66 protein-coding genes and 2 pseudogenes (2 of these 68 only partly in view) are annotated in these 57,671 nt (G+C 34.0%); 19 read left to right on the forward strand and 49 right to left on the reverse strand.

Annotated elements, in window-relative coordinates; translation table 11 throughout:
- From U860_RS0120180 to U860_RS0120190, 3 genes are all read left to right on the forward strand, one after another.
- Positions 1-385: the end of a hypothetical protein gene (locus U860_RS0120180; RefSeq protein WP_025149933.1), read on the forward strand. 503 nt of this gene lie to the left of the window's left edge; 385 of the gene's 888 nt are visible here — the last part of the coding sequence; its start codon lies off the left edge, out of view; the stop codon is at positions 383-385.
- A 210-nt stretch (positions 386-595) separates the two neighbouring features.
- Positions 596-1,903 carry a hemolysin family protein gene (locus tag U860_RS0120185; protein WP_025149934.1) on the forward strand — a complete coding sequence of 436 codons (1,308 nt, stop codon included), beginning with the start codon at positions 596-598 and terminating at the stop codon, positions 1,901-1,903.
- Position 1,904: 1 nt separating this feature from the next.
- Positions 1,905-2,387 carry a DUF456 family protein gene (locus U860_RS0120190; RefSeq protein ID WP_002171539.1) on the forward strand — a complete coding sequence of 161 codons (483 nt, stop codon included), beginning with the start codon at positions 1,905-1,907 and terminating at the stop codon, positions 2,385-2,387.
- Positions 2,388-2,411: 24 nt separating this feature from the next.
- Here U860_RS0120190 and U860_RS0120195 read toward each other — a convergent pair whose 3' ends face one another.
- The 4 genes from U860_RS0120195 to cls all read right to left on the reverse strand — a co-directional run bounded on the left by U860_RS0120195 (position 2,412) and on the right by cls (position 5,185).
- Entirely contained in the window at positions 2,412-3,032 is a 621-nt protein-coding gene (locus U860_RS0120195; protein ID WP_025149935.1) for an NAD(P)H-binding protein, read from the reverse strand.
- Positions 3,033-3,134: 102 nt separating this feature from the next.
- Positions 3,135-3,314: a hypothetical protein gene (locus U860_RS0120200; RefSeq protein ID WP_025149936.1), complete on the reverse strand. Its 180-nt coding sequence runs from the start codon at positions 3,312-3,314 to the stop codon at positions 3,135-3,137.
- A 196-nt stretch (positions 3,315-3,510) separates the two neighbouring features.
- Positions 3,511-3,969: a spore coat protein gene (locus tag U860_RS0120205; RefSeq protein ID WP_025149937.1), complete on the reverse strand. Its 459-nt coding sequence runs from the start codon at positions 3,967-3,969 to the stop codon at positions 3,511-3,513.
- 31 nt (positions 3,970-4,000) lie between these two features.
- The gene (gene cls, locus U860_RS0120210) at positions 4,001-5,185 is read right to left on the reverse strand and encodes a cardiolipin synthase (protein WP_025149938.1); all 1,185 of its coding nucleotides are present in this window, start codon (positions 5,183-5,185) and stop codon (positions 4,001-4,003) included.
- Between the two features lie 159 nt (positions 5,186-5,344).
- Between cls and U860_RS33830 the strand changes: the two genes are divergently transcribed.
- Complete coding sequence (locus U860_RS33830) at positions 5,345-5,431, forward strand: YjcZ family sporulation protein (protein ID WP_000505094.1); 87 nt, start codon at positions 5,345-5,347, stop codon at positions 5,429-5,431.
- A gap of 132 nt (positions 5,432-5,563) precedes the next feature.
- Here the strand turns inward: U860_RS33830 and U860_RS0120220 are convergent, their stop codons facing one another.
- The 8 genes from U860_RS0120220 to cotH all read right to left on the reverse strand — a co-directional run bounded on the left by U860_RS0120220 (position 5,564) and on the right by cotH (position 13,440).
- Positions 5,564-6,070: an acyl-CoA thioesterase gene (locus U860_RS0120220; protein WP_002171534.1), complete on the reverse strand. Its 507-nt coding sequence runs from the start codon at positions 6,068-6,070 to the stop codon at positions 5,564-5,566.
- Between the two features lie 119 nt (positions 6,071-6,189).
- A complete protein-coding gene (locus tag U860_RS0120225; protein WP_025149939.1) occupies positions 6,190-7,059 on the reverse strand; it encodes a TIGR03943 family protein in 870 nt (289 codons plus the stop codon).
- 3 nt (positions 7,060-7,062) lie between these two features.
- Positions 7,063-7,959, reverse strand: a complete 897-nt coding sequence (locus U860_RS0120230; RefSeq protein WP_025149940.1) for a permease — start codon at positions 7,957-7,959, stop codon at positions 7,063-7,065.
- Positions 7,960-8,157: 198 nt separating this feature from the next.
- Entirely contained in the window at positions 8,158-9,099 is a 942-nt protein-coding gene (locus U860_RS0120235; protein WP_002171531.1) for a magnesium transporter CorA family protein, read from the reverse strand.
- Between the two features lie 186 nt (positions 9,100-9,285).
- A complete protein-coding gene (locus tag U860_RS0120240) occupies positions 9,286-10,665 on the reverse strand; it encodes a polysaccharide biosynthesis protein (RefSeq protein WP_002171530.1) in 1,380 nt (459 codons plus the stop codon).
- 97 nt (positions 10,666-10,762) lie between these two features.
- A complete protein-coding gene (locus U860_RS0120245) occupies positions 10,763-11,365 on the reverse strand; it encodes a DedA family protein (protein WP_025149941.1) in 603 nt (200 codons plus the stop codon).
- Between the two features lie 263 nt (positions 11,366-11,628).
- Positions 11,629-12,246: an NUDIX hydrolase gene (locus U860_RS0120250; RefSeq protein ID WP_002171528.1), complete on the reverse strand. Its 618-nt coding sequence runs from the start codon at positions 12,244-12,246 to the stop codon at positions 11,629-11,631.
- A 117-nt stretch (positions 12,247-12,363) separates the two neighbouring features.
- Positions 12,364-13,440 carry a spore coat protein CotH gene (gene cotH / locus U860_RS0120255; protein WP_025149942.1) on the reverse strand — a complete coding sequence of 359 codons (1,077 nt, stop codon included), beginning with the start codon at positions 13,438-13,440 and terminating at the stop codon, positions 12,364-12,366.
- Between the two features lie 181 nt (positions 13,441-13,621).
- Here cotH and exsB point away from each other — a divergent pair, with 181 nt between their 5' ends.
- Positions 13,622-14,203: an exosporium protein ExsB gene (exsB, locus tag U860_RS0120260; RefSeq protein ID WP_025149943.1), complete on the forward strand. Its 582-nt coding sequence runs from the start codon at positions 13,622-13,624 to the stop codon at positions 14,201-14,203.
- 47 nt (positions 14,204-14,250) lie between these two features.
- Here the strand turns inward: exsB and U860_RS0120265 are convergent, their stop codons facing one another.
- From U860_RS0120265 to U860_RS0120290, 6 genes are all read right to left on the reverse strand, one after another.
- Positions 14,251-14,862, reverse strand: a complete 612-nt coding sequence (locus U860_RS0120265) for a phosphoserine phosphatase 1 (RefSeq protein WP_025149944.1) — start codon at positions 14,860-14,862, stop codon at positions 14,251-14,253.
- A gap of 13 nt (positions 14,863-14,875) precedes the next feature.
- Positions 14,876-15,421, reverse strand: a complete 546-nt coding sequence (locus tag U860_RS0120270) for a short-chain dehydrogenase (RefSeq protein ID WP_025149945.1) — start codon at positions 15,419-15,421, stop codon at positions 14,876-14,878.
- A 15-nt stretch (positions 15,422-15,436) separates the two neighbouring features.
- Positions 15,437-15,853: a FosBx1 family fosfomycin resistance bacillithiol transferase gene (gene fosB, locus U860_RS0120275; RefSeq protein ID WP_025149946.1), complete on the reverse strand. Its 417-nt coding sequence runs from the start codon at positions 15,851-15,853 to the stop codon at positions 15,437-15,439.
- A gap of 59 nt (positions 15,854-15,912) precedes the next feature.
- Entirely contained in the window at positions 15,913-17,574 is a 1,662-nt protein-coding gene (locus U860_RS0120280; protein ID WP_025149947.1) for a peptide ABC transporter substrate-binding protein, read from the reverse strand.
- Positions 17,575-17,650: 76 nt separating this feature from the next.
- Positions 17,651-18,646: a DUF2628 domain-containing protein gene (locus U860_RS0120285; RefSeq protein WP_025149948.1), complete on the reverse strand. Its 996-nt coding sequence runs from the start codon at positions 18,644-18,646 to the stop codon at positions 17,651-17,653.
- A 25-nt stretch (positions 18,647-18,671) separates the two neighbouring features.
- Positions 18,672-19,124, reverse strand: coding sequence for a methylated-DNA--[protein]-cysteine S-methyltransferase (locus U860_RS0120290; protein ID WP_002171519.1), 453 nt, complete (start codon positions 19,122-19,124; stop codon positions 18,672-18,674).
- Between the two features lie 133 nt (positions 19,125-19,257).
- On the opposite strand from U860_RS0120290, the gene namA reads away from it, so the two are divergent.
- Positions 19,258-20,295 carry an NADPH dehydrogenase NamA gene (gene namA, locus U860_RS0120295; RefSeq protein ID WP_025149949.1) on the forward strand — a complete coding sequence of 346 codons (1,038 nt, stop codon included), beginning with the start codon at positions 19,258-19,260 and terminating at the stop codon, positions 20,293-20,295.
- Positions 20,296-20,571: 276 nt separating this feature from the next.
- Here namA and U860_RS0120300 read toward each other — a convergent pair whose 3' ends face one another.
- Together U860_RS0120300 and U860_RS35280 are read right to left on the reverse strand one after the other, a co-directional pair.
- Positions 20,572-21,231, reverse strand: a complete 660-nt coding sequence (locus U860_RS0120300; protein ID WP_002171516.1) for an oxidoreductase — start codon at positions 21,229-21,231, stop codon at positions 20,572-20,574.
- Positions 21,232-21,343: 112 nt separating this feature from the next.
- On the reverse strand, positions 21,344-21,568 hold the full coding sequence (locus U860_RS35280; RefSeq protein WP_025149950.1) for a hypothetical protein: 225 nt from the start codon (positions 21,566-21,568) through the stop codon (positions 21,344-21,346).
- A 197-nt stretch (positions 21,569-21,765) separates the two neighbouring features.
- On the opposite strand from U860_RS35280, the gene U860_RS0120310 reads away from it, so the two are divergent.
- Complete coding sequence (locus tag U860_RS0120310) at positions 21,766-22,716, forward strand: metal ABC transporter substrate-binding protein (protein ID WP_025149951.1); 951 nt, start codon at positions 21,766-21,768, stop codon at positions 22,714-22,716.
- Positions 22,717-22,854: 138 nt separating this feature from the next.
- Positions 22,855-23,325, forward strand: a complete 471-nt coding sequence (locus U860_RS0120315; protein ID WP_025149952.1) for a GNAT family N-acetyltransferase — start codon at positions 22,855-22,857, stop codon at positions 23,323-23,325.
- Between the two features lie 14 nt (positions 23,326-23,339).
- Here the strand turns inward: U860_RS0120315 and U860_RS0120320 are convergent, their stop codons facing one another.
- From U860_RS0120320 to U860_RS0120330, 3 genes are all read right to left on the reverse strand, one after another.
- Positions 23,340-24,086: a VOC family protein gene (locus tag U860_RS0120320; RefSeq protein WP_025149953.1), complete on the reverse strand. Its 747-nt coding sequence runs from the start codon at positions 24,084-24,086 to the stop codon at positions 23,340-23,342.
- 19 nt (positions 24,087-24,105) lie between these two features.
- Positions 24,106-24,630: a PadR family transcriptional regulator gene (locus tag U860_RS0120325; RefSeq protein ID WP_025149954.1), complete on the reverse strand. Its 525-nt coding sequence runs from the start codon at positions 24,628-24,630 to the stop codon at positions 24,106-24,108.
- A gap of 117 nt (positions 24,631-24,747) precedes the next feature.
- Positions 24,748-25,698 (reverse strand): GTP-binding protein, encoded by a 951-nt coding sequence (locus tag U860_RS0120330; protein WP_025149955.1) that lies wholly within the window; start codon positions 25,696-25,698, stop codon positions 24,748-24,750.
- 165 nt (positions 25,699-25,863) lie between these two features.
- On the opposite strand from U860_RS0120330, the gene U860_RS0120335 reads away from it, so the two are divergent.
- Positions 25,864-26,766 carry an aldo/keto reductase gene (locus U860_RS0120335; protein ID WP_025149956.1) on the forward strand — a complete coding sequence of 301 codons (903 nt, stop codon included), beginning with the start codon at positions 25,864-25,866 and terminating at the stop codon, positions 26,764-26,766.
- Between the two features lie 25 nt (positions 26,767-26,791).
- Here U860_RS0120335 and U860_RS0120340 read toward each other — a convergent pair whose 3' ends face one another.
- Positions 26,792-27,376, reverse strand: a complete 585-nt coding sequence (locus tag U860_RS0120340; protein WP_025149957.1) for a GNAT family N-acetyltransferase — start codon at positions 27,374-27,376, stop codon at positions 26,792-26,794.
- Positions 27,377-27,451: 75 nt separating this feature from the next.
- A complete protein-coding gene (locus U860_RS0120345; protein ID WP_025149958.1) occupies positions 27,452-28,918 on the reverse strand; it encodes a flavin monoamine oxidase family protein in 1,467 nt (488 codons plus the stop codon).
- Between the two features lie 185 nt (positions 28,919-29,103).
- On the opposite strand from U860_RS0120345, the gene U860_RS0120350 reads away from it, so the two are divergent.
- Together U860_RS0120350 and U860_RS0120355 are read left to right on the forward strand one after the other, a co-directional pair.
- Complete coding sequence (locus U860_RS0120350; protein ID WP_002148588.1) at positions 29,104-29,295, forward strand: DUF3896 family protein; 192 nt, start codon at positions 29,104-29,106, stop codon at positions 29,293-29,295.
- A gap of 104 nt (positions 29,296-29,399) precedes the next feature.
- The gene (locus tag U860_RS0120355; protein ID WP_025149959.1) at positions 29,400-30,401 is read left to right on the forward strand and encodes an LLM class flavin-dependent oxidoreductase; all 1,002 of its coding nucleotides are present in this window, start codon (positions 29,400-29,402) and stop codon (positions 30,399-30,401) included.
- Positions 30,402-30,446: 45 nt separating this feature from the next.
- Here U860_RS0120355 and U860_RS0120360 read toward each other — a convergent pair whose 3' ends face one another.
- From U860_RS0120360 to U860_RS0120370, 3 genes are all read right to left on the reverse strand, one after another.
- Positions 30,447-31,391 carry an alpha/beta fold hydrolase gene (locus U860_RS0120360; RefSeq protein ID WP_025149960.1) on the reverse strand — a complete coding sequence of 315 codons (945 nt, stop codon included), beginning with the start codon at positions 31,389-31,391 and terminating at the stop codon, positions 30,447-30,449.
- 246 nt (positions 31,392-31,637) lie between these two features.
- The gene (locus U860_RS0120365; protein WP_002171503.1) at positions 31,638-32,093 is read right to left on the reverse strand and encodes a DUF3939 domain-containing protein; all 456 of its coding nucleotides are present in this window, start codon (positions 32,091-32,093) and stop codon (positions 31,638-31,640) included.
- A gap of 102 nt (positions 32,094-32,195) precedes the next feature.
- Positions 32,196-32,639: a Dps family protein gene (locus U860_RS0120370; RefSeq protein WP_002171502.1), complete on the reverse strand. Its 444-nt coding sequence runs from the start codon at positions 32,637-32,639 to the stop codon at positions 32,196-32,198.
- 241 nt (positions 32,640-32,880) lie between these two features.
- Here U860_RS0120370 and U860_RS0120375 point away from each other — a divergent pair, with 241 nt between their 5' ends.
- Positions 32,881-33,921: a membrane protein gene (locus U860_RS0120375; RefSeq protein WP_025149961.1), complete on the forward strand. Its 1,041-nt coding sequence runs from the start codon at positions 32,881-32,883 to the stop codon at positions 33,919-33,921.
- Positions 33,922-33,955: 34 nt separating this feature from the next.
- On the opposite strand, the gene U860_RS0120380 is transcribed toward U860_RS0120375, so the two are convergent.
- From U860_RS0120380 to U860_RS0120400, 5 genes and pseudogenes are all read right to left on the reverse strand, one after another.
- Positions 33,956-34,324 carry a DUF3979 family protein gene (locus U860_RS0120380; protein ID WP_002171500.1) on the reverse strand — a complete coding sequence of 123 codons (369 nt, stop codon included), beginning with the start codon at positions 34,322-34,324 and terminating at the stop codon, positions 33,956-33,958.
- Between the two features lie 303 nt (positions 34,325-34,627).
- Entirely contained in the window at positions 34,628-34,933 is a 306-nt protein-coding gene (locus U860_RS0120385; RefSeq protein ID WP_025149962.1) for a hypothetical protein, read from the reverse strand.
- A 209-nt stretch (positions 34,934-35,142) separates the two neighbouring features.
- Positions 35,143-37,115 (reverse strand): annotated as a pseudogene (locus tag U860_RS31815) (methyl-accepting chemotaxis protein).
- A gap of 210 nt (positions 37,116-37,325) precedes the next feature.
- Positions 37,326-38,375, reverse strand: coding sequence for a ribosome small subunit-dependent GTPase A (rsgA, locus tag U860_RS0120395; RefSeq protein ID WP_025149963.1), 1,050 nt, complete (start codon positions 38,373-38,375; stop codon positions 37,326-37,328).
- Positions 38,376-38,557: 182 nt separating this feature from the next.
- Positions 38,558-39,085, reverse strand: coding sequence for a DinB family protein (locus tag U860_RS0120400; protein ID WP_025149964.1), 528 nt, complete (start codon positions 39,083-39,085; stop codon positions 38,558-38,560).
- Between the two features lie 196 nt (positions 39,086-39,281).
- Here U860_RS0120400 and U860_RS0120405 point away from each other — a divergent pair, with 196 nt between their 5' ends.
- Both U860_RS0120405 and U860_RS0120410 read left to right on the forward strand, forming a co-directional pair.
- The gene (locus tag U860_RS0120405; RefSeq protein WP_002171495.1) at positions 39,282-39,629 is read left to right on the forward strand and encodes a DUF4257 domain-containing protein; all 348 of its coding nucleotides are present in this window, start codon (positions 39,282-39,284) and stop codon (positions 39,627-39,629) included.
- An 84-nt stretch (positions 39,630-39,713) separates the two neighbouring features.
- Positions 39,714-39,938 (forward strand): hypothetical protein, encoded by a 225-nt coding sequence (locus U860_RS0120410; RefSeq protein ID WP_002171494.1) that lies wholly within the window; start codon positions 39,714-39,716, stop codon positions 39,936-39,938.
- A gap of 37 nt (positions 39,939-39,975) precedes the next feature.
- Here U860_RS0120410 and U860_RS0120415 read toward each other — a convergent pair whose 3' ends face one another.
- Positions 39,976-41,151 (reverse strand): MFS transporter, encoded by a 1,176-nt coding sequence (locus U860_RS0120415; RefSeq protein ID WP_025149965.1) that lies wholly within the window; start codon positions 41,149-41,151, stop codon positions 39,976-39,978.
- 49 nt (positions 41,152-41,200) lie between these two features.
- Positions 41,201-42,136, reverse strand: a complete 936-nt coding sequence (locus U860_RS0120420; RefSeq protein ID WP_025149966.1) for an aldo/keto reductase — start codon at positions 42,134-42,136, stop codon at positions 41,201-41,203.
- Between the two features lie 107 nt (positions 42,137-42,243).
- Between U860_RS0120420 and U860_RS0120425 the strand changes: the two genes are divergently transcribed.
- Positions 42,244-42,552: a helix-turn-helix transcriptional regulator gene (locus tag U860_RS0120425; RefSeq protein ID WP_025149967.1), complete on the forward strand. Its 309-nt coding sequence runs from the start codon at positions 42,244-42,246 to the stop codon at positions 42,550-42,552.
- 40 nt (positions 42,553-42,592) lie between these two features.
- On the opposite strand, the gene U860_RS0120430 is transcribed toward U860_RS0120425, so the two are convergent.
- The 3 genes from U860_RS0120430 to U860_RS0120440 all read right to left on the reverse strand — a co-directional run bounded on the left by U860_RS0120430 (position 42,593) and on the right by U860_RS0120440 (position 46,007).
- Complete coding sequence (locus U860_RS0120430; protein WP_025149968.1) at positions 42,593-43,543, reverse strand: serine protease; 951 nt, start codon at positions 43,541-43,543, stop codon at positions 42,593-42,595.
- 176 nt (positions 43,544-43,719) lie between these two features.
- Positions 43,720-44,007, reverse strand: coding sequence for an AbrB/MazE/SpoVT family DNA-binding domain-containing protein (locus U860_RS0120435; RefSeq protein ID WP_002171490.1), 288 nt, complete (start codon positions 44,005-44,007; stop codon positions 43,720-43,722).
- A 119-nt stretch (positions 44,008-44,126) separates the two neighbouring features.
- Entirely contained in the window at positions 44,127-46,007 is a 1,881-nt protein-coding gene (locus U860_RS0120440; protein WP_025149969.1) for an ABC transporter permease, read from the reverse strand.
- A gap of 270 nt (positions 46,008-46,277) precedes the next feature.
- Between U860_RS0120440 and nadE the strand changes: the two genes are divergently transcribed.
- A complete protein-coding gene (gene nadE / locus U860_RS0120445) occupies positions 46,278-47,096 on the forward strand; it encodes an ammonia-dependent NAD(+) synthetase (RefSeq protein WP_025149970.1) in 819 nt (272 codons plus the stop codon).
- 48 nt (positions 47,097-47,144) lie between these two features.
- On the opposite strand, the gene U860_RS0120450 is transcribed toward nadE, so the two are convergent.
- The 4 genes and pseudogenes from U860_RS0120450 to U860_RS0120460 all read right to left on the reverse strand — a co-directional run bounded on the left by U860_RS0120450 (position 47,145) and on the right by U860_RS0120460 (position 49,983).
- Positions 47,145-47,606, reverse strand: a complete 462-nt coding sequence (locus U860_RS0120450; RefSeq protein WP_025149971.1) for an NUDIX hydrolase — start codon at positions 47,604-47,606, stop codon at positions 47,145-47,147.
- 27 nt (positions 47,607-47,633) lie between these two features.
- Positions 47,634-47,805 (reverse strand): annotated as a pseudogene (locus U860_RS33840) (DUF4083 domain-containing protein).
- 108 nt (positions 47,806-47,913) lie between these two features.
- Positions 47,914-49,074 carry a transglutaminase domain-containing protein gene (locus U860_RS0120455; RefSeq protein ID WP_025149972.1) on the reverse strand — a complete coding sequence of 387 codons (1,161 nt, stop codon included), beginning with the start codon at positions 49,072-49,074 and terminating at the stop codon, positions 47,914-47,916.
- A 156-nt stretch (positions 49,075-49,230) separates the two neighbouring features.
- Positions 49,231-49,983: a YwqG family protein gene (locus U860_RS0120460; protein ID WP_025149973.1), complete on the reverse strand. Its 753-nt coding sequence runs from the start codon at positions 49,981-49,983 to the stop codon at positions 49,231-49,233.
- Between the two features lie 223 nt (positions 49,984-50,206).
- Here U860_RS0120460 and U860_RS0120465 point away from each other — a divergent pair, with 223 nt between their 5' ends.
- Together U860_RS0120465 and U860_RS0120470 are read left to right on the forward strand one after the other, a co-directional pair.
- Positions 50,207-50,374 carry a YjcZ family sporulation protein gene (locus U860_RS0120465; protein ID WP_002171483.1) on the forward strand — a complete coding sequence of 56 codons (168 nt, stop codon included), beginning with the start codon at positions 50,207-50,209 and terminating at the stop codon, positions 50,372-50,374.
- A gap of 235 nt (positions 50,375-50,609) precedes the next feature.
- A complete protein-coding gene (locus tag U860_RS0120470; protein ID WP_025149974.1) occupies positions 50,610-51,575 on the forward strand; it encodes a patatin-like phospholipase family protein in 966 nt (321 codons plus the stop codon).
- Between the two features lie 106 nt (positions 51,576-51,681).
- Here the strand turns inward: U860_RS0120470 and U860_RS31820 are convergent, their stop codons facing one another.
- Both U860_RS31820 and U860_RS0120480 read right to left on the reverse strand, forming a co-directional pair.
- Positions 51,682-51,849, reverse strand: coding sequence for a DUF3933 family protein (locus U860_RS31820; RefSeq protein ID WP_002171481.1), 168 nt, complete (start codon positions 51,847-51,849; stop codon positions 51,682-51,684).
- 83 nt (positions 51,850-51,932) lie between these two features.
- Positions 51,933-53,372, reverse strand: coding sequence for a PLP-dependent aminotransferase family protein (locus tag U860_RS0120480; protein WP_025149975.1), 1,440 nt, complete (start codon positions 53,370-53,372; stop codon positions 51,933-51,935).
- 122 nt (positions 53,373-53,494) lie between these two features.
- On the opposite strand from U860_RS0120480, the gene U860_RS0120485 reads away from it, so the two are divergent.
- A complete protein-coding gene (locus U860_RS0120485) occupies positions 53,495-54,112 on the forward strand; it encodes a LysE/ArgO family amino acid transporter (protein ID WP_025149976.1) in 618 nt (205 codons plus the stop codon).
- Positions 54,113-54,254: 142 nt separating this feature from the next.
- On the opposite strand, the gene U860_RS0120490 is transcribed toward U860_RS0120485, so the two are convergent.
- The 5 genes from U860_RS0120490 to U860_RS0120510 all read right to left on the reverse strand — a co-directional run.
- On the reverse strand, positions 54,255-55,508 hold the full coding sequence (locus U860_RS0120490; protein WP_025149977.1) for an MFS transporter: 1,254 nt from the start codon (positions 55,506-55,508) through the stop codon (positions 54,255-54,257).
- Between the two features lie 216 nt (positions 55,509-55,724).
- The gene (locus U860_RS0120495; RefSeq protein ID WP_016114545.1) at positions 55,725-55,931 is read right to left on the reverse strand and encodes an alpha/beta-type small acid-soluble spore protein; all 207 of its coding nucleotides are present in this window, start codon (positions 55,929-55,931) and stop codon (positions 55,725-55,727) included.
- Between the two features lie 248 nt (positions 55,932-56,179).
- Entirely contained in the window at positions 56,180-56,716 is a 537-nt protein-coding gene (locus U860_RS0120500; protein WP_025149978.1) for a GNAT family N-acetyltransferase, read from the reverse strand.
- Between the two features lie 86 nt (positions 56,717-56,802).
- A complete protein-coding gene (locus U860_RS0120505; protein WP_025149979.1) occupies positions 56,803-57,483 on the reverse strand; it encodes an MgtC/SapB family protein in 681 nt (226 codons plus the stop codon).
- Positions 57,484-57,656: 173 nt separating this feature from the next.
- Positions 57,657-57,671, reverse strand: the 3' portion of a protein-coding gene (locus tag U860_RS0120510) for a YkyA family protein (protein ID WP_025149980.1). 642 nt of this gene lie beyond the right edge of the window; the window shows 15 of its 657 coding nt (coding positions 643-657); the start codon falls outside the window, past its right edge; it ends in the stop codon at positions 57,657-57,659.

A 57,671-nucleotide genomic window follows, 5' to 3' on the forward strand; every position in this document is an offset into this window, starting at 1 on the left:
TTTTATCATCGTATGTAGCACTTCCATGATTATCGTTATGCAAGCAATAAAAAAATGGCTACCTTTCTTAAATAATACAAATGAATACGAAATAAAAAATTCAGCTTTCCTTGTTGATACGTTATTTATGGCGCTCACTTCCAATCATAAGTCTATTTTAAGTTCCATTATTCTTTCATTCGTTTTTATGGAGTGTGTTTTTCACGCAAACGGACTCTTACAATTTATCGTTCAATTTGGCGGAAATGCACCAATAGTTGTTGCAATTGGTCTATTACTTCTTTACATCCCATACAGCGTCTTATCTTTTCTCCAAACTCTATGGACAACAAACTACTCCAAACAGCAAACATATGCTTTAGCAAGAAGTATTTCAAAACCATAACGTAGAATAACCGTCTACTTTAAATTAAAAGTAGACGGTTATTCCTTTTATATAGAGGACAAAATAACAGCAAATTAAAAAAACACTTTAGAAACCTACCAATATTTATCCATTTCCTTTGACTAATCTTTTCATTTGGATTTATTATAAAAGTATAACATAATTGCAGGAGGTGACATCTTTATTCCAACTTAGGAGTAGAGAACACACTTGGACATATTAAATATTTTTCTCATCTTTATACTTATCCTTATTTCTGGCTTTTTCGTTGCATCAGAATTCGCTGTTGTAAAAGTACGAAAAAGTCGAATCGATCAACTTGCAAATGAAGGTAATAAGCAGGCATTAGCTGCAAGAAGCGTCGTATCTAACTTAGATGTTTATTTGTCTGCTTGTCAGCTCGGTATTACTATCACTTCTTTAGGACTTGGTTGGCTTGGTGAACCAACTGTGGAACATTTACTACGACCACTATTTGAAAGAATCAACATTACTGGAGCAATGGCTAACACGTTATCCTTTATTATTGCTTTTAGTATTATTACTTTTTTCCATGTTGTATTAGGAGAGTTAGTTCCTAAGTCTTTCGCAATCCAAAAAGCAGAAGCAATCACTTTAAAATTTGCAAGACCGCTTATTTTATTTGATAAAATTATGTATCCATTCATCTGGCTATTAAATAGTTCGGCAGTATTTTTCACCAAATTATTCGGTTTAGAGCCCGCAAAAGAAAACGAACTTGCCCATTCTGAAGAAGAACTGCGACTTATTTTAGGTGAAAGTTATAAAAGCGGCGAAATTAATCAAACAGAATATAAATATGTAAATAATATTTTTGAATTTGATGATCGTGTTGCTAAAGAAATTATGGTACCTAGAACTGAAATGGTTTGCTTATCTACTGAAAATACGTTAGAAGAGAATATGGAAATCGTCGCAACTGAAAAATATACACGCTATCCTATTATTGAAAAGGATAAAGATGATATTATCGGTATGATAAATACGAAAGAGATTTTTCACAATCAAACAAAAGGCATTTACAAACCACTTGACGCGTACATACATCCTGTTTTAACTGTATTTGAAACAGTTCCCATTCGTAAAACGTTAATCCACCTTCAAAAGAACCGCGTACAAATGGCAATTGTTATGGATGAATACGGTGGAACAGCTGGACTTTTAACGATGGAGGATATTCTTGAAGAAATTATCGGAGAAATTCAAGATGAATTTGATACAGACGAATCACCAATGATTGAAAAGCGCACTCCAAAACTAACTGTTTTAGATGGAAAAGTACTCATTTCTGAAGTAAATGATATGTTTGGTCTGCATATCGATGATAGTGATTTAGATACAATTGGTGGTTGGCTTCTCTCTCAAGCAATCGATTTAAATATTGAGGCTGGCTATTCGGTTGAATATGCTGGTTTTCAATTTAAAGCATTGGAACTTGATGGGCATCAGATTAAAAAAATTGCTGTACATAAATTAGATACTATAAAGGAGTTATAAAGTGACTGTTTTACTAACAATTTGTATCATTGCTTGTTTCATTGTTTCATTTCTTGCCTTTATTTACCCCATTATTCCTGGCATCCTTGCCGTATGGGCTGGCTATTTCATTTATCATTTTGGAATAAATGGTGGAGAGTTAACGATATCTTTTTGGGTTATTCAAGTCATTTTTACACTCTTCATTTTTGTTGCTGACTTTATAGCAAATGGATACTTCCTAAAAAAATATGGAAGTTCTAAGTGGGGCGAACGAGTCGGCATGGTTTCTATTATCGTCGGATCGTTCTTCTTTCCACCATTTGGTCTTATTATCATACCGTTCTTATCAGTATTTATAACAGAACTAATGCATAAAAAGACGCCAAAAGACGCCTTTTTAGTCGGAATTGCAACTGTAGTTGGTTTTTTGAGTAGCACAGTAGCCAAAGCAATTCTCCAAATCATTATGATTATCATCTTTGTATGCTATATCATTTTTTAACCATCCCTATTTGGGGATGGTTTTTTAATATGAAATACCTACTCGACTTCTCTCGTATAAGTTTTTATAGCATAAGCTCCATGTAAAACAAGCTGTATCACCAACTGTTATTTCAGAGCCATCAGCTGGCAACATATCTTTTTCAGTTCGATATACACCTGTTACTTCACCATCTATTAAGTACGTTGGACAAACAACAGTCCAACTTAGTTTACTATTTTTCAACGCTATATACGCAGCTAAATGATCTTCCGCAGCTGTGGTCGTTTTTCTTTTCGATTCCTTTGACCGGAAACGATATATACTTGGATTTGTTCGCGCCTGTAAAATACCAGCCGTTCCTATTGTAACTATTTTCTTTATACCTTCTTCTTCCATACACTTTATAATATTTGGCAAACTCTTTGCTAACGTCCCATTCTGATCCGTTCCAAGAGCACTAATTACAATATCACATCCTTTCAATGCTTCCTTTATATCATTTCCGTTTAATACATTTCCCTCAATAATACGTAACCTTTCATGCTCTATTTCCACTTTACTCAAATCACGAACTAATACCGTCACTTCATATGAATCATGTAATGCTAACTTCATAATGTGTGAACCTACTCTACCTGTCGCTCCTAATATACATACTTTCATATACTATCCCCTCTTCAATTCTTTCTCTCTATTTTTCCGCAAAACTTACAAATATACAACAAAAAAGCTCCCTCGTATATGTGAGGAAGCTCTGTTATCCATTTATTTCTTTTCTTTTGAATCAGAAGACTTCTCTGTTCCGCTTGTTTCTTTATCTTTTTTTTCATCTTGCTGTGTTGTCATGTCATCCTCTTTCTTTTTATCCTCACCTTTACTACAACCTACCATTAATAAAGAGCTTGCAAGTGCCATAGCAGTTAATGACTTAACCCATTTGTTCATTTGCGTTTCCTCCTTTTGATAGAATATGTACAACCCTATATTACTCTTTATTTTTAAAGGGAAGATTTAAAAACAGTAAAGATATGGTAAACTTTTGTAAATTTACCGATAACAAAACCGGTTTTCTCAATTCTTCTAACTAACCCTTTCATTAGACGAAAAAAAACTAAGGCGCCTTTCATTCCGCCTTAGTTTTTCATGCAAACTTTTCATTTTCATATACATGTTTAATCTTATATTCCTTCTTCATAACATATTGCCAAACACTATAAGCATAACGATTCATTTTCACAAAACAATTTTCCAAAAAAGAACGAAACTCTGGGTTCGCAACTTCCACTGCCACTTGAGCAAACTTTAATGCCAATCGTTTCAAATGTGAAATATAGCAAATGGCAATCCCAATATCCCCTGTATATTCATTATCTGTTTCCATATCTATCTCAGTAAAATCAGGCCACATTTGTTCACAAGTTATATGCTGTACATTTTCTCCTTCTTGAAAATTCACTTGTTCATTATATGCCTGCAACATATACGGTAAATGATGCTGTAATATATCCTTTAATTCTTTATCTCGAACCATGCTCGTATACTCTCCAACTTTATATATAAGTGTGTAACTATATCTCATCAATTCTTTCATACAATCCACTAAAGCACCCCTTTCCTATGTCATCTATATACTATAAATATGCTGCGATAACATTCGCTATTCTTGCTAGAAACCAATCCCAGCTACTAATTTTCTCAAAATCTGCTTCAGAATATCGTTTAGATTTATGAAAGTCTTCCTCAAGTCGGCTCCATACTTCTGCTACTACTTTCTTATCATAAATAAAGCAGTTAGATTCAGTATTTAAATAAAAACTTCTATTATCAAAGTTTGCTGTACCGACATCAACAATTTCATCATCAATAATTGTTACTTTCCCGTGAAAAAATCCATTTCGATATTGATAGATTTCTGCCCCTGCCATAAGCATTTCTTTTAAATGTGGGTAAGCTGCTTGTTTCAGCATTACAGCATCACTCTTAAACGGGACGAGAATTTTTACACGAACACCTCGATTTAATGCATCTTTTAGCCCCTGCATCATTTCTTTACTCGGTACAAAATATGGTGTGGCGATTATTAAGGAATGTTTCGCCTTCTTTAATAGTGGCCCATATTCCTGCCATAAACCTTTTCCATTCGAAAATACGTATTGATATTTTACATTTCCTTGTATAGGTAAACCATGATGTATAGGGAACTTTTCTCCCGTATCTTCCTGCCAATCTTCCGCAAATTTCCGTTCCATATCAGCAGCTCCATCCCCTTCGATGCGTACATGATAATCACGCCACGGACCAAATTTAGGATCCTGTCCAAGATACTCCTTGCCGATATTAAAACCACCGATGTACGATACTTTCCCATCTATAGTAACAATGCGTCTGTGATTACGTTGATGCAAAGAAAAAAATAAATTTTTAAATTTAGGGGTTTTACTGAATGTAAACCTCACGCCTTTTTCTTTTAATTGACTAATTATCTTTTTCTTAAGCTTATATCCACCTATCCGGTCTACTGACAATTTCACATCTACACCACTAGATGCTTTTTTCTCTAATAACCGTAAGAACTCTTGACTTGTTTCATCTTTACCTACAATATAAAAATGAATATATATGTACTTTTCTGCGCGATTTATATCATCAAATAAATTCCTATATAACTCATCACCGTTCGTATATAGTTGAAAATCCCCTGATCGAATTTTTTCTAATTCATAACCACTAGCCATTTTTTTCCCCATTTCCACATCGATGTTCATCCAAGCGAATACACCTATAAAACAAAGTATTACAATGACAAAGTGCTTCATGGATAAATTCCTTTCTCCACATACTGTTATTCCTATATCTTTCCTTTTTTAAAACATTATCATACAAAAAATATGTCATTACATGATATACGTCCATATCAAACAAGAGCTCATCTGCATATTGTATGTTGTATCTTAAAATAAAAGGAGGAAATAACAATGGGCTTCGCACATGGTAATGGATTTGCGCTACTAGTTGTATTATTTATCCTCTTAATTATCGTCGGTGCTGCTTGCTTCTGCTAAGCAGTTATTGTAATACGATATGCGGATGAAAAAACTATAAAAGCGGACACCTATTTTTAGGTGTCCGCTTTTCATTTCAAACTTTTTTCGCCTATTATTGAAATATTAAACGAAAAGAAAAAGTATTTATCATCAAAAAGTTAGCAGTTTAGCTACTTTCTTACTCTCTGCCTTACGAATATGGCGCTGTTCTGCACGTAATACAGCAATTCGATGTAATTCTTTCTCCTCTTCTGTTTCTGGGATAACACGCGGTACAGGAACTGGATTATTCTCCTTACTCAGTGCAACAAAAGTAACGAATGAAGTTGCCGCTACACGTTTTTCACCTGAAATTAAATTTTCCGCTACAACTTTAACAAATATCTCCATAGATGTTCTTCCCGTCCAAATTACGAAAGATTCATAACTTACACAATCTGTTGAACGAACTGGATGTAAGAAGTCTACCCAATCCATAGACGCTGTGACACATTCCATTCTTGAGTGTCTCGTTGCTGAAATCGAAGCAACCATATCCATCTCCGCTAATATTTTCCCACCAAATAGCGTATTATGATCATTTAAATCCGTTGGAAATACTCGACTCGTTTTAAACACTCTTGATTCATTTGCAGTTTTCCCCTTTACTTCTGTCATTGTTATCGCCCCTTTAATTATTTATCCCTAATATTTCAATAATTACTACACTAAGTGAATTACATGTTTAATATTAACAATCTTTAGAACTTTTAGTCCATAAAAAAGAACCGATTTTATCAATCGGCTCCTCTAAATACATATTGTTCTTTCGGCTGTTCAACTTTATTCCATTTCGTTACTTCTAACACAGGAATGTTCGCATGAAACGGCTGGTAAAATTCAGTTGTTATTTCTCCTTCTACCTGAATCCAGTCATCATTATTCCACTCTACACCTTCTGGTTTTTTTACTAACATACCATATACACCAGAATCCGCTACGCAATGTATAATACCGAAACGGAATAAGAAATATTGTTCTTTCTTAGAAGAGTCATCGCGAAAAATAAACCCTTTAAATGATAAAGTTTTACCAGTAAACTCACCAGGATAATTATAAATTGTCTCCATACCCTTGAGGAAATCCTCATCTTTTAATGCAATATTGTCTTTCGTAACAAACTCTTTCTTCCCTTTTTCCATTACACCACGATATCCTTCTTTTCCGTAATAAATACTCGTATCTGGTCTTAAGAATTGTCTTGTCATAAATGGATCTTTACTTTCCGCTTGTGCAACTGGAAAATGAAACCCCTTTGCTTTAACAATATCCGAATCTAATGTTGCAATTGGGAAAAATAATCCTGAAATAATCGGGAAACAGAACAATGTGTACGAAAATGCTTTTTTCCACCATGTATTTTCATCTTTCGAATGATCGTGCCCACAATGGCTATGATCACAACTACAATCTTGTTTCTCTTTTTCCTTTTGATGCTCTTTCTGGAAAACGATAATAATTTGTACAAGCGTTAAGAAACCTAAAATAATAGCTGCAGTTTTTGATAAATAAGCATACTTCATATTTATATATTTCGTAATATTACCAGAAATATGAAGCTGCCCAATTAAAATTGTGAAACCTAGTAATATATATACCCGAAACATAACCTACCACCCCATCGCATAAATGAGTAGTGAGCTTGCATAAACAACAAGTGTAACTGTAACTATCACAACAATTACAAATCTTGTTTTAAATGTCGCAAGCATCATAAACATATTTTTAATATCCACCATCGGTCCATAAACGAGGAACGCGACAAGTGACGCTGTTGAAAATGTACTTTGGAACGAAGAAGCAATAAATGCATCTGCCTCTGAACAAAGTGATAATATATAAGCAAGTCCCATCATTACAGCTGATGAAGAAAACGGACCTTGCCCAATAGCAAGCAACGTTGAAGTTTGTACAAACGTTTGAACTGCGGCAGCAATTAACGCTCCTAACACTAAATATTTACCCATTGAGAAAAATTCCTCAACAGCATGTGTACATACATCCCACATTTTTTTACGTAATGGACGCTTATGGTTCACTTCTGGGAAGTGGTCATCTCTTAATTGATGTTCTTTAAACATAAATGATAATATAATTCCAACAATAATTGCTACGACAATCGCTACAATAGAGCGATACCATACCATGTGCATACTACTCCCAAAGGCAACATATGTTGCAAACAATACAACTGGATTAATAATTGGTCCAGTTAGCATAAATGCAATTCCTGCATATGGCGGAACGCCTTTTCCAATCAATCTTCTTACAATCGGAACAATTCCACATTCACACCCAGGAAACATCATTCCTAAAAAAGTAGCTAATAGAACAGACAGAAATCGATTCTTAGGCATCCACTTTGCCACCATATCTTCTGTCACAAACATTTGAATGAATCCTGAAATAAATACACCAATTAGCACAAACGGAAGTGCTTCGATTAAAATCGAGATAAAGATTGTATTCATTTGCAGGAATGCTTTCGGTAATTGAAACAATTCCATGATGTATGTCCTCCAACTTTTCATTAACAATATGTAATTTTAACCCCATTTTATTATTTGGACAAGGCTTATACGGAATTCATAACCTTAATACACCTTACATTTTACAAGTTATATTCTATTCCAAAATCGAGATTTTATAGCAAAAAAGCTGTTCTAGCGCAGTTTTATAACTATGCTAGAGCAGCTTTCTTATTGTTAAAAGTAACGTTTCTTCCAAAAAACAAATGCTAAAGCGAAAGATAATGTTACACATATTATTATTACAATTACAAAACCTTGAGCCTCACCTTCAAACGGAACCTTTACATTCATTCCAAAGAAACTAGAAACCATTGTTGGTAATGATAAAATAATTGTAATAGAAGTCAACAGTTTCATAACACTATTTAAATTGTTAGAAATAACCGAACTAAATGTATTCATCATTCCGCTTAAAATGTGACTATATATTTCTGCCATTTCAATTGCCTGCTTATTTTCAATTAATACATCTTCTAATAAATCTTGATCATCTTCATACATTTTTAAAAATGTACTGTTACGCATTAATTTTTGAATAACAATTTTGTTAGCCTTTAATGATGTTGTAAAGTAAACTAAACTTTTTTCAAGGCCTAGCAACGTAAAAATTTCTTTATTTTTCATCGACTGATTTAATTGGTGCTCTAAATCGATAGTTTTTCGATTAATTTGCTTTAAGTATCTTAAATAATAAGTAGAAATTGTATATAAGAGCTGAAGTGCGAATCGCGTCTTTTTAAACGTATAAAATTCTTTAATACGTTGATTAATAAAGCGTTCAAAAATTGGATTTTCTTCTAAACAAATTGTAACAAAACAATCTGGCATTACAATCATACCTATTGGAATCGTGTCATATATCGAATTTCCTTCTTCATCATGTCTAACTGTCGGAATATCCACGATAATTAAAGTATTATTGTCTTCCTTTTCAATACGAGAGCGTTCTTCATCATCCAAAGGGTCTTTAATGAAATCTAAGTCTACATTTAACGTTTGTACTAGATACTGAATTTCTTCTTCAGTTGGATGAAGTACATTAATCCAGCAACCCTTTTGCATTTCCTCAATCTCTTGTAGTTTTCCGTTTCGGTCTGTTAAATAAATATTTAACATACTATCACCCCGATTCTTTTTACATGTAGGAATCTACCTCACTTAAACAACAGTTTTTGAACCGCCATTTTCAGCATATGAAACAAACGATTAAATTTCAATAGAAAAATTATTTTGAAAACGTTTTTTTAAGAAAAATCTTGTAAACATAGAAAAAGACAGAGTGTTCTCTGCCTTTAAAAAAGCTTATGTTGCCTTTATAACATATTTAGAAAGCATCCACAAGTTAAAACCGACTGAAATCGTATAGCCAGCGTATGTTGAAATGATAAAACTTACAAAATCAAAATAAGGTAGCAATACAATATTTAATACTATCTTTACAATAATTCCGATTACTAATCCTAGCACTGTTTTCTGTTGTTGATTAATTCCTTGTAACATCGCAGCAGTTACCGTAAATAGTGAAAATAGTATACAAGCAGGGGCATAATATTGCAAAATGATACTCCCCATCTCCGGATCATTTCCAGCGCCAAATAATAGAGTATATACTGGCTTTGCTAATACCATCATTCCTATTGCCGCCGGTACCGTGATCCCCACCACCAATAAATTCGTCCTCGTAAAGTGTTTATACAGTAGCTTCTCATTTCCCGCTGTATAAGCTTTCGTCATCTCGGGTACGAGAGACATACTAAAAGCCGTAGCAACAGAAACTGGGATTAGCACAACCATCTGAACAAGGCCAATTATCGCATTAATCTTTTCTGCTTCTCCTTGCATATACCCTACTTGTATTAATAGTTTATTAATTGTAAATGTATCAATTGTTTGATACAACGGAATTGCCAAACCGACTACAACAAATGGGATGGAATATGTAAATAACTCTTTATATAATGAAAAAAAAGATTTCGTTGTCTGGGGAATACTTGCTATCTCCTTTTGTTTCAAGTATTTTCGCCTTTTCATATAATAAGCACTCAAAATAATTAATCCACCTACTGCACCCATAAATGCTCCAAAAGTCGAAATACCAACCGCTAACGACACTGATTCTTTTAAAACATATAAAACAACAAAACTTCCTATCAAAATCGTTAAAACACGAAAAAACTGTTCGACAACAACACTCAGTGCCGACGGTCCCATCGATTGGAATCCTTGAAAGAATCCCCTCAATAAACTCATTACTGGTACAAGTATTAACGCAAAACTTACAATTTGAATATTGTGCGTGACAGCTACCACACTATTCCCCGACTGATCATTTCCATCAATCACAAGTTTAGCTAAATGTGGTGCTAACATATATAATGCTAAACAAGAAATAACGCCCATAATGACCATAAAAACGATACCACTCTTTAGCACTCTCTTAACAGTATGATAATCATTGAGTTGATCATACTTTGAAACCATCTTTGAAACGGCAAGTGGTAATCCCATCGTTGCAATACTCAACATAATTGTATAAGGACGGTATGCATACGTGTATAATACGTAGCCACTCGTACCCACCATTGCTGTAAATGGTATAACATATATAAACCCTAACATTTTAGATATCATCGTTGCCATCGTTAAAAATATCGTTCCACGTAAAAACGGTGATCCTTTCATCACATTCCCCCGCTACGCTTTATTATTACACATTATGGACAACTTCTTTTTTTTAGAACTGGAACAAATAAAAAAAGCCAATGAAAAATCATTGACTTTAACGAGTTGTTTTTCTCTTTTTCAAATACTTTAAACCGAAGTAAAGAGCTATAAATAGGACTGCTCCTATAATTATGTAATGTGTATAATCAGATGCATACTCTTTAATATGACGCCAATTTCCACCAAGCTTTTCTCCTAAGTATATAAATAGAATTGACCATGGGATAATCGCTACTACTGTATAAAGTGTAAAGAGTTTTAAAGGCATCTTTGCTAATCCTGCCGGAATAGATATTGCATGACGTACAACTGGGATAAAACGTGCCGAAAATATTACTCCAGCTCCATAACGCTTAAACCAATTTTCTGCTATGTCTAAATGATGTTTATTAATAAGCAGATATTTTCCATATTTCTCAACAACCGGACGCCCTCCGTAATATCCAAGCCAGTATAAAAAGATTTGTGCTAAAGTACCACCGATTGTTCCCGCGATAACAGCCCCGACAAAACTAATTTTTTCTTGCGCAACTAAAAACCCTGCATACGAAAGAACAATTTCACTTGGAATTATTTCAATCATTAAACCTAGTGCTACCCCGAAGTATCCTAGACTTGCAAAGAATTGTAATAACTGATCTATTATATTCGCTAACATATTCTTTTCTATCTCCTTTTTTCTTCACATACCCTCCATTATCACATAAAGATTGCCCTCTGCCAATATAATCATGTGAACCTCTTCATCTGAATCATAGATTTTGAAGAGGAATACGCCTTCTTATTTTTTGTTAAAAGAATATGTACAACCTTTTTTCAATATAACCTTGGCATGATACAAAATTAACTTTACTATCCCTCTATTTACGGGCTTGTCGACTAATAATCAACGTAAATATAACAAACGAGACCGATTAATTATTAGTCCAGTAGCCTTTCTTTATTTCTATCTTTCATATACGCAAACATTTCTTTAATTTGCCATTCTGTATTTCTAGCATTTGATAAATCAGGTATTTCGTTTTCACTAAAGAAATCTATATCTTCTGTTTCAATGCTTAATTTCTTTTCTCCACCAACAATCTCACAACCTATAAAAATTTTATATACATGTGTAGCTGATAGAGATGGTTGATGTTTTTCTTTATCGAATATAGCTAGTAGCCTAAAATGATCTACCTCATAGCCTGTCTCTTCTAAAACTTCTTTAGTAGCGACTTCTGTTGGAGTATAACCAACATCAGCCCATCCACCTGGTAATGCCCATCTCCCATCACTTTTTTCTTTCACAAATAATAATTTGTCATTTTGAAACACTACCGCTCGTATATCAACTTTAGGAGTTTGATAGCCTGTCTCACTTGCAAATAATTTCTCTACTACTTCCCAATCTGTTTTTGTGTAATGTGACATCATTGAAATTGAAATGTCTCGTAATTGTTGGAAACGCTCTATATCATACACATCTTTGGAGTACGTTAAACCAGCTTGTGCTATCGACTGTATTTGTTTTACCCAATCAATCCATTTAACCGTCATCTCTACACAACTCCATTCTTAATCAATTTAATTCCCTTACATAGCATCTCATTATTTTACCGATACTTCTTTATTATACAAAAAAAGAGATTGATAATGTTTCAATCTCCTTGAAAATCATCCCAATTTATGAAGATGTTCTTCTATATATTTTCTTCGTTTATTTATATATTGAAAAATCATCTCACCCTCTTGGTCAAAGACTTCTATTTTTTCTTTCATATATGGATCCTGAAGTAAATATGGACGAATTAGTTCACACATTCCTTCTACTTTTGGTTTTATAAACGATACTGTAAATTGTTCTTCTAAAATTTCTTCTAAAATATTTCGATACTGCTTTCTAAAGAAGGGTATATCTAACAACCTTGCACTTAACGTATTATATCCTTGAATACGAATGTATTCATGATTTAGTGGTCTTCCTTGTACATCCCGCCCCCAAGTTGCATCATAATCCCACGGTATGACTTCAAATAAATTTGTCTCATCGTTATGATATAACGCGTAGTTATGAACAAAACCATCAAAGTTTTGAGTCAAAATCACTCCGGCTAACCACCGTAAATATTTATCAACATGAAGGTATTTCCCAATTTCTTTTTCATACTCTTCCCTTGATAATGTATTTGCTTGAAAAACAAATTCACTCAGTTGCTCTTCACTATTTTCATTCGAACATTTAAATTCATATCCTGCAAAAAGCTCGGTTTTAACATCTTTGTCTCTCTCGCTCATTAAAGAAAAGTTCGCATCATCATCTATTGCATAATAAATAGAACCATTCGGTAACCCTCTACTTTTTAAAAAGTTTTCATCAACCGATTCTAACTGTAAATATACGCCTTGGATTTGGCCATTTATTTTTATAAATACATGCTGCGACTTCGGTGAAAGTACCCCAATATCATTAAAAAAATCGAGTGATAATTTGTTACGAATAAGCGATGGATCCATAAATTCAGAGTTTAAATGAAATTCCTTTACCCCTTGAAATTTTTTCGGTTTATAAAATTTAACATGATAAGACTTTTTCTCAAACTCGCGAATATGAGCACCTCGATAAACGATATCAATATCATACTTCTTTTTTCCAAATGTTAACTTTGCTGGCACTGGACTATCTGACCAAATATCTTTTTTCAATTCCACTAAGTACATTGGATGAATAAAAAAATCATATGAAGGTAGCAAATTTTCTCATCCCTTCTCAATTCTCTTCATTCAATGTATGCGCCTTGTCTTGTCCATACATCCGCAATCATCTATTTATATAAAATTACACTCTTGTCCTGTTCAGAAAGATGCCTAAATTCATATCATGTTAAGGAAAAAGAATACCTTTTCAATTTAATACATGATAAGGAGGATTTCTATGAAACGTGATATTAGAAAAGCTGTTGAAAAAATCAAAAGTGCAGGGATGGAAGATTTCTTGCATCAAGATCCAAGTACTTTTGAATGCGATGATGATAAATTCTCTCATCATAAATGTACAACAGGATGTAAATGTACAACAGGGCGTAAATGTACAACAAGGCGTAAATGTACAAGAACAAGATGTACTCGCGTGAAACATTGTACTTTCGTTACAAAATGTACTCATGTAAAAAAATGGACATTTGTTACGAAATGTACTCGTGTACGCGTGAAAAAATGGACATTCGTTACGAAAGTTACACGTAGAAAAGAATGCGTTTTAGTTACAAAACGTACTCGTGTAAAAAAATGTACTTTTGTTACAAAGTGTGTACGCTTTGAAAAGAAATTTTTCTGGACAAAACGATGTTTCTGTAAAAAAAGTGTATTCTTCCCTCATAGTAATGGTTGCTCTTGCGATGATTCATGTGATCATGACGGAAACAAATGGCATGGTTGCAAAGGCGGCGGGCATAGGTTCCCTTCCTGCAAACATAAGAAATTCGATCACTTCTGGTATAAAAAACGTAATTGGTAGTTTTTTTATGTCAACAAAAAAAGGCCACGTTGCGGCCTTTTTTACGTTCACTGAAAATGACTTACATCTGCAAATTGTTTTACTTTACCACGATCTTCATCAAATTCAATCACACTGAGACTCGCGCTATACATAAAGGGATCATCCCACACATTTTCAATTTCAATACCCGCGAAATGCCCTACAAGTAATTTCGCTGCCGCAGCATGAGAGACAATCAATATACTCTCACCTTTATGCTTTTCTAAAAGTATATGTAGCCCTTCTATTACCCTCTTATGAACGGCCGCAAAGTTTTCCCCTGATGTTGACTGAAAAAGATGTGGCTCATTCCAAAATAAATGTACTTCTTCTGGATACTGCATTTCCAAGTCATTAATTGTTTGCCCTTCCCATGCCCCCATATTAATTTCATAGAAATGTTCATCTGCAATAATTGGTATATTGCGTTCTCCTTTAATCAGTTCAGCAGTATGAAGCGTTCTTTCACTTGGACTACTATAGATGGCATGAAGCGGTAAATTCTTCATATGATCACCTAATTGTTGCGCTTGTATCATACCATTCTCAGTTAATGCTGAGTTTTTTCGTCCTTGCATCCGCCCTGCTATATTCCATTCCGTCTCACCGTGTCGTGTTACATATACCGTTGTCTTCATTTCCTATTCCCCCTTACCATTTTGGCCGCAATTCCCACGGCTCAACTCTCCCTACAACCCATTCCGCGTATTTCCCTTCAATTCCTTTTATAACCCCGTCAGCTATCTCTTCATGAGTAAGCCACCTTGCATATGTATCTTCTAAAATAAACCCTAATATAATTCTATAATAACTGCATAATGCCCCGCCTATTTTTTGTAACTTCGCACGTGATGCACTACTACCTAATATATGAAATACACTATATTCCTTAGACGACAATTCAATCTCTTCGCAAATTATCGGAAGTGCACGTTCAGCAGTCGAATGTATCCATGCAATAACTAGTGTGATTGGGCCATTGTGTTCAATTGACTCTTTAATAGATTTCTTTACATCTTCTTCGCTATGATAATCTAAAGAAAGACTCGTAATTTTTTCTCGTTCACTACATGCTTGCTTAACATTTTCTAATTTCGCATTATCTCGTCCAATAATAGAAACATGAAACCCTTGCTTACAAAGCCACATAGAAACCTTCTTTAACATTCCTGTTCCACCAATTACAAGTGCATGCAAATTCCTTCCCTCCCCTCAGTAGAACATCATATGAGGCTTTGCTTCCCTATAATAATTTAGACGGTCTTGTAACGTCCCTGAATGGAACTCAAATTTATGACCATCTGGATCAAGAAAATATATAGATTCGTAATCTCTCACATCACGTTCTCGGCCTTTTAAAATATGAACTTCGTTTTCTTCTAATCGCTTTAACAAACAATTAAAATCTTCCTGTTCAACAGTAAATGAAATATGTGTATAAGATTGATGAATCTCATTTCTTGGAATATCTACTTCCTCATTAAGCGCTACCCAAACTCCGCATATATTAAAATACGCAAGTTTTCTCCCTTTAACTAACAATTCTCCTTCTAATACTTTCTCATAAAACATAATAGATTTTTCCAAATTTGAAACTGAAAAACATAGATGATTGATTCCTTTCAACACGTAAGGTTCCTCCCTATACAAATAAAAGATGAGCGAAAATTCACTCATCTTTTATTATACTATTTTTTTGTAATATATGCCCATTTATAACTAAAGTCCCCACCGAACGTATGGTTAGCAATACCTTTTACATACGGCTTCTCTAAATAAGCTGTACTTTGTTGATACGTAGGAGAGATTGCAGCATCTTGACCAATTAAGATTTTTTCAGCTTCTGCAAGTGCTTTCCAGCGTGCTGCGTCATCCTTTAATAGTTCCCCTTTTGATTTCGCTACTAAATCATCATATTTCGGATTAGAATAAGCCATTTCATTGAATGAGCTTCCTGTAACGAACATATCAATGTACGTCATTGGATCTGGATAGTCTGGGCCCCATGCAGATAACGAGAATTCATATTGTAGCTTCTTCTCTAAATCTAGTTTTTGTTTATATGGTTGTTGTTTCAAATTCACTTTAATGCCCGGTAAATTTTTCTCTAACTCTTCTTTAATAAAATCGCTCACTTTTTTACGACTACCGTTATCATCATTTAGTAATTCTACTGTAATTGTATCTTGACCAAGTTCTTTTTTCGCTTCTTCCCACAATTTTTTTGCTTTTGCTGCATTATCTTTATTATCACGGAAATTTTTATTTACAGAACGGAAGTCTTTTCCATCTGGTCCTGTCGTAAATTTTTCAGGTACTAAGAAGTATGCTGGCAATGACCCGTCATTTAAAATAACATCTGCAATTCCTTTTTTATCATATGCTAAATCAATCGCTTCACGAACTTTTTGATTTTTAAATGTTGCATTTTGTTGATTAAAGCGTAAGAAATACATACGTGGGTCTAGCTTCGTTTTAAATTCATCTGGCTTACTCTTTTTATATTTATCAACAAATTCAGAACTTAGAATAACTCGATCTGCTTGATTACTATCATATAAATTTACTCCTGTGCTTGTTTCCTTTACAACACTTACATTTATTTCTTCTAACTTTACAGTATCTTTATCCCAATAATTAGGGTTTTTCTTTAACTGATAACTTTGTTCATGTTTCCATTCACTCATTGTAAATGGTCCATTGTACAATAGTTTATCTGCTTCTAATGCATATTTATCCCCTTGTTCCTTTACATACTTTTCATTTAAAGGGAAAAATGTTGGGAACGAAGTAAGTTCAAGGAAATACGGCGCTGGTTGTTCTAATTCCACCACTAACGTTTTATCATCCTTTGCTTTAACTCCTAATTGATCTAAAGGTAATTCCCCCTTATTTACTTTCTGTGCATTTTTCACATCAAATAAAATAAATGCATACTCAGCAGCTGTTGCTTTATCTAATGCACGTTGCCAAGCATATACAAAGTCTTGTGCTCGAACTGGCTCTCCATTAGACCACTTTGCATCTCGTAATTCAAATGTATATGTTGTTTTATCCTCACTAATCTTCACATCTTTTGCCATACCTGGCGTTGGCTTATTATCCTTATCTAAACGATATAATCCTTCCATTGCATTTACAAAGGCGCGGAAAGATACAGAATCCGTTGATTTTGACGTATCCATTGAAGGAATTTCTGCTGTTTCCAGTAAGTTTAAAACTTGCTTATCTGCTACTCCCTTACTTGCTTCTTTCTTCGTTGTAGATGCCTTCTCCCCATTTCCGCAACCTGCAACTAACACACTAGTCGATAATGCAACTGCAGCAATCGTTGTTACCTTTCTCTTCATTCTTCCTTCCCCCAATCTATATGTATAAATGAAAGCCTGTATAATATATACCATTATACAAAAGATTCAGATTATTTTAAATATTTATTTTTACAAACAAAAAAGAAGCAGTTAGAAATTGCTTTCCATCCACTTCTTTTTGTATTGCTTTTACTTGCAACCCATCCTCTAAGTCAAATGGATTTTGAACCTTAAATATTTCTTCCATCATCTTCAAAAACTCTTCTTCACTTTTAGATTCACCGTTAATCGTAAGTGAGTATGGCTCAATTTCACCCAATTTATAATCAACAATAAATTGAATCGTAACTTTTTGTCTTGGCATCCCTGGGCTGTAACCTTGAAATTCTACTAGCTCCAGTCCTTCCGACCCGCGATAATATATCCACCCTGAATTTTGGAAATAACTTTCAAACGATTCACCAATCGAAAAGAACGGGTATTCATAAAGCGAGCTTGTACGTACTTTTTGTATAATATCTCGATCCGTTGGAAAAAAGAAATGACTGAAAAAAATAGTTGCAATGGTCAAAATAGTAACGATTGTCGCCCCCATTTTACTTGTTCCACCACTATCACGAATAAGATACTCTTCAACCGATTCATCTTCAATTCCCCGTGCCTTAATACGATATATACGCCTTTCTGCAAATTGATAATATAATCCATTCGCAAAAATCCCCATGCCAAATACAATAAAAACGAGTAATAGAAATGTAAGGGGAACCATATTAATAACTGGCAACGCTACATTGAATCCCATATAATAAGAAAATGCATCACATGCTACTAATAACAATACAAATAAAGCAGCAGGTAAATAATACTTCCGATAACCAAGCCATCCTACATTAAAAATAGCTGCCCATCCATTCCAGCTCCACCTAGCAATTCTTTTATTTTCTAACTCCCATTTTTTTTTATAATGTGGATAATTTCTTCCTACATATACTTCTAACTCTTTGTCTATTAGCGAGCTTCCTTCACCTTGTTCATTATGCAAGTTTCGCTGACAATTTGCACAATTTAACTGATCATTAGTACAAGGTCGCCCACAATTTATACATTTCAAAACGATCCCTCTTTCCATCCATACTTCATTTTATAATACCTTCATGCTTCAATAACCACTCTTTCCTCCATAAGCCACCCGCATATCCAACAAGCTTTCCACTCTTTCCAATCACACGATGACATGGAACGATAATTGAAATTGGATTCCGACTATTTGCTCCTCCTATCGCTCGTACAGCTTTCGTATTCCCAACCTTCTCCGCAATATCTAAATATGAAGCACTTACGCCATATGGAACAGTATAAAGTGCATCCCATACATTCTTTTGAAATGTTGTTCCTTCAGCAGACAATGGAACTGTAAACTCTTTTCTTTTACCTTTAAAGTATTCATCTAATTCATCTATACATTGTTCAACAATTTCATTTTTAAGTTCTTCTTTTCTTTCTTCAACAAATATAACAGACGTAATTCCTTTCGTATTCGCTGTAATTTCCAGCAAGCCTAATTCATTTTCATAATAAGCCCGATACATACGTCATCCTCCAATTCTTTTCATATTTGTCATTGTAACACGAATTGACAAAATTTTGCGTATAAGCGTTTTATTAGAGAAACAAAAAAGAGAATGATACAATGTAAGAAAATTCAATCAAGGAGGCTATTTGATGAATTCCCAACTTTTTTCACCCTATACAATTAAGGACGTTACACTAAAAAACCGTATCGTTATGTCGCCTATGTGCATGTATTCATCAGAGAATGAGGATGGTCAAGTAACTAATTTTCATCTCGTCCATTATGGAACCAGGGCTGCCGGTCAAGTAGGTTTAGTTATGATTGAAGCAACAGCTGTATTACCTGAAGGACGAATTTCCAACAAAGACTTAGGCATTTGGGATGATAGCCTAATTGAAGGCTTACATAAAACGATAACTTTTATACATGATAACGGTGCAAAAGCAGCCATTCAACTCGCACATGCCGGAAGAAAGGCTGAATTAGAAACGGATGCTTTAGCTCCTTCAGCAATTCCGTTTAACGATAGAATGAAAATACCAGTAGAAATGAATAAACAGCAAATTAAAGAAACTGTTTTAGCTTTTCAAAGAGCTGCTTTACGATCTAAAGAAGCTGGCTTTGACGTTATTGAATTACACGGTGCCCACGGTTATCTTATTAATGAATTTCTTTCTCCACTTTCCAATAAGCGAACCGATGAATATGGAGGTACACAAGAAAATCGCTATCGCTTCTTACGTGAAATCATTGATGCAGTAAATGAAGTTTGGACTGGGCCATTGTTTGTTCGTATTTCTGCTAATGATTATCATCCTGAAGGTTTAACTGTTCAAGATTATGTTCAGTATACAAAATGGATGCAAGAACAAGGTGTTGATTTAATTGACTGTAGTTCAGGTGCAGTTGTCCCAGCACACATTGATGCTTATCCTGGGTATCAAGTACAATATGCCAAACATATTAAAGAACATACTAAGATTGCAACTGGTGCAGTTGGATTGATTACGACTGGGGCACAAGCGGAGCAAATTTTAAATAATAACGAAGCAGATTTAATCTTTATCGGACGTGAGTTACTTCGCAATCCGTATTTCCCAAGAATAGCCGCCAATGAACTTGGCTTTGAATTACAAGAACCGTATCAATACAAGCGAGCACCTGGGAAAATCCATACGAATAAATAAAACCGAGAATAAAATGAAATAAAAAATTCTTATTAACCTAAAGCATGCGATAGTTTAATAAGATTCTAAAAATGTTGTTGTAGTAAATGAGGTCACTTGTAGTACAAAAATAGGATAGAAATAGCAGATATCTCTTCTGCCTTTCTATCCTTCTTTTTTTGAATTTAAATTATAAATTGTCGTGTTAATTGTTAAACAACATGTATTTACTGTTAATTCAAGTCTCAAACTTTATTTCTTTGGTCTTTCAGTAAAAGTCATTCTTCTCGGTTTTATTTATTCTATCGTTGTAATTTCATTTGAATTATAAATATGGATACCCGACTCTTCACGTAACGCTGTTATATACATTCCCTTCGCTACGTCTTTCGCTGAGATTGGTTTATACTTTTTAAAAGCACCTTTAAATATAAACGGAATAATACGAGATAATTTCTCAGCCATTCTTTCTCCAAAACGAAATTCTTGTCGATTTCCTACTAATAATGAAGGCCTAAAAATATGAATACCACCAATAACTAGCTTTTGCAACTCCTCTTCCATCTTCCCCTTTACTTGCGAGTAAAAGAAAAATGATTTAGGATTTGCTCCCATTGATGAAATAACAAGGAAATTTTGCACACCTTGTTTTTCAGCTAAACAAGCAGCTCGTAACGTATATTCATAATCTACTTTTTTAAAATTCGCCTTCGATTTCGCTTTTTTAATCGTAGTTCCTAAACAACTAAATACATCATCTACCGCAAAAAACTCTTTATATTCCTCTAATACCGAAAAATCCACCTGTTTCTGCTGTAATTTCTCATGTTGCCATTTCAATGGTTCCCTTACAAAAATAGTAACCGAATCGTAGTAATCTGAGTCAAGTAATAGACGCGTTATTTCTTGTCCAACTAATCCACTTGCACCAAGTACTAACGCTGTTCTTTCATTCATATATATACCTCTTTATTTACTTTTCTCTCCTTTTGCTGATAGTCGCTAATAGGAGTTTCCGTTTTATTATTTTATCATAAGTAAAGCACTATGCGTAAGCATAGTACTTTACTTACTCTTTTTTCTTTTCTTTTTCTTCCACTGGCAATTTCGTAATTGTTGTAGCATCCCCTAAATTACTTATTAGTCTTCTTAAAAAGATTAAAACAAAAGTTAACGGCAAAACAACCGCAAGTATTAAAAAGATAGCCTCCATAATGTATCCCAAGCGCTCATCCCCTTTTTTCTGCTCCCTCCCAATATATGAAAGTAACATTGTCATATATGCACCAATCATAAAAATTAATACCCTTCTTTTTGACAGATTTATAACAAAATCAAATCGTAATGATTATTATTTATTGCAACTTTCATAAAGATGTATTATACTAGGTTCGCAAACTAAAACGTAATTATTACGTTTTGTGTTGAATCGATATTTTCTTCTTACATTTGGAGAAAATATAATTGTAAAAAAGAAAAGAGGAGAATTATATGCCTAAAAAATTAGCTATATTTTCATTTATACTTATTTTCACACTCATCTTTGCTGGATGTTCCAACAACAAAGATGGTGCAGCGAAAAAAGATGGGAAACTTTCTGTTTATACAACCATTTTCCCACTTGCTGACTTTGCAAAAAAAATCGGTGGTGATTATGTAAATGTAGAAGCAATTTACCCACCTGGTGCGGATTCTCATACATTTGAACCGAGTCAAAAACAGACTGTACAAGTTGCAAAAGCCGATTTATTCGTTTATAACGGCGCAGAATTAGAACCATTTGCCGAAAAAATGGAAAAATCATTAAAAAATGAAAACGTAAAAGTTGTAAATGCATCTAAAGATATCGAACTTCGTACTTCAACTGAAGAAGAGCAGCACGATCATGGAGACGGTCATAAAGAAGATGAACATCACCATGATAAAGATCCACACGTTTGGTTAGATCCTACTCTTGCGATGAAACAAGCAGAAAAAATTAAAAATGCACTTGTAGAATTACAACCTGAACATAAAAAAGAGTTCGAAAAAAACTTCGCAGCACTACAAACAAAATTTACTGATTTAGACGATCAATTTAAAGCCGTTGTTGCAAATGCAAAAACGAAAGAAATATTAGTTTCACATGCAGCTTATGGCTACTGGGAACAACGATACGGTCTAAAACAAATTCCAATCGCTGGAATTTCAGCATCTGATGAACCATCTCAAAAACAGCTTGCTGACATTACAAAAACAGTAAAAGATCACAATCTAAAATATATTTTATTTGAAACATTCTCTACTCCAAAAGTAGCATCAGTTATTCAAAAAGAAACAGGTACAAAAGTTTTACGCTTAAATCACCTTGCTACTATTTCTGAGGATGATGCGAAGAACAACAAGGATTACTTTACATTAATGGAAGAAAACGTAAATATTTTAAAAGAAGCAACAAACTAATCAACTATATTTTCTAGGCAGCTGAATATGTCATTCAGCTGCCTTTTTATGTATTTACCCTTGACTTGACCGAAATAACAAGTAAAATTATCCATATTAGCTTTTAAGCTGTAATAATTTAGAAGGTGAGTTGGAACTATGAATCTTCACATTTGTGAAGTAACAGCAAATAATTGGCGTTCAGTAGCTGCTTTAAGTATTACAAAAGAACAGCAGCAATTTATTGAAAGCAATTCGTTTTCTTTAGCGGAATCATTATATGAAGAAAATGGAACGTCAGTAGGCTTATATGATAAAGAAACACTTGTTGGATATGCAATGTATGGATGGTATTGGAAAAAACATGAAAGCGTATGGCTAGATCGTTTTATGATTGACCAACAATTTCAAGGAAAAGGATATGCAAAGCGTTTCCTTCGCCTATTAATTCAATTCTTACAACAAAAATTTGAATGTAAAATAATTTATTTAAGTTTACATCCAGACAACAAACTAGCAATGGGATTATACGAATCATTCGGCTTCCGCTTAAATGGGGATATTGATGATGAGGGCCCAGTTGTAGGTGTTGTAATGGAATTGCTTATAGATAAAAATACAAGCCTGTGAAAACAGGCTTGTTATTATACATTTATCAATGTAACATTTTCTATTTCTAGCTTCTTCCCCTTATATACTTCATTTTTACAATCTAATACTATCTCAACGAAGTGCTCATTCGATTGAATTAGATGAATCGCTTGATTTTTTAAACGGACAATTATTTCCTCTTCCTCATTTATAACATCTGAAAATAGACAACTAATAATATTCCGATCTTCATTTGTTAATTCTCCATATAATTTCACTGCAATAATTCCAGCGACACCCTTTTCCGCACTATTTGGATACATATATTTCTCCATATATTCTCTGCTCTTTTGATCGTTCATTTGTTGTAGAAAAAATTGAAACGGCATCCCCTTCATTGGCTGTATGTATGCATTTTTCCATGGCATGGTTTTCTTTAACAAATTAAAAAACCACCTGTATTGTAATGGTTCTGGTTTTGTAATTTCAATTCCACCTTCTCTCATTTTTTCATACACCTTATCTATATTTTCAACATCAATTGCCAGTCCGATTAGTCCTCTATGCCCATCATTATATTTCTGAACCCACTCTTGTACCCAACCGCCCCCATTTTTTGTTTTTACTCTTACTAATTCTAAATATTCTTTTCCAATCCATATGTTAGATACTTTAAATCCTTTCGTTCCCTTTCCCCATTTCGGAACATATGGTAGCCCAATAGGATGCACACTTTTAATAATCTCCTTATTTTCTTGTATTTCTTTATTAACATTTACAACAAGATGATCGATTTTCATTTTCTTCCCCACCATATTTTTAGTTTTTTAATAGTTTCTCTAATTTATGAAGTAATCGAAGTTGCATCTCACATTGTTCATACATATTTTCAAAAATAAGTTTCATATATTCCGGTACATCATCCTTCAGTTTTTCCCCTTCTCTCATTTCTTCATAAGTAGCTAGTATTTCTCTTTTCTGTTCATCTAAAGCTTCTAAAATCTCTTCTTTCATACTCTCTTCTTCTGACAAGAATGTTAACGCTGTATACAGATGATTCGGAAACACAACTGAAGTTTTTTGAAATGATTCTTTAAGTAACTTTTTAAACTGTTGACTTCCTTTTTCGGTTATACAATACATAGTTTTCGATCGTTTACCAGTCATTTCAATTGCTTTTACTTGAATTAATTCCTCATTTGCCATTTTTTTTAACGCGTGATAAATAGAAGCCGGAAATACCTCCGCCCATTTACTACTTTGAACCATATGTAGCGCCTGCTGTATTTCATAACCAGATAGCGAATCCCTTTTAGTAAGCAATCCAAGAATCATTAAACGCATCATTTCTCTTCCTCTTCTTAAAAATACTAAATATTTAGTATTTTTAGATTATTTTAATATTAATTCCAATATTAGTAAACAAAAAACCCAAAAAAATAAACCCGCAATTACGCAGGCTTACTTCACACACTCTTGGAAATGTTCTTGGAACCACTCTTTATTAATATCTTTTCCGATGAAAACTACTTCACTTACTCGCTCTTCGCCCTCTTGCCACTCTCTATCATACGAAGCAGCAAACAATGTATGTACACCTTGGAAAACAATACGTTTATCTACTCCATCAATTGATAATATTCCTTTGTAACGATATAAATGCTCTCCTAGTTCTTGAACGACAGCTGACATCCACTCATTAAGTTTTTGTAAATCTAACGGACGTTCTTCACGTAATACAAATGATTTTACGCCTTCTAGATGATTATGTTCTTTATGTGGGTAAATTTGTAACGTATCTCTCGTTTTAAACGTTTGTATTTGTAGTAATGATGGAATATCCACTTCACAATTAGTAGTTGGGATTAATTGTGCAGTCGGATTTATTCCTTGAAGTTCATGTAGAAGATTTTCCTTCTCACTTTCTTCAATTAAATCTAATTTATTCACTAAAACTACATCAGCAAATGCAATTTGTTCTTTCGCTTCTAGTCCCTTTTCAAAATGTTTATGTATATGATAACTATCTACTACTGTTACAACGCCGTTAATTTGGTATGCAGATTGAATAACTGGATCTAAAAAGAACGTTTGAATAATCGGACCCGGATTTGCAAGACCCGTCGTTTCAATTACTAAGCCATCAAAATCCATTTTCCCCTCTGCTTTTACATCCAGTAATTGTTTTAAAGCAACGAGTAAATCTTCACGTACAGTACAGCATAAACAACCGTTTGTCATTTCCATAATTTCTTCTTCAACATTCATAATCAACTGATTATCGATACCAATTTGCCCTATTTCATTTACAATCACTGCTAATTTCTTACCGTGATCCTCTGATAAAATTCGATTTAATAATGTCGTTTTCCCTGATCCAAGAAAACCCGTTAATATTGTTACTGGAATCATCCCTTACATCTCCTTATTGCTCTATGTTTCTACATTATAGCATATAGAGAAAATCGTTTTTGTAGCAAAACATATTTATTGTATGTACAACCGGGTAACTATATAATAGTATTTAGCAAGAAAGCCTTTTCAAAAATGTTATTATTCATCAAGGGGGTACTTATAATGGAACGAGTTCAAATGACCGAAACACTAGAATTTTCTCGTATTATTCAAGGATTTTGGCGTTTAGCAGAATGGAATATGACGAAACAAGAATTACTTTCTTTTATTGAAGCTTGTATGGATATGGGGATTACTACTTTTGATCACGCTGATATTTATGGTGGATATACATGTGAAGGATTGTTTGGAGAAGCGTTACAACTAAAGCCTTCCTTACGCGAAAACATGCAAATCATCACAAAATGTGGAATCGCTCCCCCATCACCGAAATTTCCAGAACGATATGTCGCTCACTACAATACGAGTGCAGAACATATTATAAAAAGCGCGGAGGATTCATTAAAAAACTTACATACCGATTATATTGATGTACTGCTCATTCATCGTCCCGATCCATTCATGGATCCAAATGAAGTGGCAGAAGCGTTCTTACGCTTAAAACAAGAGGGAAAAGTTCGTCACTTCGGTGTTTCTAACTTTTTACCTTCTCAATTTAATATGTTAAGTTCGCATTTAGACTTCCCGCTTATTACAAATCAAATCGAAGTATCTGCGATGCAGCTTGAGCATTTTGAAAAAGGTACTATTGATTTATGCCAAGAAAAACGAATCAATCCAATGATTTGGTCACCTCTTGCTGGTGGTGAAATCTTTACTGGCCAAACTGAACGCGCTGTACGTTTACGTGAAACTTTACAAAAAATCGCTACTGAACTAGGCGTTGATAGCATTGATACTGTTATGTATGCATGGTTACTTGCTCATCCAGCAAAAATGATGCCAATTGTTGGCTCTGGCAAATTAGATCGAGTAAAAACGGCTGCAATGGCAACAAAAGTTAATTTAGATCGCCAACAATGGTTTACAATTTTCGAAAGCTCTAATGGACATCCTGTACCCTAATGCATACAAAAGAAGAGCTGTTACTTTACAGCTCTTCTTTTTCATATGTATTTCTCGTCATAGCGAACACACACATATCCCTTAATCCATTTCCCTCTACCGCAACACTCGCACTTTCTAAAATACCCTCTAATTTAAAGCCTAATTTCTCAGGTATCGCTCTACTCTTCTTATTTAGAGAATCGCATCGAATTTCTACGCGGTTTGCTTTCAGTTCAGTAAAAGCGTAATCCGTTATACCTGTTGCAGCCTCTACCATATAGCCCTTTCCACTAAACCTTGAATCAATCCAATACCCAATTTCAAATTGAGGTATATCCCAATTAATACGATGTAATCCGGCAGATGCAATAAATTCACCTGTTTCTTTCGAAAACACTAGTAATCTCAAATCCTCACGCTGCAAAAATTGAATATGCGATTTTCTAATACTCTCTTCTATTTCTTCCTCTGTTTGCTCTTTTTGTGCAAAAACCATCCAAGGCTTTAATTCTTTCATTGAAGCTTGAATCGCTTCATATACAACCTTACCATCACCTGGTTTTGGCATTCGAATAAAAAGCCTTTCAGTATTAAATTCAGTAGGAAAATCGAATAATAACGGATTCAATATAAACACTCCTTATAATTCTTTTATATATAATAATATCCATCTCAAGTTATACAGTAAAGAAATTTCTGAATTTTATACATTTTCCTCATTCACATCAACCGCCACACGAATTCCAGATTCAATCGCACCTTGAATCCATCCGTGATATAGTGTTGTATGGTCTCCAGCGAAATATATTCTCCCCTCAGGTTTTACAATGGCTGGTTGTAATTCAGATTCTTGACCAGCTTGAAAAAGTGCAAACCCTCCCAGTGCATATGGATCTAATGTCCAACTTTTTGATATTCCAGACATGAACTCATCATATACTTGCTCACCTAATATTGTTGCTAAATTTTGTAGTGTGTAATAGATGCGATCACCTTTTGATAAACCGTCCCATAGCAACGCATCGTATGACCACGTATAACTCCCAAGCATTATGGCTGGTCCTTTTGACCCGATGCCGTGACTTGGGTAATAGGCATAACGAATAGGAAGATCTGTTATAATTCTCCCCCCTAATTGCCCTTGTTCCTCCCAAAAACGACTTTTAAACTGAATTCCTATTTTTGTAGCTGGCATATAATGCAATTCACGAATTGCTTTCCATTTCACATGAGATATAGAATCAAATGGATCTACTTCCACAAATCGCATTGTTGAAAAAGGAATTGTAACAATAACTATATCACCTGTTATGCTACTATATTCAAAAGTTTCCTCATTCCGATAGTAAGCTGTCACACCATTAGCTTGTTGATGTAGTTTCATTAATTTTTGGTTATATATAATATTTTCTTCTAATTGTGGTAAAAATGACTTTGGTAATCTATCGTTCCCATCTATTATTTCGCAAAATCCGCTTTCCTCTTGCATAATGTATAAAAAACGTAATGTCTCAATGAATGACCTTTCCAAAAAACCTTCTAAGTCTAGTAGAACTCCTATCATTTCAATCGTTACCGGTGAAAAATACGTATTATATTGATAAGGATGATACTTTAAAAACTGCCCTGTAGAGTACTTCCCAAAATCCTTTTCTACAACGTCCCAATTTTTCTCTGGGTTTCTTTTAATAAAATTTATAATTGGTTGAACTGCTAACAATAATAATTCCTCAGAAGTTTTCCCTTCTTCATTCATCTCAACAGGATACCTTAAAATACTCGGGTCTTTTTCGTATTGTTTCAATGTCGTTTTCCGGCCATTGACATATATAATATCTGTTTCATTTCTATTAATAAAAGGGCTCACCTGTAGCCCAAACTTTCTTATATATGCCATCGTTAATGTATGCGAATACGGAATTCTCATCGCCCCAACATCTAAGTATAATCCGGTATCTTCCATTCTGACTGTCTCAATTCGGCCTCCTACACGATTATTCGCTTCAAAAATCTTTACTTGATGTCCTGCGTCCTTCAGTAAAGATGCCGAAACTAATCCAGCCATACCGGCCCCAACTATAATAATTTGTTTCGAACGTGTTGTCTTTTGCAATCCCTTCTCTATTATCTTTACATCCGCCTGTGTATCAAACATTATATCTTTTTGCACAATCCCACCCCTTACTTCATAAAATGTGCATTAGTGGTTTAGTGCATTTTATTCATAAATCCCCTTAAACATAACACCATATCAATTTGAAGATTCACTAAAAATACATATGGTGTAGCTCTCCCCCTTCTACGTGCTTCATACAATAAATATATATAGTAACTGTAGGGAAAGGGTGAATACACATGAAACGTACTTACGACTATCACGCAACAAAAAAACATTTAGAATTAAAGAAAGAGCAGCTTTGTAAAAAACTTACTAGCGTTAAACTTACTGAAGAAGAACGCAAGCAAATATATCTAGAAATTGATAACTACGAATATATTTTAAACTTAGTCGAAATGAATCATTATGAACGAGGGTTTTCTCGTTAAAAGCGGATAAAATATTATCCGCTTTTCCTTTTGAGCATTTCATTACGCATTTTTCGTAAGTAAATATATAATAGGATGTACATTAAGATTGAGAGGTATATTCTATGATCAAATTAAGTGTATTAGACCAATCACCTATTTCAGATGGTAGCACAGCAGTTGAAGCTTTTTCACATACAGTTACGCTTGCACAAGAAGTTGAAAAACTCGGATTTACACGTTTTTGGGTATCCGAGCACCATAATTCTGTAAGCTTAGCTGGTTCCAGTCCAGAAATACTTATTTCTCATATTGCAGCGAAAACGAATCGTATTAGAGTTGGTTCTGGCGGTGTTATGTTGCCACATTATAGTTCATATAAAGTCGCCGAGAATTTCCGCGTTTTAGAAGCACTTTATCCAAACCGCATCGACCTTGGTATTGGTAGAGCACCTGGTGGTATGCCGATAGCAACTCGTGCATTACAAGAAGGAAAAATGGTCTCACTTGATCAATACCCGGAACAAATTGCAGATGTTGCAATGTACTTACATGATAAAGTACCTGAAAACCATCACTATGCAAACTTAAAAGCTACTCCTATAATCCAAACATCAGCTGAAATGTGGATGCTCGGTTCTAGTGGAGAGAGTGCTAAAATTGCGGCGCACAATGGAGCTTCTTTTGCATTTGCACAATTTATTAATGGCTTCGGGGGTCCAGAAGTTATGAAGGCTTACCAGGAACAATTCCAACCTTCATTTTTAGGAGATAAACCAAAATCAATCGTCGCTATTTTTGTTATTTGCGGAGAAACAAATGAAGAAGCGGAGAAGATTGCATCAAGCCTTGATTTATCGATTTTACTATTAGAACAAGGAAAACGGACTACTGGTACTCCGTCTATCGAAACTGCTCAAAATTATTCGTATAGTGCTTATGACCTATTCCGCATTAAAGAAAATCGCCAACGTATGATCGTCGGTGACCCATCATCTGTGAAAGAAAAAATATTAAACTTAAGCAAAGCATACAATACCGAAGAATTTATGATTGTCACAATCACCCATCAATTTGAAGACAAATTAAACTCTTATCGCTTATTGGCTAACGCTTTTAATTTATAATTTCAAAAGGGAGATACATCACATATGATGCATCTCCCTTTCTTACTACATATTGTTTTTGCTTCCTATATATTCAATAGCTTCTTTTAATAACTCATCAAAATTATTAGGATACTCATGTTTTAAGTTAGGCACAACTTTATACTTATGTTCTATATCTTTATCCTTTAATAACCGTACAAATTGCTGCGTGACTTCATAACAATCTTCATCTTGATCGCCACATATTATATATCCCTTTATACCTTTATCCTGTAACATCCCCAGCAACTCATTCCATTCTTCAATCTCTGGAAGCCACGGTGCCATAAAAATAAAACCATCCACATTTATATCTTTTTGTAAAATAGTATATAAAGCTACTCTTGCTCCAGCAGAAAAGCCACCAATTACTACATTTTCTACTGTATGATTTTCTATAAACTTATCGTAATGCTCTTTTAATTCTTCTTTCCCTCTATCTATATCATCCCAAACAAACCCATCTGAAAACTGAATTTGCGAAGACTGTGGTAAAGCTAACGTATAATCTTGTGTCAAAACTGATTTCCAATATGGTTCTATTATTTGTATATTTTCTTGATCACCATGCATTGTAAGTAGTAGATTTCTCTTTTTCTTGCTGTAAATATATTTCACGTCTGCTCGTTCTGTTTTCTTTGCTAATTCTTCTCTTTCTTTACATAATTGAACCATTTTATGAAACTCTTCAAATTTATGTAGTGGTTTTAAATCGTCGTCGGAAATTAAATACTCATTTCCATACCAAAATCCATTGTCCATAATAGCTTCCTTCATTAAATGTAACGCTTCTTCTTCAAGTCCTGCTGCACTTGCAAGCGCATATTTAAAATTATATATTTGTGCCTCATTCCCCACTACACCTTTAGCATGTTCCATTATATAAGTGTACGCTTCAAAACTTCCTTTATTTGCATAACAATCTAACGTTTCATTTAACAACTTAATATACGTCATGTTATTTTTCATATTGTAGTTCCCCCGTAACCTTTTTACTTATTTCTCGAACTATTAAACTATTCTGTGGTCACGGTATATTCTATAACTTAACAATACCCGATTCTCAGAATGATATTTACTAACTAATGTATGTATACGCATAATACATCGCTTCTTTCTATCTACTAGTTTTAGTATAAAGTTAAATAGACTGAAAAATTAATATTTTAACAACAAAAAAAGACAACAATATATTTATTGTTGTTTTCATCACATCTACCCACTATTCTTTTTTTTCTTATCTGGTTTACTTGAAACTAAATAATGTTTTTCTGAAATATATAAGTTTCTTTTTAATATACGATTTAAGTAAGGTCCTAGTTTCATTCCGCATACGAGGCGATCTTCGCTATTTTCAACAATTGGGAACATTTCTTTTTCAGTTACATATTGATCTACTGCCTTTTGTACGACATCAATTTCTTTAACTAGTTTTAAATTTTCTTCTGTATGTTCAAATACTTCAAGCGTTTCCTTCGTAATAAGAAAAAGATTTGTTGGAAATGCGGGTAAATAGGGCTTTAACAAATCATAATTTACAGTGTAATCATCATTTACTAAGACTGTATAAACGATATTAGCATTCGTTTCTAGAAACTTAGCCATCGCTTGCTCTAATTCGTCTTTCGTAATTTCCCTCTCTTCTTTTCCAGTTCTGAAAAAGCGAAACATCGCATCGCCTCCTTTTTACTATATTATAGCATAAAAGAAAACTGAAAAATTATAAAAAACTCTATTGAAAGAATTTTTCAATAGAGTTTTTTAATCCATTTTTTATTTTAAGAATGCACTTAACATCCATACATGTTGTTCTAATGTCGTATGAATTGCTAATAACATATCAGCCGATGTTTCATCACCAGCTTCATCAGCTACTTCCATACCTTCTTTTAACTCTTGAATGAGTGCAGAAAAATCGTTTACTAAAGCTTGTACCATTTCTTCTGCAGACTCCTTGCTTGTTCCTTCGCTCACAGTTGAAGTTGCTAGATACTCTTTCATTGTCGCTAACGGTTTTCCTTCTAACGCTAAAATACGTTCTGCTAACTCATCAATATATGTTCCAGCCTCATTATAAAATTCTTCAAATTTCTCATGTAATGTAAAGAAGTGTGGTCCTGTCACATACCAATGATAATTATGCAATTTCACATATAACACATTCCAGTTTGCTACCTGCTTGTTTAATACTTCAACAACATTTGTTTTCGTACTCATACAATCCACTCCTCTTATCATTTTATAATTATTATCTTTTAATAACTCAATTATATTCTACCATACATTTCCTATTCTCTCGAATGAACAGCTTATATGTAACAAAGTTTTAACACCTTTAATATTTCCCTAATATCATATAATTCATGTATTCTTTCAACTACTTCATATGTCTAATCGTCCAAGCTTACACATATGCATAATAGTAAGTCAAGCTCATCATAGAAGAAAGAGGGATAAAATGGACAATCAACAATGGCAAGTAGCAAAGAAAGTCGCCGCTACTTATATCGGAACTGTCGTTGGAGCTGGATTTGCTACTGGGCGAGAAATTGTTGAATTTTTTACAGTTAACGGATTGTACGGGACAATTGGCATATGTATAAGTGGATTTTTTTTTATTTGGCTCGGCACTAAGATGATGTTACTCTCATCACAAATCGGGGCATTTTCAGCTCAAGAATTCAACAAATATTTATTTGGGGATGTATTTGGAAATGTCGTAAACACATTATTATTACTCGTATTATTTGGTGTAACGAGCGTTATGTTATCAGGGGCCGGAGCAGTATTTGAAGAACAACTCCGCCTTCCGAGACAACTTGGCATTTTCATCACAGTCATCGCCTGTCTCATTATTGGGAGCCGAGGATTACAAGGTGTTTTTGAAGTAAATACGCTTGTTGTACCTATTATGATGATCTTTATTATCGGACTCGCCATTACAACTTTTATTCATGATTCAACTCCTATTATTAACACCGTTCCTACAGAAAGTTGGAATATGAAATGGATTACTAGCCCTATTACATATGTCGCATTAAATCTTTCTCTCGCCCAGAGTGTTCTCGTCCCATTGGCCAGTGAAGTAAAAAATCGAAAAGCTATTTTATGGGGTGGTATTTTAGGAGGCGCAGGGCTTTGTTTTATTTTATTATGTAGCCATTTAGCAATGTTATCAGTTGAACAATTTTATCAATACAACATCCCAATGGCTGAAGTCGTAAGAAGGTTTAATGCAACTTTCCACTTTTTCTTTGTTCTTATCATTTTTGGTGAAGTTTTCACAACATTAGTTGGGAATATATTCGGAATGACAAAACAAATGCAATCCATTACCGGATGGAAAAGTAACCATATTATTTACTTCATATTACTAATTAGTTATTGCTTTAGTTACATCGGTTATAGTGAGCTTCTTCATATTTTATATCCTATTATCGGTTGGGTGAGCATCATTCTACTACCGATTATTGCTTGTAAACAACTTCAAAAAACATGAAAAAGCATCCGTGTATACGGATGCTTTTTCATGTTCATTCACAGTCTTCACATACTTCCCAGTATGGCCCCATCTCCACTGCAAGGTATGGCTTTAATTGCAATCGAATCATTCGACTTGGCATACGTTCTAAAACGAATTGAATGCCATCTTCCTCTTCGTCTAACTCAACTTTCGAAATAGCAATTCTTTGCATAGTAGTAATGGGGCTTCCATCTTTATATAAAGTGATTTTCACCTCATCATATTCATTAAAATACAATTCAACACTCATTTGTTTTTTTAACATTTCATCAACAATTTCATATTTATCATTTTGTTCCTGGATTATATATTTCCAGCCGTCTCTTCCCGCTTCTAGTGGAGCAACTTGAAATAATGTCACCAAATCCTCGTATAGCATAAGATAACCCCTCTCTTACTAAAAAACGATGAGTATTTTATATACCCTTTATCTCTATCACTATCCATGTTTATTGTACCATATATCAAGAATCTTACCCCATTCATTTGCTTCATAAACACATATAAAACATATAGTATTCTTATTTCATTCTCTGCTCACTAGTATAGCTTTTTGCTGACAACTAATCCCCTACTGATTATTAGCCCACACCAATCACGCATTTACGGGCAGCCCGAAAATAGCGGGATAAAGATTTTGGATTTTATATAAAAAAGAAGAGTGACTTGTATCACTCTTCCCTCAAAAATGTTTTCCCGTCGCTACTAATGCTAAAACTATAATTAAGCTTGCAAATAATAGCGATACAATTAAACTAAAAATCGGTAATACTTTCTTTTCATTCTTCCTAGATAATAACCTTAAACTAAGAATGATGTTTAATGGTACAAATATAAAATAAAAGTATTTAACGATTTGTATTGAGCTATTTGAAAGTGTTTTAAATACAAACACTTCAATTAAAAAAACAACAAAGAATAAAATACTTAACCAAAATGAGACATAACTAAGCCATGAATGTCTTTTCGTTCCCCAATATACTCCCATAATGATCTCCTTTAAACGTAGTCTATATTATATTAATTATACACCCACTAAACAAATCCCTCTATTTTTCGACAAACATTAAATAAAGTGAACCTCTAATCATTTATATCCCCTGTTTCCCTTTACCTATTAGCTCACACTAATCCGGCTATCAGCTAAAAAGGCTGTTTCTAATAGCACAAATGCTATTTTGAGACAGCCTCCTCTTTTTACACTTTAAACCTTTCAATTAACACTTGTAACTCTTCAGCCATTTGAGATAATGTACCAGCTGCAGAACCAATTTCCTCCATGGAAGCCAGTTGCTCCTCAGCTGACGCAGCAACACTTTGTGTACTCGTCGAGTTATTTTGTGCTGTCATTGCAATTTGACCAACTGAAATAGATACTTCATTTGCACCTTTTGACATTCCATTAGCCGTTTCAACCATCGTTTTTATTTGATCAGCAATTTCATTTGTAGATTGTAAAATCTCAGCGAAATTTTGTTTCGTTTCATTTGCGATAACAAGTCCAGATTGAACTTCTTCATTTACATTATTCATAGATTTTACTGTCTTACTCATATCATCTTGTATCTCACAAATTAATTTACTAATTTCACTTGATGATACGCTAGATTGTTCTGCTAACTTTCGTACTTCATCAGCAACAATTGCAAAGCCTCTTCCATGCTCACCAGCTCTTGCAGCCTCAATTGCTGCATTTAAAGCTAGAAGATTTGTTTGATCTGCAATATTTTGAATTACTTCTAAAATATCACCAATTTGCTTTGATTTGTTATTCAACAACTGAATAACAGCATCTGATTGTGAAACAGATTCCGCAATAGACTGCATTTGATTTACTGTTTTTCCGACTAGTTTTCCGCCATCTTCTGCTTTTTCACGAGTATGAGCAGAAGCAGTATTAATAGATAATGAACTATTTGCTACATGCTGAATCCCTTCTGTTACATCAAACAGTAACATGGCACCATTTTCAACACTTGATGTTTGCGTCGTTGCCCCACTTGATATTTCATCCATTGCCATTGTAATTTGTTCAGTCGCTTCACTTGCTTGTCTGACGCTTGCTGTTAACTCTTCGGATGCAGCAGCAACATGCCCTGCTGAAGTATTAATCCTTCCAATTAATGTACGTAATGAATGGGTCATCTCATTAAACCCTTTAGCAAGTTGACCAATTTCATCATTTGAATGTATTTGAATCGTTTGAGTTAAGTCCCCTTCACTTATTTCTTTAGAAGTGACAACTAATCTCTTTAACGGTTTCGTAATAGAAAGTGTCACGAAATAAATAAGCGCTCCTCCTACAACTAATGAAATCAGCATAACAATTAACATATTATAAAAAACAGGTTGAGCAGCTTCAACTACTTCATTTGAGTACATCGTCCCACCGATTTTCCAACCTGTTTTTAAATTTGTAGCGAATACCATTTTCTTCTCACTACCACCATAAGAGTATGAAAAAGTCCCATGATTATCTTCATAAATTTTCTTAGCCCAAGAATCATCTGCTTTGTCACCCGATTTCTCTTGAGGGTGGGCAATTACTTTTTGCTTCCCATCTAAAATGAAAGCATAACCTTTTTTACCAATATTGATTAACTTTGTTGTTTTTAATAAATTATCTAAGCTTAAATCTACTGCAACAACGCCATTTTTATCTTCTGTTTGTTTTGCAATTGTTACGACAATATGTCCATTTCCTTGTGCCTTATATGGTCAATTCCACCTTGCTTATTCACTGCATCTTTATACCAAGAACGTGTCGTTGGATCGTAATCTGCTGCCATTGGTATATTTGGTTCTTGCACAAATTTCTTATCATTTCCTGCAACATATACTTGTTCAACATCTTTATTCAAGTTGATATATTGAGATAACATTTTTCTTGATTCACCTTGATTATCGCCTTGATACATATCACTATGAATCAATCGTGCAAAATTATTTACATCGTTGAATTTCGCTTCAATCATTTGATTAATTAAATTATCCAATATTTTTATATTATCCTGAGCGCTACTCATAATTTGTGACTCAAAATTCTTTTTAGCTGTTTGATAAGACATACCTCCAATAATAGAGACTGCCGCAATTAAAATAACAAAAAATGAAGTTAATAACTTCTTTGCTACTTTCATATCTCGAAACCAACTTAATAGTTTACTCATTATAAACCTCCTGCATTTCAATATTAAGTTTTAAAGATAATATAGAGTTAGTTATGAATATATCCCATTCCCTAGTTCTATTTTTACAATTTTGTTTGATGAGCACTTTGTAAAGTTTAAACAAATAAATTCTTTTTGTCCATATATATGAATAATATTATTATAAAATTTACAAATATAAAAAACCAAAGGAATAAACCCTTTGGTTTTTTACATTTTTTTATGTTGTTTAGAAATCTTTTTCCATCTATCTCGTTCTGCTCTTGCTAGAGTAATGTTTTGTTTTCTCATAACATATGCCAGTTCTCTTTGCAGCTTTTTATAGCTTAGCAAGCGCTCTACCGCTATAAGTCCATTATCTATAGCACTGCGTACTCCACATCCTGGTTCACCTTCATGTTTACAATCTCGAAAGCGGCATGTTTTTGCAAGATCTTCAATATCAGAAAATGTGGTTTGAATTGCCGCACTTCCTTCCCAAAGTTGAAGTTCCCTCATACCAGGAGTATCAATTACTAAACCGCCACTCGGTAGTTGGAACAACTCACGGTGAGTTGTCGTATGTCTCCCTTTACTATCTTCTTCACGTATATCTCCGGTCTTAGCTACATCTGTTCCTATTAATGCATTTAACAAAGTGGATTTCCCTACCCCTGAAGATCCAACTAAAGCAATTGTTTTACCTGGAGCTACAAATTGTTGTAATGATTCGATTCCAACGTACGCTAAGCTATCAACAACGAAGATTGGAACACCGATTGCTACTGCTTCAGTTTCTGTAATTTTCTGTTCCACATCTTCACATAAACTACTCTTCGTTAAAACAATAACAGGCATTGCACCACTTTCATAAGCCAATAGCAAATAACGTTCCATCCTTCTTACGTTGAAATCATGGTTAAGAGCATTTACTAAAAATAGATAATCCACATTCGTAGCTATAATTTGTTCCTCAGTTCGGTAGCCAGCCTCTTGTCTAGAAAAAGAGCTTCTCCTTGGAAAAACGCGATGAATAATCGCCTTTCTCTCTCCTTCTATTTTCTTTATATACACCCAATCACCAACTGCCGGATAATCGCCCTTCGTTAACGCTTCATGACGAAATTTTCCAGACAGTTCCGCTACATATTCACCATCATTACAAATAATCCGATATATATGCTTATGCTCAAGTAAAATACGCCCTACTTCATAGTTCTCCACAGCTTGTTCTTCAAAAAAAGAATCCCAGCCGAACGATTCTAAAATATTTTGGTTCAAATTGATATCCTCCCTAGTTTAAGCTAAGTAGAAGGATAGTGCGCTCACTTATATAGTATCGCCCTTTCCATCCACCTTTGTATTTGGTTTATTATTCATATAAGTTAATTTCGCCATAATACATCACCCCGTTCTCATTTTAATTACTCTCATTATATGGAATATCTCTTTAAAAAGCCACCTTATTTAACGTAATTTTCAAATAACTTATTTTTTAGCATTCTAATTTGTCCACGATGACTAATTTCATCTTCTAGCACGTGAAACCAAAGGTAGTGCTGATTATATGCTACGCCATTAGGCCACTTTCTTTCTGACATTAGCCATTCATCATCCTGTTGTCTCAAACACTCTAATGTTTCCTCTCGAACTTTCTGTAAAAGTTGTACATAATACTGTATTTCATAACCACGAATAGATCTCCCCGCTTCCCCTAAATACAGTGCATCTTCCCATATTTCTAATTCTTCTTTTGTAAAATCACGATTTTGAAAAGAAATAAGCTGATGGACTTTTTCTATAGCCGCTATATGCTTTAGTAAAGCACCAATTGAATTCTCACCACTTGGCATTATTAAATCCAATTGCTCCACTGCTAAATCATCTATTTCCTGTAATGTTATTGCCCGCGTATGCTCCATCATACTTACTAGTTTCCCTATATTTTTTGTATAACCATCTACACCTCTTATTCGATAATCTATATACATTTCACGCACCCCTTTCTGAATTCATATTAATGAAAAGAAGCTTTAATTAATAGACTTAAATATATCAGAATCTTCTGTTATAATTAAGTTGAACAAGCACATAGCCTAAACAAATTTTCTCAATATGCTTATATGAAATATTAAAAGGATTCAATATGTAAAAATCGAATCTTATTCACTAAAAGGAGTGGATTCGATGGAAATGTATCAATGGCTAACTGCGGTTCTTGTTGGTGGCATTACTGGCTTCGTTTCCCATCTGATCAATAACCAAGGCAAGTTATTGCTCCCACGCCGTCTAAAAACGTTCTTCCACTTTGGGTTTTTAACCGATATATTTACCGGTAGCCTAGCTGCACTGCTTGGACTCGTTTTATTCGATGTCACCACATTAAAAGAAATTATAAAAGTATCTATTGTAACTGCCATTTCAGGTCAAACATTTTTACTTCATCAAGCTTTAGGTGGTGAACAGGCTAAAAATACGCAAATTGGGAAAGCTGATGAGAAAATTCAAGAAATTGACAAACTATTACGACGTTAATCTATACTTTCTTTAAAAATTATTGTTATAATAAAAAATAAATATTTTCTATTGCGTCGTTTGTCAGAAGAAAGGGTGTTTCGTATGACAAAAAAGAAAATAGAAGATTTCTTAACAAACTCCGAAAAAGAGGAACTGCTAGAAAACTATAAATGTTTACGAGAAGCCCGCACAAAAAGCGAAGCTAACTATTTTGGTGAAGCAGTAGACCATCTATTAAATAAAGTAAAAAAGCGAATTATTGAAGAAGCAGGAATACATGATGAAAACGCAGCAACAGTTCAATCTAAACGAAAAGCACTGTTTTAGTACATAACTAAAACAGTGCTTTTTCTTTATAACGCTTCTATGATGCAATTCCCTTCTCATTTTCTACAGAAAGTTTTTCACTTTTCCTAAACAAAAGTAAAGAGATTATATATAATAGTGCCGTAAAACATCCTATAAACATAAAATTATGGGAAACAGTAAATAATCCACCAGCTACTACCGCTCCAATCATTTGTCCAATATACATAGAGGCATTCGCAAGTGCTGCACCTGTTCCCCTTGCTGTACTCGACAAGTTTTGTAAACGTCCCATCATTAATACAAATAATATACCTGTTACAAAAAATAAAACGAAAAAGAATAATTCAACAAAAATTATGTTATTTAGGTATGGCAGTAATACATATAGAAGTGCTGTAAATACAATTCCACCATAGAAAGACATGCTAAAGCCGATTTTATTCAAGATTCTAGGCCCCAAAATATTACCTGTTAAATTCCCTAATCCTAGTACGAGCATAGCTGTACCTATTTCATTTACGTGCAAGCCAAATTGAACTGCAAGCCAAACCCCAAAGAAAGAGAATGCTGCGAAATTGCCAGTCTGAAAAATAAAATATGCAAAATAAGAGAGTGAAACCTTTGAATCTCTAAGTAATTGCTTATAGCGCTGTAAGATTGATTGTTTATTATCCTCTGTTTGAACAGGCTTTATTTCTGGTATAAAAACACCAATAGAAATAACGAGTAATGCTGACAGGATGCCAATGACAAAGAATGGTGTTGTATAATGTATCGTTGCTAAATAGGCCCCAATTGGCAGTCCAAGAATTTGAGCAACTGATAATCCCGCTGTTGCAATCCCAATTGCTTTCACAATTTGCTTCTTCTCTATTAGGAGTGGAATAGATGCCCACACTTGCGGGGATACAAACGCTGCACTTACACCTGCTAAAAATCGAAAGATCAGCATCCATAAAAAACTAGGTGCAATTCCGCACAAAAACGTACTAATTGCGAAAAAGGTCATACCTAATATCATTACTTTTTTTCTGTTTAATCCATCTGATATAGGACCAGCGATAAGCGCAAATCCAGCATATCCTAAAGCATATGAACTCACCATCCATCCTGAAAATTCCGTTGAAACATGATACACCTGTTGTAATGTTGGCAAAAGTGGCGAAATTAAAAATGTATCCGTACCAATCATAAACATTATTGTAAAGAATACACCTAGTACTCTTTTCATTTATGCCATCTCCTTATATATGGAAAAAGGGTGATATCCTTCTTTCCTATCAATCCTCTAATATAGATTCAATTTTTTTCATATCCTTCTCATTCAATGAAACGTCCACTGTTTTTACACTTTCTCTTATTTGTTCTGCACGCTTTCCACCAGGAATAACAGCATCGATTCCTGGTTTATTTAATAGCCATGCTAACGCTAAGTGAGACACTGCTATATTATTTTCTTTGGCTAAACCTTTTAACTTTTCAACTCTCTTAAAGTTTTTCTTATATGTATTTTCCTCAAAAAGATTTACGCCATTGCGCCAATCTTTTTCATTCACTTTAAAATCTTCTGTATATTTACCGCCTAATATTCCAAAAGCAAGTGGCCCATATGGAATAAATGAAATACCCGCTTCAATACAATACGGTAAAAGTTCTTCCTCTGCAGTACGATCTAGCATATTGTAAGGCGATTGTACAACATCTATATCTCCATATCGATTCGCTTCTTTTAATTGTTCTACATTTACATTTGATATCCCAATTGAACGAATTTTCCCCTCTTCTTTTAAACGGATAAGCTCTCCAATTGAATCTATGTAACTTGTTTCAGAGTTTGTAAAATGTAAATAATATAAATCAATATACTCTGTCTGTAATCTTCTTAAACTATTCTCCATAGCGTTTCTTAAATAGCTTGGCTCATTATTAATATAAACCTCTCCATTTAATAACGGCTGTATTCCACCTTTTGTAGCGAGTACATATTCATGACGCTTTCCTTTTAAAACCTCTCCTACTAATTCTTCTGATCTACCAAAGCCATATGAGTCCGCTGTATCAAAAAATGTAATTCCTTGTTGAATTGCTTCTTCAATCATTTGTTTTCCTTCTTCTTCATTCACATTTGCATATAAATTATGTCCCCCTACTGCATTTGTTCCTAAACCCAATTGTGAAATATTTAATCCTGCCTTTTGTAAATTCGTATACTTCATTTTTTCTCCCCCTATATTTCTATTGTTCGATTATATTCGAACAATAGAAATATAGCACTTTATATGTTATAGTGCAACTAGAACAACTTATACAAGTAGGTGAAATGATGCGAACACTATATCATCCTAATCGTGAGGAAATTCAATTTTCCTCTGTCCTATATGCACTTAGCGATCAAATCCGCTTACAAATTGTAAATATGTTACTAGAGAAAAACGAACAATCTTGTGGTGCATTAAACATTCCAATTGCAAAATCAACTTTATCTCACCATTTCAAAGTTTTACGTGAATCAGGTGTGATGTATACACGTCTTGAAGGTACACAGCGTTTTATTTCAATTCGAGAAGAAGACTTGAATGCTAGATTTCCGGGCTTATTAAATGTCGTATTAAACGCGACAGAACCATACTAAAAAACATCTCATATGCGTATGAGATGTTTTTTAGTAATTCCTATTCTTTTAATAAATCTATTAATCCATTTCCTTCAGATGTACGCTCATATCCTAAAGGTACGGTTCTTTTAATAAGTTGCGCATATATTTCCGGCTCTGATAGCTTTCTACCATATTCTCTCTCGCACTGCTTAATAAGAAGTGCTAACGCCCCAGCGACATGCGGCGTCGCCATTGAAGTACCACTTAATACCGCATATTTCCCCTCTGGATACGTAGATAGTATTTCATCACCTGGCGCTACTAAATCAATTTCTTGATTTGAATTACTAAAGCATGAAATTTTCCGCTCTAAATTAACAGCACCTACTTCAATTACTTCAGAATAAGCACCTGGAAAATCTAATTCTTCAGTATCATCATTACAATCTCCATCATTTCCTGCAGCGCATACGACAAGTACGTCCTGCTTTACTGCATTTTGAATAGCTTCATGTAACTCTGGTACATCCTGTGGACCACCAAGGGACATTGAAATAATTCTCACTTTCTCTTTATTCGGCCCCCTCCAATTCACTGCATAATGAATTGCCTCAATAATTTGCTCATAACTTCCAGAACCGTCTCCTGCTAATACTTTTAATACTAACAATTTAGCAAGTGGTGCTACACCTAAAACACCTACTCCATTTTCAGTGGCTGCAATTGTACCCGCTACATGAGTACCATGCCCATTATTATCAAGATAAGTATTTTGATCCCCTTCATAATCATTCGTGAAATTTCTTCCACCAATAATACGATCCTTTAAATCTATATGATTTATATCACAACCTGTATCTAAAACGGCAACGACAATGTCTTTCCCTTTTGCACTCTTTTCCCATACTTCCGGAGCGTGAATCAGTTGTACGCCTGGTGGAATTTCGTTTACTTGTTCAACCACTTTATTTACGGTAAACGGAATTAATTTAATACCTTTTTGTTTATTTGCTGTACTACTGTTCATCGTAATCCCTCCTGAAAATGTATTATTTTCATTTCAGACCACTACTTTAGATTTAAGATTCGTTTTATTCGCTCCATTTTCCTTCCTTTCAAATATTTCTCAATAAACAAAATAAAAGGACCTATTAAATGGTCCTTTTATTTTTCAGTTTTTCAAAAGAATAATATAAATTAAAACTAAATCTCACTCTTGTTCAAAAACTGCTCAATTTCTTTTATTACATGTTTTGCTCCTTCTATACTAACAGTAATGTTTCCATTTGCTAATGAAATATTTTGTTCTGAAACATCACCTGTTATTTGACAAGCATTGTAAGGTTGATATTTTTGTAAGATGACTTTGTCTTCTTCTACGAAAATTTCAAGTGGTGATTTAATTTGTATTCCTAATACATCTCGTAATTCTTTAGGAATAACTATCCGTCCCAATTCATCTACTTTTCGAATAATTCCTGTTGCTTTCATGTTACTCCCCCCTTACTCTCTATTAATTTTTTCACCTCGCTATTTTCATTTTATCACTATATATTTGGTAATGGTTGCCTCTTTTTAGAAAATATAGTACGAAAGTTAAAAAAACACATTCAACGAATATTCAATCTTTCTTTCAATTGTTTTAAATAACGAGATCGTATAAGTATGAAGTATAGTGCTTGGATACCTATGAAAATACTTAATACAACCATATTCTCTTTAAAAAGTGAGTACTCAAACATTTGTCCTAATGCCGTTAATGCTACTGCCCCATGTAATGTTGCAACCCCAATTGGAACGAAGAATAAAAGCGCTAAGCGGATTGTGACTACTTTCGATAATTCTCCTCTTGTTAATCCAACTTTTCGAATCATTTCAAATAAACGAGCATCATCTTCTAAATCAGAAAATAATCGGAAGTATAGAAAACTTCCCGCACAAACGAAAAATACAATACCAATAAAGAAACCTACAAATAAAATTGGCCCCGCAATTTGTAAACTTTGATTTTGATCGTACTCTTCTGCACTAAACGTTGAATATTCTTGATAAGGCTTAAGCTGATGCGTAAGCTCTTTACCAATCTCAATTTCATCTTTCGGTCCTTTCGTTTTATACATATAATCTTTTACTTCTGTAAATCCATCTTGTAATAAATCATATTGATTGTTAGAAATCACATACACATTACCCATAAGTATTTTACTTAGTGAAGAAGTATTAATTTTTTTCACTTTTAAAGTCTCATTAATATTTGATAAAGAAATTTCTTTTCTTTCTTTTATCGGTGGTCCTGGTATTTCTGTTGATAAAAATAAAGCTTCTTTACCTGATAATGTATTGAAAGGTTCTCCAGTTAACTTCGCATATTCCTTATAATCAGCTTCTTTTATAAAAATGGCGCTTCTTAACGACTGCTCCTCAGTTTTCTTCGATGAAATATTTATTTTTGAAGCTGCTATATTATGTTTCTTTAATCCTTCGTCAATGATTTTCAGATGCTGTGATTCATTACTATTTCCTTGCTTAGAATGATAGTGAAACGAAATTGGTCTGTTCATAATTTCTTTCGTCATTGAAGCAAATCCAACCAATGTACCAATTGCTGAAAATGCTACAGTTGAAATAATCGTTACAATAAAGAACATTCTCGCGTTATCTCTCATACGGTATGCTAAATCTGATAAAGTAATAATATTTGTTCTTGTCCAGTAGAAACGTTTACTTTTTTTACATAATCGAATAATAAAAACGCTTAACTGCTTATACAGTAAATACGTACCAATAATGACTACCGTTGTGACAGGTATCATCATAATAAATACCATTGCACCATGTGACATAAGAGCTCCTACATATCCTGCGCTCAGTAGTACTACCGCTAATATAGAAGAAATAATAGATGCTTTCGGTTCTGGCTTCGCCTCTGCTGATCCTCTAAACAATTTCATAATTTTATTTTTACGAACCATTCCTGCACTAAATAATGAAATGATAATAAATAATATAAAAAACATAACACTCGTTACAGCAATCGCTGACTTCGGTATGTAATAGGATAAAGAAATATCTAATTTTAATAACAATGGAGCTACAAAAATTAATATACCTGAAAACAACATACCTGAAAGAATACCTATAATAATTGCCCCGATGCCAATCATGATATTTTCAAAAAAGATAAGTCGCTTTAATTGATATTTCGTCATTCCAAGCATCATTAATATCCCTAGCTCACGCTTTCTCGTTTTTAAAAACATTCCCATAGAATATAAAATAAAGAAAAATGTAAATAAGTAAATAATAGACTGTGCAAAAGACATACTTACAAATACATATTGTCCTAATGTCCCTGCACTTAATGCTGGATGAAATGCAAAAAATGAATAAACAAAAAAAGCCATAATTGCAAATGCACTACTTAAAAAATAAGCCGAGTATGTCCGTCTATTTCGCGTCACATTTCGAAATGCGAGTTCTCTAATATTCATACTACTTCTCCGCCCTTCTACTAACTATGTTTTTATATTAGTAAAGTTCGGAAATACCTTCCATCGATTCAAATGACAAAAACCTTACATTATTGAAAGGTTTAAAAAAATTGCTTATACAAAAAAGTTTACTTATAATTACTACATTCATATTCATACACGCATCCTATTGTATATTCGTTAGTTTTGCGAAATAATAAAGGATAGAAGTATGTACCAATATACATATAAACTTATTAACCGTTTTAATATGAATAGGAGGAAAACATAATGACATTACAAGAACAAATTATGAAAGCATTACACGTTCAGCCTGTAATTGATCCGAAAGTAGAAATTCGTAAACGAATTGATTTCTTAAAAGATTATTTAAGAAAAACAGGTGCAAAAGGATTTGTACTTGGAATTAGCGGCGGACAAGACTCTACATTAGCAGGACGTTTAGCACAGCTTGCAGTCGAAGAAGTTCGTAATGAAGGTGGTAACGCAACGTTTATCTCCGTACGCCTTCCGTACAAAGTACAAAAGGATGAAGATGATGCACAATTAGCATTACAATTTATTCAAGCTGATCAATCTGTTGCTTTTGATATCGCTTCAACTGTTGATGCCTTTTCAAATCAATATGAAAACTTATTAGGAGATTCATTAACAGATTTCAATAAAGGTAATGTAAAAGCACGTATTCGCATGGTTACACAATATGCTATCGGCGGTCAACAAGGATTACTTGTTATCGGAACTGATCATGCTGCTGAAGCTGTAACAGGTTTCTTCACAAAATTCGGAGATGGAGGCGCAGACCTATTACCATTAACAGGGTTGACGAAACGACAAGGCCGTGCATTGCTACAAGAGCTTGGTGCCGACGAACGCCTATACTTAAAAATGCCAACAGCTGATTTATTAGATGAGAAACCAGGCCAAGCTGATGAAACAGAGTTAGGCATTACTTACGATCAATTAGATGACTATTTAGAAGGTAAAGCAGTTCCAGCTGACGTTGCTGAAAAGATTGAAAAGCGTTATACAGTGAGCGAACATAAAAGACAAGTACCAGTGTCAATGTTTGATGACTGGTGGAAATAAATTATATAGAAAAAGAAGCTAATCTCATTTAGCTTCTTTTTCTATATGTTAACGAAATACCCCTATTCTTTTCTCTAATAAATCCTGTAAGCAATCTTCATGTTGCTTATTAAATAATGGCGGCATTTCGTCTAACGGGAAAAACTTCAAATCCAACGTTTCATCACCGTCTACTTTTTTGCTCCCTCCAACGATTGAAAACTTAAAGAATATCCCAATTGTCTGGGCTTGATCACCATTCGGATATGTTTGAAAATATTTCGTGTATACTCCAATAAGCTCGTTTATTTCTACATCATATCCTGTTTCTTCTTTAATTTCTCGAATCGCAGTTTCTGCGGCAGATTCCCCAATTTCCATTGCACCGCCAGGAAATCCCCATGCATCAAAGTCCCCTCTTTTTTGCAGAAGTACTTCACCAAATTCATTAAATACGCAACCACCAGCAAAATTCAAAATAACATAATCATGCCCTACTTTTTCACGTAATTCCTTTATATAATTCGTCATCTGTTTCTCCTTTTCATACATCATCAATCATTCTTTTCTATCTTTTTCAAGCAATTCAATAATTCGATCTAGCTTCTGATTCATATTGATAATATGTTGTTTTTTTGAAGAGTTATTTTGCAATAAACTTCTAATGAATAAATCCGATTACTAGACAAAAATATATCCATGCAAATATATAATTTTCGAACAAATTCATTCAGTTATTACATACTCTATTTTTGATTACTTTATCACATAATTCTAAATAGTCAACGAAGTGATAATTAAACGCAAAAAGAGCACCTTTTAGAGATGCTCTTTTTCATTAATACGTAAATGTAATTGTCGCTAATGAATAACCTGTCATTGCACTATATGGCGCAACTTGATAAGATACACGCTTTGCACCTTTTGGCCAAGTTATTTCATCTAGTACTTTCTTTATATCTTGCATTGTTCCATCCATTGACTGTTTATATCGCACTTCTACTTTTTCTGGCTTGGAAGCAAATTGTTGCTGTAATTTTTTCTTAAATTCATTGTAATTTTCCGCTCCATATTGTGCAGACAAGTACTTTAAATTTGTTTCTTTTAACATCTGTTCATATACAGCATTTTTTGAACTACCGGCTTTTATTTTGTTCGTTAATTCGTTGAAGTAACTTGTAGTTGCCGCTGGGTATTTACTTCGATCCCATTCATGGTCTTTGCTTAATTGGTCATCGGACATATTAAAATATGAATATGTTACACGTCCAGCTTTATCCGGCACAGGATCATCAAACGTAGTATCAAGGTGGTACCACTTGTTATCAATGTTTACTAAATTCCATGCGTGAGCTTGTCCATTTCCTTTTCCAGTTACAATATGAGATTGAATACCTGCTTCTTTTAGTAATTGATATGTTAATAATGTATATCCTTGGCAAACTGCGGAACGATTCGCTAACGCTTCATATGCTGTATATGCTTGATAAGACGTATCATAGGATACATGTTTCACAACATAATCATGAATAGCTTTCACTTTTTCATGTTCATCCATGCCTTGTTTAATGATAGAATTCACAATTGCTTTCGACTGAGACTTTACATATTGTGTTTGCTCTTTTGATTCACGATACTCCACTTGTAATGTGAACGCATAATTCCCTGGCATCCCTTTTATAGAATATTTAGTAGACGCTACATTATATTTTACATATTCATCAGCATCTACAATTTTACTATACTCTTTATATAATTGATCCATAACAGCTCTAGCATTTCTATCTTTCGTTTTATATGCAATTGTAATATTTTCATCTCGATTATCAATGTGTTTTTTTAATTCTTTTCGAAAATTATCCAATAATTTAGCATCTGATTGTGTAGTCACTACAGTCGATGTAGTAGCTGCGTAAGATACAGACGACGCATGTAAGCCACCCATTACAATTGTTGAACAAAGTGCGACAGCCGTCACATACTTATTTGTCTTTCTCATCTCGTCACTCCTTACATTCTATAAATATACGAAAAAAAGCATCGTATAGTTTCAGAGTATACAATACTTTTCAGAAAAGGTCATATGAGATTATGCATATTTATTAATAAACATTATGAAAAAAGTTGTTCTTTTAGAAAAAGAACAACCCCTTCTTTAGCAAGTTTGTAACACACAACATGTATTTTCAAAACGTCGATTCTTCAAATCTTCATTTCCAATACAGAAATAAAGCATTCCTAATTCTCCCCAAACCATATTACAATTTTTATAATCAGAATCAATTTGGAATAAAAGCGTCATATGCTGCGGATCTATCCCCATATATTGTCCGGTCTCGTACAATACTTCTTCTTGTACGGAGAATGGTTCTCCAAACATTTGATGATTATCATAGTTGTCTGGGATTAGCTCTTCAAGTAATTGCAAGAAACGATCTGAATCCGCCTCATCTTCAATGAAAAGCTCCGGTAATTTATACATAAGTTCAAATGAAATTGTACATTGAGTAAATTGCGCCTGATCTTCATCTGCTCTTCGTAATTGCTCTGCGGGAATATCATAATAAAGTACACGCCCAGCTTCACTTGGATTCACAGCTTCTTCAAAATAATTTTCAATACTAAAGAAATATAACATCCCTGTCTTAGGAAGATTATGATCCATGCCAACGTTTTGTAAATCACTTAAATTAAATTGTGCGATAAAGCGTAATGGATTCCCTTTGTATGTTGGATATTCAAATGCATCCGGCAAATCAGGAACTCCGCCCATCTTCGAACTACCTATCGCAATTGTTTCCTGCTGATTTGGCACAACTTTTATACAAGGAAATATAGTATTTACAAGCTCCTGTTTCAAATGCGCTAGTTCATATTTATCAATTAATACTTCAATTTTCTGCTTCATAAATTCTCCTTACATTTACATACTTATTTGTATCATAGCACAAAGATTATACTCCATTCATTGTAAATTCAACAAGCTCTCAAAAAAACGGGCTCATCCCTCGTACGCGAACAAGTTTAAAAGAGCATAGTATACATTGTTCCTACAAACATGATATCTCATAATTTCTTACAGTATACTTTCCCTCGTTCATTTTCACTTTTAATATAAGGAGGAATTCCACATGGGTTACGGTGGTTACGGTTACGGCGGTAGTTGTGGCGGTTACGGCGGCGGTTACGGCGGTAGTTGCGGTGGATGTGGTTATGGAGGTTTCGCTTTATTAATCGTTTTATTTATCCTTCTAATCATCATCGGAGCTAGCTGTTGGGGCGGCTTTGTAGGCTGCTAGTAAACTTAAAAACTATTGTAAAAAAGCACGTACAATACGTGCTTTTTTGCCATTTCAGAATTTATCCCGCTATTTGCGGGCAGTAAGACTCCCACCTCAAAATTCGTCTGTAAAAAAAGAAGTTAGATGGGAGTCGGGCTGCCCATAAAAGCTCGATTGGTGAGGGCTAATAATCAGCGTGGAATACCCCCCACTGATTAAAGTTTCACTTTATTATCCGAAAGGGAGTATGTTTATGAAGATTGATGGTGTTTTCGAAGGAGGCGGTGTACGCGGAATTGCACATGTAGGAGCAATTTGTGCGTTAGCCGAAAAAGGTTATGAGTGGGAACGTTTAGCAGGGACATCAGCTGGTGCTATTATCGCAGCACTTCTAGCAGCAGGATACTCCTGTTCCGAATTAAAAACGATTATAACTGACATTGATTATAACAAATTTACTAAGAAGACTTTTCTTGATAGAATTCCCTTTATCGGTAAAGGATTAAGTGCATGGTCTACTCTAGGTATTTATTCAAATGCATTTCTCGAAGAATGGCTCGAAGACCTGCTTAAAAAAAAAGGAATTCATCTATTTACAGACTTACCTGATTTGAATAAACTCAAAATTATCGCTTCAGATATAAGCAATGGTAAAATGGTTGTCTTCCCTGATGATTTACCAAGCTACGGATTTTCGAATTATCGCTTCTCTATCGCTAAAGCAGTACGAATGAGTGGAACCATTCCGTTCCTCTTCGAACCAGTGAAATGGCGAACACCAAAATGGAAACAGCCTTGTTATATGGTTGACGGAGGTATTTTAAGTAATTATCCAATTTGGATTTTCGATTCACCTTCCTCGCCTCGCTGGCCTACCTTTGGATTTCATTTCGTGAAAGATGAAATTCAAGCTGAACCCGCCCACTATGAAGAGCCTATCTCCATGTTCAAAGGATTATTTAAAACGATGATGCAAGCTCATGATTTACGTCATTTAGATAAAGAAGCAAAGGCAAGAACTATTACAATTCCAACAGGAACCATTACAAGTACTAATTTTCAATTAACTAAAGAAGAGAAAGAATGGCTCTATAACTCTGGTTATAACGCCGCTAATAATTTTTTACAATCTTGGAATTTCAGGCAATATGTTGATAAATATAGAAACGGAAATCAGGATCGAAAAACAAATCGTTTTTTCCGTCAGCTCGACTCATAATATTATTTTTTTCATTAAAGAGAGATCGATACTCTAAATATAAATAAGCCTAATAATTTAGTATGTTATTAGGCTTATTTACTTTCTGCATACTTCCACACATCGTTTAAGGATAAGTTAACCCTTTTGCTTCTTCCGCGGTAATTACTACGTAACGATTTCCTGTTCTTAATCCTAACAATTCAGCTTTTTCAATCGCGTCCTGTTTCGTCTCTGCATAAGCTGCTAAATATTTATCTCCGTCAATAATTTGACAAATCACATATTGTTTCATCCTTTTCTCCTTTTACCTTTTTATCCCGCTATTTGCGGGCTAATAACCAGTGTGGATGATCAAAAATCATACTGATTAAAGTTTCACTTTATTAATTGCGCTACCTTTTTTATCCCAATTTCAATTTCTTCTAAAGTTGCATAAGAATACGAAAGTCGTAAAAATTGGTTCGCACTTCTATCATACAAAGTACCTGGGTTTAATAACACCTTTTCTTGCAAAGCTTTTTCAAATACACTACGATTCGAAAAAGGTAGATTCATATGTAACCAAATATAAAAGCTCCCTGCTGGCTCATGCCAAGTTGCAATTTCACTGCAATACTTTTCTAACATACTTATCATAAAATTTCTACGTTTTTTTAATTCACTTCTGATTAACTGTAAATGTTCATCATACAAACCATCTGTAAACCACTCTGCTGCAATTTGCTGGGATATAGAACTTGAACCATAATCTGTTTGCATTTTTATATCTGCTAATCTTTGAATAACTGGTTCAGCCCCAACAATCCAGCCAATTCTTAAACCAGGACTTATAACTTTGGACATGCTCCCGATATGTAATACTATCCCGTTTTTATCATATGCCTTTAAAGGCTTTGGAACTGGTGCATCGAACCATAAATCTTGATAGACTGCATCCTCAATAATAGGTAATCCAATTTCATTACATATACCCATCACTTCTTTCCTCTTCTTAGCATTCATACTAAAGTTCGTCGGATTATGAAAAGACGGAATTGTATATAAAATCGATGCATTAAATTGCTTCTTATATTGTGTAATATATGAAGTGTTTATACCATTCTCATCCATTGGCATTCCTATCAAGCGCATTCCTGTTGATTGAAAAACATTAATAGAATATAAATATGATGGTTTTTCTAATAGAATTGATGCTCCTTTTGGAAGTAACCCCATGGAAATAAGCTGCAGTGCTTGAATTGCCCCTGAAACAATTAAAATAGAGTCAGGGGATACATAAACATCATGCCCTTTTAAATATTCCGCAATTTTTTCTCTTAGATGGCGATTTCCTTTCGGTTCTTCATACCCAAGTGGAACATTTGTCTTCATACACTTATTAATAATTCTCTTCATTTTTTCCTCAGGTAAAAGACTTGGTGAAAGCTCACCAGTTCCTAATCGAATTACATTGGGATAAAATTCAGCTTGGTTAATCTCTTGTATAGCAGGAAGATTCGGGTAATGAAGTCCTGTTTCTACATAAGATTGCCAATTAGGTGGCGGGGCATATGTTGAAGTATTCTCGCTATTATTTATAACAATTGTTCCCTTCCGACCGTTCCCCTCAATATAACCTTTTGCTACTAATTCATCGAACGCCATTACAATTGTACTTCGATTCACTTCAAATGTTTGTGCCAAAGCTCTTTGTGAAGGTAATTTCGTTCCAACTGTCCATTCCCCATTAACAATTCTTCCCTTTATGTATGTTTCTATTTGTTTATATAGTGGAATAGACGAAGACATATTAGGTTTCCATTCTAATCTTTCCATCCTATCACCCCACATTCATTTTGGTTGGTCGACTATCCAACCATATGGATGGATACAATTTCTCATTTCCTCTATACAATATACACTATCATAATTAATTACACTAAGTAGGAGGTAATATAATGAGTGAAGCAATTATTCACGGTATCATCCTTGCATTTGGCCTTATCATCCCATTAGGTGTCCAAAATGTTTTCGTCTTTAACCAAGGCGCCAGTCAACCAAATATTTGGCGTGCTGCTCCTGTAGTCTTAACTGCATCTATATGTGATACATTATTAATTTTAATTGCTGTACAGGGTGTATCCCTTGTACTCCTTACTTTTTCTTGGCTAACAACTACCTTGTATATGATTGGATTTTTCTTTCTTATGTATATGGGCTGGGTTATTTGGAAAAGTAATCCTTCAAATGATGTACAACAAGAAAAAAGCATGCCTTTAAAAAAGCAAGTTATTTTCGCCGCATCAGTTTCATTACTAAATCCACACGCAATTTTAGATACAATTGGTGTAATTGGAACAAACTCTATCCAGTACATAGGAAATGAGAAATGGGCTTTCACTTTCGCAACAATTATCGTTTCTTGGATTTGGTTTATAAGCTTAGCTATGGCTGGAAAATTTCTAAAAAGACTAGACTCAACAGGGAAAACGATCATAGTATTAAATAAATTTTCAGGGCTAATCATCTGGGGCGTCGCACTTTATATGTTAAAACAAGTGCTTTTTCCTAACTGAATAAAGTGAAACTTTATTCAGTGGTTTTTTTCTCAGTCCTACTGATTATTAGCTCACACCAATCTGGCTTTATGGACAGCCCGAAAATATCCTGATAAAGAGAATTGCATGCTAATTACAAATCATGCAATTCTCTTTCCAATTATGAAGTTGGTTCCGGTTTTTGTTTTTGCACCATGTTATCTTTTGCTGGTTTAATCCAAATAATTGCTATGACAGCACCAATAGCAGCGAAGATACTTGTTAAATAAAACACTTCATGGTCCGCCCCTTTCATAAAAAAAGAATAAAGGGGTGGTCCAGCTGCTACACCGATAAATCGCATTGAGCTATAAAATGAAGTAACTGTGCCCCTCTGCTCTTTTTCAATTCCTTGAGTAATAAGAGCATCTAAACATGGTAACGCAATACCAATTCCTACCCCCATAATAACAAGACAAAGAAGTAGCAAATAGATTCCTTTTATGAATAAAGGTAATACGACAGAGGCAGCAGCCAATAAAAACCCAATATAAATACACTTTTTCATAATATCCTGTTTATCTCCAATTTTTTTACCAGCTATATATGAGCTAAGTGATAGTACAAGTAAAGGAATAGCAAGTACACACCCTTTCCATATACCATGAATGTCGTACTTCGATTCCAGTATAGTCGACAGATAAAAAAGGATTCCGAATAAAATAAGCATAATAATTGCACCTAGCATAAAAATGGCAATTAACCATCTTCCCTTTTCTCGAAACGTAGAGATAATAGATTTAACAAATTCTTTCAGTGGAGGCGCTTGCTCTTCTTGTTTCTTCGCCTTTACTAACACCAATAATAAAACAATCGATATTACACATAAAACTGGAATCGCCCAAAATGGTAAGAACCATACAATAGCAGCAAGAGCAGATCCTAAAATGGGACTCAATACTTTTCCAAATGTATTTGACGTCTCAATAATTCCTAATCCTGCACTAACCTGTTTTTCATCTTTGTACAAATCACCAACGCATGGTATAACAACTGGCATAGCTCCAGCAGCTCCTACCCCTTGAATTGCTCTTCCGATAAGAATCCAAACATAGGGATTATCAACTTTCCATGATACCCATCCCGTAATCGCTCCTCCAATAGCTGCAATTACTAAACTTGGAACCATTACCATCTTTCGTCCCCATCTATCTGATAAATAACCAGCAATTGGTATAAGTAAAATCGCAATGATAGAATAAATTGTAATAATCATGGATACTTGGAAAGATGAAATATGTAATTTCTTTTCAATAGTTGGCAGGATTGGAATAAGCATTGAATTACCTAATGTCATAACGAGTGGAACTGATGCAAGCGCAATTAAACAACAGTTTTCTTTTTTTAACATGTTGATTTCGGAACCTTTCATCATATATTTCTTACCATATAATAGCCCTGGTGGAACTTAATTTTACATTCCACCAGGGCTATTACATCTTTACTACTTTCCATTCACAACAAAAGAAATTGGTTAAAAATATAGCTTTACTCCTATTCTTTGAATCCAGTTCACAATATATCCATACCAATTAATTGAAAATAAAAAAAGAAAGGAAGAATCCTTCCTTTCTCCTATAACCTTCTACATTTAGCGAGTATATCCGCCACCAAGCTGTTGTTCTGCCATCGCTACAAGGCGTTTTGTAATTTCACCGCCTACAGAACCGTTTGCACGTGAAGAAGTATCAGCTCCAAGTTGTACACCAAACTCTTGTGCAATTTCATATTTCATTTGATCTAGAGCTGCTTGTGCTCCATTTGATGCTAATTGATTAGAGTTACGATTTCTAGCCATTACCGATCACCTCCTTATATATATTAAATTGTATCAAATCCGATATTAAATACCTGGTAATTTTTGGTTATTTTTTTAAAAAAGAGTCTCCACAACGAGACTCTTACATCATTTCACATTATGAAGTTACTACTTCTAATTTTCTATTTGTTAATACCTTCATTACTAAACTTTTCATCTTTTTACAACATTAGATCCGTATTTTTTAATAGCCGTAAGTTTAATTTACATAATATAATTATTCAAACCTAAATTGATAATGTTTTATATAAACAATCCATATCTCGCCACACATATGCTATTTCTTCTACATTCAGTCTTGCTAAAAATTTTGTATCAGTTTTTTCAGGATTATATTTTTCATAAAATTTTTTAGAAGGATTATTAGAGACAACCCAAACTAAAAGAGATTGCATATTATTTTTTTTACAATCTGATAGTAAAGCTTGAAATAAACGCTGTCCTATCTTCATCCCTTGATACTCTTGTAAAATGTATATTGCATATAATTCCCCATCACAATTATATGTACCTGTTCTTTCAGCTCCACCATCGATAAATCCGATAATTTCCCCATTTAACGTCTCTGCCACGAACCTATATTGATGCCCGTCTTCTTTTTGGAAGATGCTTTCCCATAGCTTTTCTCGTTGTTCATACGTTATATTGTCTAATATTTTATTAGAGAATATCCCTTTATACGTTGTTTTCCAGCTATCTACATGAACCTTTGCTATTGCCGAAATATCCTCTTTCGTTGCCCTTCTAATATGTATCTCCATCATTTACATCCCCCTTTGTAAATAATTATAGCAAAATGTTTTTTTCATTAAAAAAAAGAGTGAATTTTCATCACCCTTTTCAATCTTTTTTATCTACTTTCAACTTCAACAGATACAACATGATTGATTTCTTTTAGAGAACTATATAACTCAGTTGTATATAAATCTTCTGGAGCTAAAATTACCATTTCTAATTGCTGAGATGCTCCATTATCAATATCTTTAATTTTCACTCGCTTCACTTGCATATTTAAATTTTTAATTTGCTTAAAAATCCCATCTAACTCTCGATGCTTATTTACGGTAATTTTTATAGACAAGTCCTTTTGTCTCAATGAATACGGGCCTGCAATTTTCACAAGTTGAGGAAGTACATTAATTGCTAATATAATTAAAATCATGGCAACAGTAGCCTGTACATAAAATCCTGCTCCAATCGCAATACCTAGTGCTGAAGCAGCCCATACCATAGAAGCTGTCGTTAATCCTGAAATAACGTCATTACTTCTTCGTAAAATTACCCCTGCTCCAAGAAAACCGATACCACTTACAATTTGGGCAGCTAATCGCATTGGATCCATATTCGTATGTCCTGGAACAGAATATACATTCACTGATTCAATTGAAACCATCGTAATTAAACAACTCGCTACAGAAATAACCATACTTGTTTTCACTCCAAGTGGTTTATTCTTTAGCTGTCTATCTATTCCGATGAATAATCCTAAAAAGAGTGCTAAACCTAATTTGAATAAAAATTCATATGACATATTTCATTCTCCTTACTTTACAATGTTCCCTTCGAATAATACACTATAACTCTTTTATGATATCAATTCCAGTCTTTTCTATTCATTGAACGACAAAAGCCGAAAAAACATTTTTTACTGCAATGTTTTTCCGGCTTTTTCTATAGTTTTTTTATCGTGATTAAGATACTTTATTATTTTTGTTCTTT

It is taken from the genome of Bacillus sp. H1a (genome assembly GCF_000633475.1).
GTDB classification, from domain to species: Bacteria; Bacillota; Bacilli; order Bacillales; family Bacillaceae_G; genus Bacillus_A; species Bacillus_A paramycoides.

Bases quoted from the DNA above. Each gene is read 5' to 3' on its own strand.
- U860_RS0120460 (WP_025149973.1), bottom strand. From the start codon at position 49,983: ATGAAGCAGAAAATTGAAGTATTAATTGATAAATATGAACTAGCGCAT.
- U860_RS0120300 (WP_002171516.1), bottom strand. From the start codon at position 21,231: ATGAATGAAAGAACAGCGTTAGTACTTGGTGCAAGTGGATTAGTTGGA.
- U860_RS0120310 (WP_025149951.1), top strand. From the start codon at position 21,766: ATGCCTAAAAAATTAGCTATATTTTCATTTATACTTATTTTCACACTC.
- U860_RS0120330 (WP_025149955.1), bottom strand. From the start codon at position 25,698: ATGATTCCAGTAACAATATTAACGGGTTTTCTTGGATCAGGGAAAACG.
- U860_RS0120450 (WP_025149971.1), bottom strand. From the start codon at position 47,606: ATGACGAATTATATAAAGGAATTACGTGAAAAAGTAGGGCATGATTAT.
- U860_RS0120250 (WP_002171528.1), bottom strand. From the start codon at position 12,246: ATGACGGTTAAATGGATTGATTGGGTAAAACAAATACAGTCGATAGCA.
- U860_RS0120350 (WP_002148588.1), top strand. From the start codon at position 29,104: ATGAAACGTACTTACGACTATCACGCAACAAAAAAACATTTAGAATTA.
- U860_RS0120375 (WP_025149961.1), top strand. From the start codon at position 32,881: ATGGACAATCAACAATGGCAAGTAGCAAAGAAAGTCGCCGCTACTTAT.
- U860_RS0120240 (WP_002171530.1), bottom strand. From the start codon at position 10,665: ATGAAAGGATCACCGTTTTTACGTGGAACGATATTTTTAACGATGGCA.
- U860_RS0120495 (WP_016114545.1), bottom strand. From the start codon at position 55,931: ATGGCTAGAAATCGTAACTCTAATCAATTAGCATCAAATGGAGCACAA.
- U860_RS0120370 (WP_002171502.1), bottom strand. From the start codon at position 32,639: ATGAGTACGAAAACAAATGTTGTTGAAGTATTAAACAAGCAGGTAGCA.
- U860_RS0120415 (WP_025149965.1), bottom strand. From the start codon at position 41,151: ATGAAAAGAGTACTAGGTGTATTCTTTACAATAATGTTTATGATTGGT.
- U860_RS0120505 (WP_025149979.1), bottom strand. From the start codon at position 57,483: ATGTCATATGAATTTTTATTCAAATTAGGTTTAGCACTCTTTTTAGGA.
- U860_RS0120195 (WP_025149935.1), bottom strand. From the start codon at position 3,032: ATGAAAGTATGTATATTAGGAGCGACAGGTAGAGTAGGTTCACACATT.
- cls (WP_025149938.1), bottom strand. From the start codon at position 5,185: ATGAAGCACTTTGTCATTGTAATACTTTGTTTTATAGGTGTATTCGCT.
- U860_RS0120265 (WP_025149944.1), bottom strand. From the start codon at position 14,862: ATGAAGACAACGGTATATGTAACACGACACGGTGAGACGGAATGGAAT.
- U860_RS0120435 (WP_002171490.1), bottom strand. From the start codon at position 44,007: ATGAAAGCAACAGGAATTATTCGAAAAGTAGATGAATTGGGACGGATA.
- U860_RS0120360 (WP_025149960.1), bottom strand. From the start codon at position 31,391: ATGAAAAATAACATGACGTATATTAAGTTGTTAAATGAAACGTTAGAT.
- U860_RS35280 (WP_025149950.1), bottom strand. From the start codon at position 21,568: ATGATTGGTGCATATATGACAATGTTACTTTCATATATTGGGAGGGAG.
- U860_RS0120430 (WP_025149968.1), bottom strand. From the start codon at position 43,543: ATGAACAGTAGTACAGCAAATAAACAAAAAGGTATTAAATTAATTCCG.
- U860_RS0120245 (WP_025149941.1), bottom strand. From the start codon at position 11,365: ATGTTAGCGAATATAATAGATCAGTTATTACAATTCTTTGCAAGTCTA.
- U860_RS0120500 (WP_025149978.1), bottom strand. From the start codon at position 56,716: ATGATGGAGATACATATTAGAAGGGCAACGAAAGAGGATATTTCGGCA.
- U860_RS31820 (WP_002171481.1), bottom strand. From the start codon at position 51,849: ATGAAACAATATGTGATTTGTCAAATTATTGACGGAGATAAATATTTA.
- U860_RS0120425 (WP_025149967.1), top strand. From the start codon at position 42,244: ATGCGAACACTATATCATCCTAATCGTGAGGAAATTCAATTTTCCTCT.
- U860_RS0120225 (WP_025149939.1), bottom strand. From the start codon at position 7,059: ATGTTTCGGGTATATATATTACTAGGTTTCACAATTTTAATTGGGCAG.
- U860_RS0120400 (WP_025149964.1), bottom strand. From the start codon at position 39,085: ATGTATATAGATTATCGAATAAGAGGTGTAGATGGTTATACAAAAAAT.
- U860_RS33830 (WP_000505094.1), top strand. From the start codon at position 5,345: ATGGGCTTCGCACATGGTAATGGATTTGCGCTACTAGTTGTATTATTT.
- U860_RS0120410 (WP_002171494.1), top strand. From the start codon at position 39,714: ATGACAAAAAAGAAAATAGAAGATTTCTTAACAAACTCCGAAAAAGAG.
- U860_RS0120455 (WP_025149972.1), bottom strand. From the start codon at position 49,074: ATGAGAAAGACAAATAAGTATGTGACGGCTGTCGCACTTTGTTCAACA.
- U860_RS0120355 (WP_025149959.1), top strand. From the start codon at position 29,400: ATGATCAAATTAAGTGTATTAGACCAATCACCTATTTCAGATGGTAGC.
- U860_RS0120485 (WP_025149976.1), top strand. From the start codon at position 53,495: ATGAGTGAAGCAATTATTCACGGTATCATCCTTGCATTTGGCCTTATC.
- U860_RS0120290 (WP_002171519.1), bottom strand. From the start codon at position 19,124: ATGTATCGGGCTTATTATGAAAATGAATTAGGCTTGCTGGAAATTACA.
- U860_RS0120365 (WP_002171503.1), bottom strand. From the start codon at position 32,093: ATGTTTCGCTTTTTCAGAACTGGAAAAGAAGAGAGGGAAATTACGAAA.
- U860_RS0120405 (WP_002171495.1), top strand. From the start codon at position 39,282: ATGGAAATGTATCAATGGCTAACTGCGGTTCTTGTTGGTGGCATTACT.
- U860_RS0120320 (WP_025149953.1), bottom strand. From the start codon at position 24,086: ATGAAAATCGATCATCTTGTTGTAAATGTTAATAAAGAAATACAAGAA.
- U860_RS0120480 (WP_025149975.1), bottom strand. From the start codon at position 53,372: ATGGAAAGATTAGAATGGAAACCTAATATGTCTTCGTCTATTCCACTA.
- U860_RS0120230 (WP_025149940.1), bottom strand. From the start codon at position 7,959: ATGGAATTGTTTCAATTACCGAAAGCATTCCTGCAAATGAATACAATC.
- exsB (WP_025149943.1), top strand. From the start codon at position 13,622: ATGAAACGTGATATTAGAAAAGCTGTTGAAAAAATCAAAAGTGCAGGG.
- U860_RS0120200 (WP_025149936.1), bottom strand. From the start codon at position 3,314: ATGAACAAATGGGTTAAGTCATTAACTGCTATGGCACTTGCAAGCTCT.
- U860_RS0120315 (WP_025149952.1), top strand. From the start codon at position 22,855: ATGAATCTTCACATTTGTGAAGTAACAGCAAATAATTGGCGTTCAGTA.
- U860_RS0120335 (WP_025149956.1), top strand. From the start codon at position 25,864: ATGGAACGAGTTCAAATGACCGAAACACTAGAATTTTCTCGTATTATT.
- U860_RS0120420 (WP_025149966.1), bottom strand. From the start codon at position 42,136: ATGAAGTATACGAATTTACAAAAGGCAGGATTAAATATTTCACAATTG.
- nadE (WP_025149970.1), top strand. From the start codon at position 46,278: ATGACATTACAAGAACAAATTATGAAAGCATTACACGTTCAGCCTGTA.
- U860_RS0120440 (WP_025149969.1), bottom strand. From the start codon at position 46,007: ATGAATATTAGAGAACTCGCATTTCGAAATGTGACGCGAAATAGACGG.
- namA (WP_025149949.1), top strand. From the start codon at position 19,258: ATGAATTCCCAACTTTTTTCACCCTATACAATTAAGGACGTTACACTA.
- U860_RS0120490 (WP_025149977.1), bottom strand. From the start codon at position 55,508: ATGATGAAAGGTTCCGAAATCAACATGTTAAAAAAAGAAAACTGTTGT.
- U860_RS0120280 (WP_025149947.1), bottom strand. From the start codon at position 17,574: ATGAAGAGAAAGGTAACAACGATTGCTGCAGTTGCATTATCGACTAGT.
- U860_RS0120235 (WP_002171531.1), bottom strand. From the start codon at position 9,099: ATGTTAAATATTTATTTAACAGACCGAAACGGAAAACTACAAGAGATT.
- U860_RS0120325 (WP_025149954.1), bottom strand. From the start codon at position 24,630: ATGCGTTTAATGATTCTTGGATTGCTTACTAAAAGGGATTCGCTATCT.
- U860_RS0120380 (WP_002171500.1), bottom strand. From the start codon at position 34,324: ATGCTATACGAGGATTTGGTGACATTATTTCAAGTTGCTCCACTAGAA.
- U860_RS0120220 (WP_002171534.1), bottom strand. From the start codon at position 6,070: ATGACAGAAGTAAAGGGGAAAACTGCAAATGAATCAAGAGTGTTTAAA.
- U860_RS0120385 (WP_025149962.1), bottom strand. From the start codon at position 34,933: ATGGGAGTATATTGGGGAACGAAAAGACATTCATGGCTTAGTTATGTC.
- U860_RS0120465 (WP_002171483.1), top strand. From the start codon at position 50,207: ATGGGTTACGGTGGTTACGGTTACGGCGGTAGTTGTGGCGGTTACGGC.
- U860_RS0120470 (WP_025149974.1), top strand. From the start codon at position 50,610: ATGAAGATTGATGGTGTTTTCGAAGGAGGCGGTGTACGCGGAATTGCA.